Annotated in this window: 50 protein-coding genes and 1 pseudogene (1 of these 51 running past the window's edge); 42 read left to right on the plus strand and 9 right to left on the minus strand. The window is 69.5% G+C overall.

Annotated elements, in window-relative coordinates:
- The 4 genes from G3I41_RS16685 to G3I41_RS16700 all read left to right on the plus strand — a co-directional run.
- Window positions 1-903 (plus strand): acetate--CoA ligase family protein (locus G3I41_RS16685; protein ID WP_203601198.1); only part of this gene is annotated, 903 nt, incomplete at its 5' end.
- An 88-nt stretch (window positions 904-991) separates the two neighbouring features.
- Entirely contained in the window at window positions 992-1,588 is a 597-nt protein-coding gene (locus G3I41_RS16690) for a DUF5998 family protein (RefSeq protein ID WP_164401008.1), read from the plus strand.
- A complete protein-coding gene (locus G3I41_RS16695) occupies window positions 1,588-2,778 on the plus strand; it encodes a nucleotide pyrophosphatase/phosphodiesterase family protein (protein ID WP_164401009.1) in 1,191 nt (396 codons plus the stop codon). The genes G3I41_RS16690 and G3I41_RS16695 overlap by 1 nt, the downstream gene beginning before the upstream one ends.
- A 50-nt stretch (window positions 2,779-2,828) precedes the next feature.
- A complete protein-coding gene (locus G3I41_RS16700) occupies window positions 2,829-3,479 on the plus strand; it encodes a thymidine kinase (protein WP_164401010.1) in 651 nt (216 codons plus the stop codon).
- A 3-nt stretch (window positions 3,480-3,482) separates the two neighbouring features.
- Here G3I41_RS16700 and G3I41_RS16705 read toward each other — a convergent pair whose 3' ends face one another.
- Window positions 3,483-3,839: a MerR family transcriptional regulator gene (locus tag G3I41_RS16705; RefSeq protein ID WP_164401011.1), complete on the minus strand. Its 357-nt coding sequence runs from the start codon at window positions 3,837-3,839 to the stop codon at window positions 3,483-3,485.
- Between the two features lie 97 nt (window positions 3,840-3,936).
- Between G3I41_RS16705 and G3I41_RS16710 the strand changes: the two genes are divergently transcribed.
- Window positions 3,937-4,383, plus strand: coding sequence for a hypothetical protein (locus tag G3I41_RS16710; protein ID WP_164401012.1), 447 nt, complete (start codon window positions 3,937-3,939; stop codon window positions 4,381-4,383).
- Here G3I41_RS16710 and G3I41_RS16715 read toward each other — a convergent pair.
- The gene (locus tag G3I41_RS16715; protein WP_203601199.1) at window positions 4,355-5,131 is read right to left on the minus strand and encodes a VOC family protein; all 777 of its coding nucleotides are present in this window, start codon (window positions 5,129-5,131) and stop codon (window positions 4,355-4,357) included. The two genes, G3I41_RS16710 and G3I41_RS16715, sit on opposite strands and share 29 nt — an antisense overlap.
- 230 nt (window positions 5,132-5,361) lie before the next feature.
- Between G3I41_RS16715 and G3I41_RS16720 the strand changes: the two genes are divergently transcribed.
- On the plus strand, window positions 5,362-6,192 hold the full coding sequence (locus tag G3I41_RS16720) for a sulfurtransferase (protein ID WP_164401013.1): 831 nt from the start codon (window positions 5,362-5,364) through the stop codon (window positions 6,190-6,192).
- Window positions 6,193-6,260: 68 nt separating this feature from the next.
- On the opposite strand, the gene sepH is transcribed toward G3I41_RS16720, so the two are convergent.
- A complete protein-coding gene (sepH, locus tag G3I41_RS16725; protein ID WP_164401014.1) occupies window positions 6,261-7,307 on the minus strand; it encodes a septation protein SepH in 1,047 nt (348 codons plus the stop codon).
- A 495-nt stretch (window positions 7,308-7,802) separates the two neighbouring features.
- Here sepH and G3I41_RS16730 point away from each other — a divergent pair, with 495 nt between their 5' ends.
- Window positions 7,803-8,804 (plus strand): hypothetical protein, encoded by a 1,002-nt coding sequence (locus tag G3I41_RS16730; RefSeq protein WP_164401015.1) that lies wholly within the window; start codon window positions 7,803-7,805, stop codon window positions 8,802-8,804.
- 7 nt (window positions 8,805-8,811) lie between these two features.
- On the opposite strand, the gene G3I41_RS16735 is transcribed toward G3I41_RS16730, so the two are convergent.
- Window positions 8,812-10,134 carry a D-arabinono-1,4-lactone oxidase gene (locus G3I41_RS16735; protein WP_164401016.1) on the minus strand — a complete coding sequence of 441 codons (1,323 nt, stop codon included), beginning with the start codon at window positions 10,132-10,134 and terminating at the stop codon, window positions 8,812-8,814.
- A 208-nt stretch (window positions 10,135-10,342) separates the two neighbouring features.
- On the opposite strand from G3I41_RS16735, the gene G3I41_RS16740 reads away from it, so the two are divergent.
- Together G3I41_RS16740 and G3I41_RS16745 are read left to right on the plus strand one after the other, a co-directional pair.
- The gene (locus tag G3I41_RS16740) at window positions 10,343-11,470 is read left to right on the plus strand and encodes a ferrochelatase (RefSeq protein WP_164401017.1); all 1,128 of its coding nucleotides are present in this window, start codon (window positions 10,343-10,345) and stop codon (window positions 11,468-11,470) included.
- 70 nt (window positions 11,471-11,540) lie between these two features.
- Window positions 11,541-12,371: an inositol monophosphatase family protein gene (locus G3I41_RS16745; RefSeq protein ID WP_164401018.1), complete on the plus strand. Its 831-nt coding sequence runs from the start codon at window positions 11,541-11,543 to the stop codon at window positions 12,369-12,371.
- An 87-nt stretch (window positions 12,372-12,458) separates the two neighbouring features.
- On the opposite strand, the gene G3I41_RS36420 is transcribed toward G3I41_RS16745, so the two are convergent.
- Window positions 12,459-12,635 carry a hypothetical protein gene (locus G3I41_RS36420; protein WP_018105385.1) on the minus strand — a complete coding sequence of 59 codons (177 nt, stop codon included), beginning with the start codon at window positions 12,633-12,635 and terminating at the stop codon, window positions 12,459-12,461.
- 387 nt (window positions 12,636-13,022) lie between these two features.
- Here G3I41_RS36420 and G3I41_RS16750 point away from each other — a divergent pair, with 387 nt between their 5' ends.
- From G3I41_RS16750 to G3I41_RS16765, 4 genes are all read left to right on the plus strand, one after another.
- A complete protein-coding gene (locus G3I41_RS16750; protein WP_164401019.1) occupies window positions 13,023-13,676 on the plus strand; it encodes a response regulator transcription factor in 654 nt (217 codons plus the stop codon).
- Window positions 13,676-14,911, plus strand: coding sequence for an ATP-binding protein (locus G3I41_RS16755; protein ID WP_164401020.1), 1,236 nt, complete (start codon window positions 13,676-13,678; stop codon window positions 14,909-14,911). The genes G3I41_RS16750 and G3I41_RS16755 overlap by 1 nt, the downstream gene beginning before the upstream one ends.
- Before the next feature lie 406 nt (window positions 14,912-15,317).
- Window positions 15,318-15,614, plus strand: coding sequence for a DUF4193 domain-containing protein (locus G3I41_RS16760; RefSeq protein ID WP_003965732.1), 297 nt, complete (start codon window positions 15,318-15,320; stop codon window positions 15,612-15,614).
- Between the two features lie 13 nt (window positions 15,615-15,627).
- A complete protein-coding gene (locus tag G3I41_RS16765; protein ID WP_343242145.1) occupies window positions 15,628-16,572 on the plus strand; it encodes a hypothetical protein in 945 nt (314 codons plus the stop codon).
- Here G3I41_RS16765 and G3I41_RS16770 read toward each other — a convergent pair.
- Window positions 16,569-17,027, minus strand: coding sequence for a DUF3093 domain-containing protein (locus G3I41_RS16770; RefSeq protein WP_164401022.1), 459 nt, complete (start codon window positions 17,025-17,027; stop codon window positions 16,569-16,571). The two genes, G3I41_RS16765 and G3I41_RS16770, sit on opposite strands and share 4 nt — an antisense overlap.
- A 57-nt stretch (window positions 17,028-17,084) precedes the next feature.
- Between G3I41_RS16770 and G3I41_RS16775 the strand changes: the two genes are divergently transcribed.
- From G3I41_RS16775 to G3I41_RS16830, 12 genes are all read left to right on the plus strand, one after another.
- Window positions 17,085-17,669 (plus strand): PaaI family thioesterase, encoded by a 585-nt coding sequence (locus G3I41_RS16775; RefSeq protein WP_164401023.1) that lies wholly within the window; start codon window positions 17,085-17,087, stop codon window positions 17,667-17,669.
- Window positions 17,666-18,202 (plus strand): dUTP diphosphatase, encoded by a 537-nt coding sequence (gene dut, locus G3I41_RS16780; RefSeq protein WP_164401024.1) that lies wholly within the window; start codon window positions 17,666-17,668, stop codon window positions 18,200-18,202. Before G3I41_RS16775 ends, dut begins: the two co-directional genes overlap by 4 nt.
- Window position 18,203: 1 nt before the next feature.
- Complete coding sequence (locus tag G3I41_RS16785) at window positions 18,204-18,968, plus strand: DUF3710 domain-containing protein (RefSeq protein ID WP_164401025.1); 765 nt, start codon at window positions 18,204-18,206, stop codon at window positions 18,966-18,968.
- Window positions 18,969-19,302: 334 nt separating this feature from the next.
- On the plus strand, window positions 19,303-19,362 hold the full coding sequence (gene kdpF, locus G3I41_RS37670) for a K(+)-transporting ATPase subunit F (RefSeq protein WP_343242153.1): 60 nt from the start codon (window positions 19,303-19,305) through the stop codon (window positions 19,360-19,362).
- Between the two features lie 7 nt (window positions 19,363-19,369).
- Window positions 19,370-21,034 carry a potassium-transporting ATPase subunit KdpA gene (gene kdpA, locus G3I41_RS16795; RefSeq protein ID WP_164401027.1) on the plus strand — a complete coding sequence of 555 codons (1,665 nt, stop codon included), beginning with the start codon at window positions 19,370-19,372 and terminating at the stop codon, window positions 21,032-21,034.
- Window positions 21,031-23,091, plus strand: a complete 2,061-nt coding sequence (kdpB, locus tag G3I41_RS16800; protein ID WP_275408419.1) for a potassium-transporting ATPase subunit KdpB — start codon at window positions 21,031-21,033, stop codon at window positions 23,089-23,091. The genes kdpA and kdpB overlap by 4 nt, the downstream gene beginning before the upstream one ends.
- Before the next feature lie 6 nt (window positions 23,092-23,097).
- Window positions 23,098-23,751 carry a potassium-transporting ATPase subunit KdpC gene (gene kdpC, locus G3I41_RS16805; protein ID WP_164401028.1) on the plus strand — a complete coding sequence of 218 codons (654 nt, stop codon included), beginning with the start codon at window positions 23,098-23,100 and terminating at the stop codon, window positions 23,749-23,751.
- A gap of 78 nt (window positions 23,752-23,829) precedes the next feature.
- Window positions 23,830-24,564 carry an ABC transporter ATP-binding protein gene (locus tag G3I41_RS16810; RefSeq protein ID WP_164401029.1) on the plus strand — a complete coding sequence of 245 codons (735 nt, stop codon included), beginning with the start codon at window positions 23,830-23,832 and terminating at the stop codon, window positions 24,562-24,564.
- Between the two features lie 142 nt (window positions 24,565-24,706).
- A complete protein-coding gene (locus G3I41_RS16815) occupies window positions 24,707-27,250 on the plus strand; it encodes an ATP-binding protein (protein WP_164401030.1) in 2,544 nt (847 codons plus the stop codon).
- Window positions 27,251-27,303: 53 nt separating this feature from the next.
- The gene (locus G3I41_RS16820; protein ID WP_164401031.1) at window positions 27,304-27,996 is read left to right on the plus strand and encodes a response regulator; all 693 of its coding nucleotides are present in this window, start codon (window positions 27,304-27,306) and stop codon (window positions 27,994-27,996) included.
- An 87-nt stretch (window positions 27,997-28,083) separates the two neighbouring features.
- A complete protein-coding gene (locus G3I41_RS16825; RefSeq protein ID WP_164401032.1) occupies window positions 28,084-28,500 on the plus strand; it encodes an OB-fold nucleic acid binding domain-containing protein in 417 nt (138 codons plus the stop codon).
- A gap of 3 nt (window positions 28,501-28,503) precedes the next feature.
- Window positions 28,504-29,259, plus strand: a complete 756-nt coding sequence (locus G3I41_RS16830; RefSeq protein WP_164401033.1) for a DUF3159 domain-containing protein — start codon at window positions 28,504-28,506, stop codon at window positions 29,257-29,259.
- A 52-nt stretch (window positions 29,260-29,311) separates the two neighbouring features.
- On the opposite strand, the gene G3I41_RS16835 is transcribed toward G3I41_RS16830, so the two are convergent.
- Window positions 29,312-29,989: a TrkA family potassium uptake protein gene (locus G3I41_RS16835; RefSeq protein ID WP_164401034.1), complete on the minus strand. Its 678-nt coding sequence runs from the start codon at window positions 29,987-29,989 to the stop codon at window positions 29,312-29,314.
- Window positions 29,989-30,657: a TrkA family potassium uptake protein gene (locus tag G3I41_RS16840; protein WP_164401035.1), complete on the minus strand. Its 669-nt coding sequence runs from the start codon at window positions 30,655-30,657 to the stop codon at window positions 29,989-29,991. Before G3I41_RS16840 ends, G3I41_RS16835 begins: the two co-directional genes overlap by 1 nt.
- A gap of 331 nt (window positions 30,658-30,988) precedes the next feature.
- Between G3I41_RS16840 and G3I41_RS16845 the strand changes: the two genes are divergently transcribed.
- The 5 genes from G3I41_RS16845 to G3I41_RS16865 all read left to right on the plus strand — a co-directional run bounded on the left by G3I41_RS16845 (window position 30,989) and on the right by G3I41_RS16865 (window position 37,994).
- The gene (locus G3I41_RS16845; RefSeq protein WP_164401036.1) at window positions 30,989-33,037 is read left to right on the plus strand and encodes an APC family permease; all 2,049 of its coding nucleotides are present in this window, start codon (window positions 30,989-30,991) and stop codon (window positions 33,035-33,037) included.
- A 110-nt stretch (window positions 33,038-33,147) separates the two neighbouring features.
- Window positions 33,148-34,503: a class I SAM-dependent RNA methyltransferase gene (locus tag G3I41_RS16850; RefSeq protein ID WP_164401037.1), complete on the plus strand. Its 1,356-nt coding sequence runs from the start codon at window positions 33,148-33,150 to the stop codon at window positions 34,501-34,503.
- A gap of 290 nt (window positions 34,504-34,793) precedes the next feature.
- Entirely contained in the window at window positions 34,794-35,072 is a 279-nt protein-coding gene (locus G3I41_RS16855) for a hypothetical protein (protein WP_164401038.1), read from the plus strand.
- Window positions 35,069-35,467: a PIN domain-containing protein gene (locus G3I41_RS16860; protein WP_164401039.1), complete on the plus strand. Its 399-nt coding sequence runs from the start codon at window positions 35,069-35,071 to the stop codon at window positions 35,465-35,467. The genes G3I41_RS16855 and G3I41_RS16860 overlap by 4 nt, the downstream gene beginning before the upstream one ends.
- Before the next feature lie 391 nt (window positions 35,468-35,858).
- The gene (locus tag G3I41_RS16865; protein WP_164401040.1) at window positions 35,859-37,994 is read left to right on the plus strand and encodes an AIPR family protein; all 2,136 of its coding nucleotides are present in this window, start codon (window positions 35,859-35,861) and stop codon (window positions 37,992-37,994) included.
- Between the two features lie 110 nt (window positions 37,995-38,104).
- Here the strand turns inward: G3I41_RS16865 and G3I41_RS16870 are convergent, their stop codons facing one another.
- On the minus strand, window positions 38,105-38,944 hold the full coding sequence (locus G3I41_RS16870) for a hypothetical protein (protein ID WP_164401041.1): 840 nt from the start codon (window positions 38,942-38,944) through the stop codon (window positions 38,105-38,107).
- Window positions 38,945-39,076: 132 nt separating this feature from the next.
- Between G3I41_RS16870 and G3I41_RS16875 the strand changes: the two genes are divergently transcribed.
- The 12 genes and pseudogenes from G3I41_RS16875 to G3I41_RS16930 all read left to right on the plus strand — a co-directional run.
- Complete coding sequence (locus tag G3I41_RS16875) at window positions 39,077-41,155, plus strand: N-6 DNA methylase (RefSeq protein ID WP_164401042.1); 2,079 nt, start codon at window positions 39,077-39,079, stop codon at window positions 41,153-41,155.
- A 120-nt stretch (window positions 41,156-41,275) separates the two neighbouring features.
- The gene (locus G3I41_RS16880; protein ID WP_164401094.1) at window positions 41,276-43,279 is read left to right on the plus strand and encodes a class I SAM-dependent DNA methyltransferase; all 2,004 of its coding nucleotides are present in this window, start codon (window positions 41,276-41,278) and stop codon (window positions 43,277-43,279) included.
- On the plus strand, window positions 43,276-44,574 hold the full coding sequence (locus tag G3I41_RS16885; protein WP_164401043.1) for a restriction endonuclease subunit S: 1,299 nt from the start codon (window positions 43,276-43,278) through the stop codon (window positions 44,572-44,574). The genes G3I41_RS16880 and G3I41_RS16885 overlap by 4 nt, the downstream gene beginning before the upstream one ends.
- Window positions 44,571-47,780 (plus strand): DEAD/DEAH box helicase family protein, encoded by a 3,210-nt coding sequence (locus tag G3I41_RS16890; RefSeq protein WP_343242146.1) that lies wholly within the window; start codon window positions 44,571-44,573, stop codon window positions 47,778-47,780. The genes G3I41_RS16885 and G3I41_RS16890 overlap by 4 nt, the downstream gene beginning before the upstream one ends.
- 116 nt (window positions 47,781-47,896) lie before the next feature.
- On the plus strand, window positions 47,897-49,501 hold the full coding sequence (locus tag G3I41_RS16895; RefSeq protein ID WP_343242147.1) for a serine/threonine-protein kinase: 1,605 nt from the start codon (window positions 47,897-47,899) through the stop codon (window positions 49,499-49,501).
- A gap of 15 nt (window positions 49,502-49,516) precedes the next feature.
- Window positions 49,517-51,658 (plus strand): UvrD-helicase domain-containing protein, encoded by a 2,142-nt coding sequence (locus tag G3I41_RS16900; protein WP_164401044.1) that lies wholly within the window; start codon window positions 49,517-49,519, stop codon window positions 51,656-51,658.
- Window positions 51,659-52,323: 665 nt separating this feature from the next.
- Complete coding sequence (locus tag G3I41_RS16905) at window positions 52,324-52,638, plus strand: hypothetical protein (RefSeq protein ID WP_164401045.1); 315 nt, start codon at window positions 52,324-52,326, stop codon at window positions 52,636-52,638.
- Between the two features lie 781 nt (window positions 52,639-53,419).
- Window positions 53,420-54,220: pseudogene (gene lgt, locus G3I41_RS16910) on the plus strand (prolipoprotein diacylglyceryl transferase); the annotation flags it as partial.
- 312 nt (window positions 54,221-54,532) lie between these two features.
- On the plus strand, window positions 54,533-55,204 hold the full coding sequence (locus G3I41_RS16915) for a 4'-phosphopantetheinyl transferase superfamily protein (RefSeq protein WP_164401047.1): 672 nt from the start codon (window positions 54,533-54,535) through the stop codon (window positions 55,202-55,204).
- 209 nt (window positions 55,205-55,413) lie between these two features.
- Window positions 55,414-55,563: a hypothetical protein gene (locus G3I41_RS16920; protein WP_164401048.1), complete on the plus strand. Its 150-nt coding sequence runs from the start codon at window positions 55,414-55,416 to the stop codon at window positions 55,561-55,563.
- A gap of 716 nt (window positions 55,564-56,279) precedes the next feature.
- Entirely contained in the window at window positions 56,280-56,465 is a 186-nt protein-coding gene (locus G3I41_RS16925) for a hypothetical protein (RefSeq protein WP_164401049.1), read from the plus strand.
- A gap of 353 nt (window positions 56,466-56,818) precedes the next feature.
- Window positions 56,819-57,671, plus strand: partial view of a hypothetical protein gene (locus G3I41_RS16930; RefSeq protein ID WP_164401050.1) — the 5' portion only. The gene runs 302 nt beyond the window's last position; only the first 853 of its 1,155 coding nucleotides appear in the window; its start codon is at window positions 56,819-56,821; the stop codon falls past the right edge of the window.

The following is a 57,671-nucleotide window of genomic DNA, read 5'->3' on the forward strand; positions in this document are numbered from 1 at the left end:
GGCGACCCCGACGAGGCGCGCCACGTCGGCCGCATCCCCGCCTACCCCGCCGCCGAGCGCGCCGTCCGGGCGCTCGCCGAGGCCGTCCGGTACGCGCAGTGGCGGCGTCAGGCAGCCGTGCCCGGGAAGGTGCCCGACTTCCTCGACGACACCATCGACCCCCAGGGCGCCGCGGCCCGCATCGACGCCCTGCTCGGCGAGGACCCCGACCCGCGCGGCCGGCCGCTCGGCCACGACGAGGCCCGCGAACTGCTCGCCTGCTACGGCATCGCCGTCCGTCCCACGCTGGCCGCCCCCGGCCCGGAGGAGGCGGTGGCCGCCGCCGCCCGGCTCGGCTACCCGGTGGCCCTGAAGACGACCGCCCCCCACCTGCGCCACCGGGCCGACCTCGGCGGCGTACGCCTGGACCTCGACAGCGAGGCGGCCCTGCGCCGTGCGTACGGCGACCTCACCGAACTGCTCGGCAAGCCGGCGGAGCTGCGGCCGGTCGTCCAGGCCATGGCGCCGCGCGGTGTCGACACCGTCGTACGGGCCACGATCGACCCGGCCGCGGGCGCCGTGCTCTCCTTCGGTCTCGCCGGGGCGCCCTCCGAACTGCTCGGCGACACCGGCCACCGCCTGGTGCCCGCCACCGACCGCGACGCCGCCGAGCTGATCAGGTCCATCCGCGCCGCGCCCGTCCTGTTCGGCTGGCGCGGAGCGGCACCGGTGGACACCGCCGCGCTCGAGGAACTGCTGCTGCGGGTCTCCCGGCTGGTCGACGACCACCCCGAAGTGGTCTCGATCGCCCTGGAGCCGGTCGTGGTCGCCCCGACGGGCCTCTCGGTGCTCGGAGCGAGCGTCCGCCTCTCGCCGCCCCCGGCCCGGAACGACCTCGGCCCACGCCGCCTGTCCAACTACTGACCGCCCCGCTCGCGTCCCCCTGGACCGGCCGGGGACGGGGCTCCCGCGCCGTCCCCGGCAGCCATCCGGCCCCCGTAGGATGGTTCCCATGGCTAAGACCGGTACGACGACCCAGGGGCTGCGCGCGGCGATCGAGCGCAGCGGCTACTACCCGGCCCTCGTGGCCGAGGCGGTGGAGGCCGCCGTGGGCGGTGAGCCGGTCGCTTCGTACCTGGTGCACCAGGAGACGACCTTCGACTCCAACGAGGTGCGCCGGCACGTCACGGTGCTGGTGCTCACGGACACCCGCTTCATCGTCAGCCACACCGACGAGCAGAACGCGGACACCAGCTCCCCGTCGCCGTACGCCACCACCTCGACCGAGTCGGTCAAGCTGGACCGGATCTCCTCGGTCGTGGTCAGCCGGGTCGTGGCCAACCCGGAGAAGTACGTTCCGGGCACGCTGCCCCGCGAGGTCGTCCTGACCATCGGCTGGGGCGCGGTCTCCCGGATCGACCTGGAGCCCGCCGCCTGCGGCGACCCCAACTGCGAGGCCGACCACGGCTACACCGGCAGCACCACCGCCGACGACCTGAGCCTGCGGGTCAGCGAGGCCGGCGACGGCCCGGACACCGTGCGCCAGACCCTCGCTTTCGCCCAGGCGCTCTCCGAGGCCACGGCCGCCACCGCCGCGGCCGGCCGCTGATGGCCCAGCCGGCCTGGCAGGACGACTTCGTCCCGCTGTCCGTCGAGTCCGCGCCCGTCCCGGAGTACGGCAGCGGCTCGCTCGCCGACCTGCTGCCGACCCTCCTCGCGGGTCAGGAAGTGCCCGGCTTCGACGCGGCCATCGGCGAACTCGCCCCCGCCGACCGGAACTGCGTCTTCCTGATCGACGGCCTGGGCTGGGAGCAGATCAAGGCCCACCCCGACGAGGCGCCGTTCCTGCACTCGCTGCTGCCGACCTCGCGCGGCGGCACCGGCCGCCCGATCACGGCGGGCTTCCCGGCCACCACGGCGACCTCGCTGGCCTCCGTCGGCACCGGCCTGCCCCCCGGCGAGCACGGTCTTCCCGGCTACACGGTCCGTAACCCCGAGACCGGCGAGCTGATGAACCAGCTCCGCTGGAACCCGTGGACCCCGCCGAAGGCGTGGCAGCCCCACCCCACCCTCTTCCAGCTCGCCGACGCGGCCGGGGTGCGCACCGCCCAGGTCTCCGCCCCCGCCTTCGAACAGACCCCGCTGACCAAGGTCGCGCTCAGCGGCGGCTCCTTCCTCGGCCGGCTCAGCGGCGAGGAGCGGATGGACACCGCCGCCGACCGGCTGGCCGCCGGCGACCGCTCGCTCGTCTACACGTACTACAGCGAGGTCGACGGCAAGGGCCACCGCTTCGGCACCGACTCCGACGCCTGGCGCGGACAGCTGATGTACGTCGACGGGCTGGCCCGGCGCCTGGCCGAGCAGCTTCCGCCCCGCTCGGCGCTCTACATCACCGCCGACCACGGCATGATCGACATCCCGTTCGACGAGCAGTCCCGGATCGACTTCGACGAGGACTGGGAGCTGAGCGCCGGTGTCGCGCTGCTCGGCGGGGAGGGCCGGGCGCGGCACGTCTACGCCGTCCCGGGCGCCGCCTCCGACGTGCTGGCCGTCTGGCGCGAGGTGCTGGGCGAGCAGTTCTGGGTGGCGAGCCGGGACGAGGCCGTCGCCGCCGGCTGGTTCGGCCCCACGATCGACGAGCGGGTGCACGGCAGGATCGGTGACGTGGTCGCCGCCGCCCACGACGACGTGGTGATCACCGCCTCGCGCAACGAGCCGAACGAGTCGGCCATGGTCGGCATGCACGGCTCCATGACCCCCGTCGAGCAGTTCGTCCCGCTCCTCGAAGTACGCTCGTAGCCCGTTCCGCCCCGTTCCCTCTCCCCGACCCGAAAGGTGCTCGACCCGCCATGCCCGAGCTTGTGTTCTTCTCCGGAACGATGGACTGCGGAAAGAGCACCCTGGCCCTCCAGATCGGTCACAACCGCTCGGCGAGGGGCTTGCAGGGCGTGATCTTCACCCGGGACGACCGGGCGGGGGAGGGGAAGCTCTCGTCCCGGCTCGGTCTGGTCACGGAGGCCGTCGAGGCCGACGAGGGCTTGGACCTGTACGCGTACCTCGTCGCCCAGCTGTCCAAGGGCGGCCGGGTCGACTACGTGATCGTGGACGAGGCGCAGTTCCTGGCACCGGCCCAGATCGACCAGCTGGCGCGGGTCGTCGACGACCTGGAGATGGACGTCTTCGCCTTCGGCATCACGACGGACTTCCGTACCCGGCTCTTCCCCGGCTCCCAGCGCCTCGTCGAGCTGGCGGACCGCATGGAGCAGCTCCAGGTCGAGGCCCTCTGCTGGTGCGGAGCCCGCGCCACGCACAACGCCCGGACCGTGGGCGGCGAGATGGTCGTGGAGGGCGCGCAGGTCGTCGTCGGCGATGTCAACCGCGCGGCGGGCGAGGTCGGTTACGAGGTCCTGTGCCGCCGGCACCACCGCCGCCGTGCCACCGCGGCCTCCGCACAGGCGGGCGCACTCTCCCCGGACGTCCTGCCGGTGAGCTCCGCCTGACGCTCAGCCCGTCGCCCGCAGCGGGCAGCCCGAGCCGGCGCGGGCGGTGAGATCGGCCCGTAGCGCGGTGAGCCGGGCCACGCGCGCGTCGATCACCGCGATCTTCTCCTCGAACAGCGCGGACAGTGCCCGCGCGCTGTCCGGCGCGTCGCGCAGCTCCTCGCCCGTGCGCGCGATCTCGGCCAGTGAGAAGCCGAGCGCCTGGGCGGTGCGGACGTAGGCGAGCCAGGGCACCGTCTCGGGCGGGAAGTCGCGGTAGCCGTTGGGCAGCCGCTGCCCGGAGATCAGCCCGGTCCGCTCGTAGAAGCGGATGGTGTCCCTGCTCAGTCCCGTCTGCGCGGCCAGCTCACCGATACGCACGGTCTCCCACCCCCTGGGTTCGCGGACTTGACCTTGGACAGTACTCCAGTGTTTACGGTCGGGGGCGTCCGTGAAGGAAGCCGTCAGGAGCCCCGCCTTGTTCCGCACCGTCACGCCCTCCCACCCCGCCTATCCACGTTTCGTACGCGCGAGCGCGTGGTACGACCTCGCCGTCACCGCGGGGTTCGCCACACCGTGGACGTACAGGCTGCTGCACAGCGCGCTGTCCCGGTTCGGGGAGGCGGTCGGAGCGGGTGCTCTGCCCGCTCTCGATCCGATCGAAATCCTCTACGCCAACCTCATGGGTTCGGTGGTGGTCGTCTGGGCGCTCCTGCGCCTCGTCCGTCCGCTCCCGGCGCACGGTCTGTACGACGGCCTCGCTCGCACGCTGTTCGCCCTGTGGCAGGCGTACGCGCTCGCCCACGGGGCCCCGTCCTGGCTCTGGCTGTTCCTGGTGGCCGAAGTGGCGTTCGGCGTCGTCCAGCTCGCGCCCTGGCGGCTCGTGCGCGGTGGCGTCAGCGCGCCACCGAGCGCTGGATCGTGAAGACCGCGCCCTCCGGGTCCGCGACCGTCGCGACCCTGCCGCTCGGGCCTTCCCTCGGCGGGCTCAGCACCTGCCCGCCGAGCTCCGCCACCTGCCGCGCGGCCTCGTCCGTGTCGGCCACCTCGAAGTACGTCATCCAGTGCGGCCCCCGGTCGCGCAGCAGGGCGTGGCCGACTCCGTGCAGCGAAGCCACCGGGCGGCCCTGGAGGTGCAGGGTCTGGTAGTCGAAGTCCGCCGAGACGACCGCCTTGCTCTCGTAGCCGAAGACCGCCTGGTAGAACTTGGCGACCGTCGGCGTCTCCCGGGTCACCAGCTCGTTCCAGACCGGGGTGCCGGGCGCCCCGGCCAGCGCGGTGCCGACGTGCGCCGCCGCCTGCCAGATCCCGAAGACGGCGCCGCCCGGGTCGGAGGCGATGGCCATGCGGCCCGCGTCGCCGGCGTCGAGCGGTCCGACGCCGACCGTGCCGCCGCAGGCCCGGATGGTCTCCGCCGTCTGATCGGCGTCGTCGGTGGCCAGATAGGTCGTCCAGGCGATCGGGAGGGGCCGGTCCGGCGGCAGCTGCCCGATACCCGCGACCTCCTTCCCGTCCAACAGTGCCCGCACGTACGGGCCGAGCTGCTCGGGGCCGGGGCCGAACTCCCAGCCGAACAGCTCGGCGTAGAAGTTCTGGGTCGTGCGCAGGCCGTGCACGATCAGGCTCACCCAGCAAGGTGTTCCGGGTGTACGCCGGGCGGCAGCCTCGGTCATCGTCACTCTCCTCGGACCATCGTGGTGGCCGTACGGGAAATCGGGGTCGGCGCGCCGTGGTGCGGTGCGAGTCGTGTACGCCCCGTGCAGATGCTTGCACCACCGGGCACGGGATGCGCTTCGGCCGCGCCGTCTTTTCCTGGATCTCGCCCCGGGCGCACCGGTTTGTCCCGGTACAGCCGCTTGGCTGTTGTCACGCGTGGCCGGGCGTCTGCGCGAGGATGGCACGCATGAAGCCCATCATCTCCGCATCCGCATGCGCGAGCGAACTGGCGGGGCCCCGTCCGCCGGTGCTCCTGGACGTACGTTGGCAGCTGGGCGGCCCGCACGGCCGGCCCGACTACGAGGCGGGGCACATCCCCGGCGCCGTCTTCGTGGACCTCGATACGGAGCTCGCCGGTCCGGCCGGCACCGGTGGCCGCCACCCGCTGCCCGACCCGGAGGAGTTCGGCGCCGCGATGCGCCGCGCCGGGGTCCGCCAGGACGGCCCGGTGGTCGTCTACGACGGCGGTCAGGGCTGGGCGGCGGCCCGCGCCTGGTGGCTGCTGCGCTGGGCGGGGCATTCCGGCGTACGGGTGCTGGACGGCGGTCTCGCGGCCTGGACCGGGGAGCTGTCGCAGGAGACCCCGGACCCGGTCGAGGGCGACTTCGTGCCCGCGCCGGGAGCGCTGCCGCTGCTCGACGCGGACGACGCCGCGGCCCTGGCCCGCTCGGGTGTCCTGCTCGACGCACGGGCGGCCGAGCGCTATCGGGGCGATGTGGAGCCCATCGACCGGGTCGGCGGTCACATCCCCGGCGCGGTCTCCGCGCCGACCGGCGAGAACGTGGACGCGGACGGGCGCTTCCTGAGCCCCGAGCGCCTGGCCGCCCGGTTCGCCGGGCTGGGCGTCGGCGGCGGGACCGCGGAGGTCGGCGTCTACTGCGGCTCGGGCGTCTCCGGGGCCCAGCAGGTGCTGGCGCTGGAGCTCGCAGGGCACCGGGCCGCCCTCTACGCGGGTTCCTGGTCGCACTGGTCCGCCGACGCGTCGCGCCCGGTCGCCACCGGACCCGACCCCCGGTAACGGCACGCCGTCGCGCGAGGACGACGCGGGGCCGGTACGCGCTCGCGTACCGGCCCCGGTCATGCCGTCTAGTCCTGCTTCTTGCGGCGGGTGCCGAAGACGATCTCGTCCCAGCTGGGCACCGCTGCCCGGCGCCCCGGCCGGACCCCGTCCGCCTCGGCCTGCCGGTCCGTCGTCCCGGTCAGCCGGTCGCGGTGACCGGCCACCGCGCGCGGCATCAGGACGTCCGCGTACGCGGAGCCCGCTCCGGCCGACGCGGCCGGCGGCTCCTCGGCCTCCGGCTCCCGCTCCGCCGGCTCGATCGCGGGGGGCTCCGGCGGCGCGGGCCGTTCCGGTACGACCATGTCACCGCGGAAGCTCGGCACCGCCTCCAGCAGGCTGGTGAGGGAGTCCCGCTCGCTCGCGGTCACCCCGGCGATCCGCTCCTCCGGCTCGGGGGGCGGCGGCGGGGCCGGACGCTCGATCTGCCGGTCCAGCGGCCGGTCGCGGGGCAGTCGGGCGATGCGGGGCACGAACGGGAAGCTGGGCTCGGGCGCCGCGACCTCGTCCGTCTCGCCGATCAGCGAACGGGCCTCGTCGTCGACGGCCTGGACCAGCCGGCGCGGCGGGTCGTACGTCCAGCTCGCCGAGTGCGGCTCACCCGCGACCCGGTAGACGAGGAGAACCTCCCAGGTGGCGTCGTCGCGGCGCCAGGAGTCCCACTGGACGGTCTCCTTGTCGGCGCCGCGCAGCAGCAGGCGTTCCTGCACCGCCTCGCCGAGCTGGGGTCCGGTGTTCTCGCCGGGACGGCGCACGGGAGTCTTCCGGGCCCGCTCGGCCATGAAGGCGCGCTCCGCGAGCACGGGGCCCTCGAAGCGGCGGACACGGTCGACGGGGATCCCGGCGAACTGGGCGACCTCCTCGGCGGAGGCGCCGGCTCGTATCCGTGCCTGGATGTCGCGCGGGCGGAGGTGGCTCTCCACCTCGATCTCGATCTGGCCGAGCCGGGCGCGGTCGTTGCGCACGGCGGCTCGCAGCCGCTCGTCGATCGGAAGCGTGTACTCCGTGCTGTCCGCAGCCTTGAGCACCAGTCGTGTGCCGTCGTTGGAGACGGCCACGACACGCAGTTCGGGCATGGGGACCTCCCGGGTGGTGCCTGCCGACGTCACGTGCGTCGCTGCTTCCGCTAGTCGAGTGTGGCCTGCCCGGGTGCAGCCTGCCACAACATTGCCGTGTTGCCCGGCGTGTCGGGCGTGAGCCCTTGTTCGCCGGTATGCCACGGTAGCCCTTGCGCAACACAAAGTGACCGATGGTCACTCCGCGTAGCTGGCCGCCGTGCGATGCCGTGCGCCGCCGGATCGAGTGCCTCCTTCGGCCCCCTCCCGAAGGTTCCGGACGCCCGCGAGGATGTCCGGCCCCAGGGCTCGCCACAGTACTCCATTCGGGCCATGTGGGTGGACCGCCGCGCCGTCGAAGTTCTCGTGAGGTGCGGGAGCTTGCCTACCCCTCCCGATGCCTCCCGCTCATGATCCGTGTCGTGCTTCACACAATCCACGCAACCGGAACTTTCGGCTTCGCTCACGTGTCCCTAGTTGGTGCATGGTGGGAGAGATGTCAATCAAGGGCTGGAAATGGTGCAGAAGCCGGAAAGTGGCATAGAACCCAAGGAGAGGCGGATCGATCTGAGCCTGCCCCAGGTGGCGGGCAGTGCGGTCGCCGCGGTGGCGGCGGCCGTGGCGGCTTCCCAGCTCGGTGTGTACGGAACCATCGCGGGCGCCGGAGTGATGAGCGTCGTGGCGACCTGCGGCGGCTCGGTCTTCCAGCACTTCTTCCGTCGTACGGGGGAGCAGATCCGCGAGGTGACGGTCCAGGTGAAGCACCCGGACCGCGAGGTGACCGTCCGTACCCGCGAGACCGGTGCGCGGCACCCGGCGCCCCTGCCGGAGGAGACGGTCCTGCTGGGAGCGGTGGACGACGCCACGACGGTGCTGCGCCGGATCGACCCGCAGTCGGACGAGACGACGCTCCTGCGCCGCGCGGACCCGGACGAGACAACGCTTCTCCGTCAGGTGGAGCCCGACGCGACGACCGTTCTGCGCAGCCCCGCCGGTGCCGGACGGCCGGACGAGGAGTTCTCCGAGGCGACCACGCACGGCACGCGGCTGCGTGGCTGGAAACGGTCGGCCATCGGCGCGGCCGTGGTGTTCGCGGTCTCGATGGCCGGCATCACGACGTACGAACTGATCTCCGGCGACGATCTGAGCGGCGGGCACGGGACGACCGTGGGCTCCGTCGTACGCGGCGGGCACGACAGCGGGCCGTCCGCGCCCGAGCCCGCGGAAACCGGTGACCACGGTCAGGACGGGACGAACCCCGGTCGGCAGGACGAGAACGGCACCGCGACGCCCGGCGCCGGCGGCCAGGACGACGGCACCGCCCCCCAGCCGGACCGGAGCGGCGGTCCCACCGAAGGGACGACGCCCTCGCCGACCCCCTCGGCCCCGGCGGGCGGCGGCGTCGAGCCCGCGCCCACTCCCACCCCGAGCACCACGGACGGTGGCGAGAGCGCGACGCCCGACCCGGCGGCCACCGACGGCGCCCCGGCGCCCGAGGGCACCGAAGCGGGGGAGTGAGCCCGGGTCAGTCGCCCAGCACCCTGCGCAGGTAGTCGTTGCCGAACAGCCGGTCCGGGTCCAGCCGGTCCCGTACGGCCGTGAATTCACCGAAACGCGGATACACCCCGGAGAGGTACGCGGCGTCCCTGGTGTTGATCTTGCCCCAGTGCGGGCGGCCGCCGTGCGCGGTCATGATCCGCTCCACCGCCGTGAAGTACGCCTGATAGGGCGTCCCCCGGTACAGATGGACGGCGATGTACGCGCTCTCCCGGCCCGACGCCGTGGAGAGCGCGATGTCGTCGGCGGGCGCGGTGCGCACCTCGACCGGGAAGCTGATCCGCAGCGGCGAACGGTCCACCATCGCCCGGACCTCGCGCAGCGCCTCGACGGCGGCCTCACGCGGCAGCGCGTACTCCATCTCCACGAAGCGCACTCGGCGCGGGCTGGTGAACACCTTGTACGGGATGTCGGTGTACGTACGCGCCGACAGGGCCCGGCTGGAGATCCTGGCGATCGAGGGGATCGTCGCGGGTACGGCGCGGCCGAGCGCGCAGGCGACCTGGAAGACGCCGTTGGACAGCAGCTCGTCCTCGATCCAGCCGCTGACCTTGCCGGGCGGGGCGGCGGGGCCCGCGCTGCGGTTGTTGCGCTTGGTGTTGCAGTTCCCGGTGTGCGGGAACCAGTAGAACTCGAAATGCTCGTTCTCGGTCACGAGCTGATCGAATTCGGCCGTCACCTGATCGAAGCTCATCGGCTCCTCGCGGGCGGTCAGCAGGAAGACCGGCTCCACGGCGAAGGTGATCGCGGTGATGACGCCCAGCGCGCCGAGCCCGATCCGCGCCACCGCGAAGACGTCCGCGTTCTCGGTCTCCGAACAGGTCAGCACCGTGCCGTCCGCGGTGACCAGCTCCAGGGCGCGTATCTGCGCGGATATGGACGCCGAGTCACGGCCGGTGCCGTGCGTCCCGGTGGAGGTGGCCCCGGCGACCGTCTGCTCCATGATGTCGCCCATGTTGGTGAGCGAGAGGCCCTCGCGGGCCAGTGCGGTGTTGAGGCGCTTCAGCGGAGTGCCCGCCTCGACCGTCACCGTCATCGCCGTGCGGTCGATCTCGCGGATGCCGGTCAGCAGATCGGGCCGGATCAGCAGCCCGTCGGTGGCCGCGGTCGCGGTGAACGAGTGCCCGGTGCCCACCGGCTTCACCCGCAGCCCGTCCTCCGACGCCCTGCGCAGCGCCTCGGCCAGCTCGTCCACGGAGGCGGGGGACACGGTCCGGGCCGGCCGGGCGGTGACGGTCCCCGCCCAGTTCCGCCACGGGCTCGTCGCCGTCCGTGCGTAGGTCTCGGTCATCTTCCCCGCGCCCTTCCCTAGGAACCGGCCCACCCAGCCGGCGCTTCCCCCGGACGGTGACCACGGGTTACCGGCCGGTTGGAGGGGGATCATACTCACGGGACCCGCACATTCATCCACCCCTCCCGCCACCCCGCCCGAGGGCCGGAACCGCCCGCTCCGGACGTCGGTGCGCCCCCGCCCCGGCGCGGGTGGCAGGATCGACGGCATGTCCGATCTGCGCGATCCCGCCCCCTACGACGCCCTGCTCCTGCTCTCCTTCGGCGGTCCCGAAGGCCCGGACGACGTGGTCCCGTTCCTGGCGAACGTGACCCGCGGCCGGGGCATCCCCGAGGAACGGCTCAAGGAGGTCGGCAAGCACTACTTCCTGTTCGGGGGCGTCAGCCCGATCAACGCCCAGAACAGGGCCCTGCTCGACGCGCTGCGCAGGGACTTCTCCGCGCACGGGCTGGACCTGCCGGTCTACTGGGGCAACCGCAACTGGGCCCCGTACCTCACCGACACCCTGCGCGAGATGGTCGCCGACGGTCACCGCCGCATCGCCGTCCTGGCGACCAGCGCCTACGCCTCGTACTCCGGCTGCCGGCAGTACCGCGAGAACCTCGCCGACGCTCTGGCCGCACTGGAGGCGGAGGGCCTTCCCGTCCCGCGCGTGGACAAACTCCGGCACTACTTCAACCACCCCGGCTTCGTGGAGCCCATGGTGGAGGGCGTCCTCGCCTCGCTGGCGGACCTGCCCGACGAGGTGCGCCCCGGTGCGCACCTGGCCTTCACCACGCACTCCATCCCGCTCTCGGCGGCCGACACCTCGGGTCCCGTGGAGGCGCACGGGGACGGCGGCGCGTACGTCGCCGAGCACCTGGAGGTGGCCCGGCTGATCGTGGACGCGGTGCGCGAGCGGACCGGCACGGCCTACCCGTGGCGGCTCGTCTACCAGTCGCGCAGCGGCGCCCCGCACATCCCGTGGCTGGAGCCCGACATCTGCGACCACCTGGACGCGCTCCACGGCGACGGGGTCCCCGCCGTCGTGATGGCGCCCATCGGCTTCGTCTCGGACCACATGGAGGTCCTGTACGACCTCGACACCGAGGCGACCGCCAGGGCCGCCGAGCTGGATCTGCCGGTACGCCGCTCCGCGACGGTCGGCGCCGACCCCCGGTTCGCCGCCGCCGTGCGCGAGCTCGTCCTGGAGCGGGCCGCCGCCGAGCGGGGCCGGGAGCCGCAGCGGTGCGCCCTCGGGACGCTGGGCGCGAGCCACGACCTCTGCCCGGTGGGCTGCTGCCCGGCCAGGGCGCCCAAGCCCGCCGCCGCGGGGGCCGACAGCCCCTACGCGTGAGCCCTCGCGCTTCCCCGCCCGCCCCTGTCCCAACCCTCCCGACCGCCCTCAACCTCCTCAAGGAAGCGCCGTGACCGAGACCGACCACTCATCGGACGTCCTGCTCGACCTCGCCCTGGAAGCGGCCCGACTCGCCGGCCGGCTGCTGCGCGACGGGCGTCCGGCGGGGTTGGGCGTGGCCGCGACCAAGTCCAGCCCGGTCGACGTCGTCACCGAGATGGACATCGCCGCCGAGAAGCTGATCACCGAGTTCCTGATCGAGCGCCGCCCCCTGGACGGCTACCTCGGCGAGGAGGGCGGCACGACCGCCGAGGGCAGCACCGGAGTGCGCTGGGTGATCGACCCGCTCGACGGCACGGTGAACTACCTCTACGGGCTCCCGTCCTGGGCCGTCTCCATCGGCGTGGAGGTGGACGGCGAGCGGGTCGCCGGCGCGGTGGAGGTCCCGATGCGCGGCGAGACGTACTCCGCGCGCCGCGGCCACGGAGCCTTCGTCACCGGAGGCTTGTACGGCGACGAGCCCGTCCGGCTGCGGTGCCGGCCCACCGCCCCGCTCGCCGAGGCGCTGGTGGCCACCGGCTTCAACTACGTCGCCGAGGTCCGGGCCCACCAGGCCGAGGTGGCGCACGACCTCATCCCGCAGGTCCGGGACATCCGGCGCGGCGGCTCCGCGGCGATCGACCTCTGCGACGTGGCCGCCGGACGGCTCGACGGCTACTTCGAGCGCGGTCTGCACCCCTGGGACCTGGCCGCGGGCGACCTCATCGCCCGGGAGGCGGGCGCCCTCACCGGCGGGCGCCCGGGCCGGCCGGCCGACGGGGACCTGACCGTCGCGGCGTCCCCCGGCGTCTTCGAACCGCTCCAGGCCCTCCTGGACGGGCTGGGCGCCTGGCACGACTGACCGGGGCCTCCCCGGGCGTTCCCGGACGCCGGAAGGGCCCCGCGGCCGCTGTGGAGCGGCCGCGGGGCCCTCGGCCCATAGCGACGGTCAGGCGTTCGTCGTCGTGCTGATCCGCACACCGTGCTCGGCGGCGAGACGACGGAGGTCGTCCAGCTCGCTCTGCTCGACGTCCGCGAGGAAGTCGTCGCCCGTCTCGCGGGCCTTCGTGAGGTCGTCCTCGGTCGTCTTGATGCGTTGCAGCAGACCTGCGGTGAAAGCGTCCATGAAGCGCCCCCTCATCGTGGGTCGGTGGCACGGGGGTGTGCCCGGGTTTCCCTCCGCCGAGGCGGTAGGGCGGGTGATCACGCACTCTCCGGGGGACGGAGGGGCCTGTGGCAACGCCACATGGGAAGACGTGATCGCGGGTGTGCATGCGTACTCCCCCGCCCGAAGCTCAGAGAAACCTCAACTGGTCGGCAAATCCCGTCGCTTCCTCGAAGCCGCAGGTGGGGGCGGGACGTCTTACCGCCGGTTTATGCGGGTTACGGGCAGGATGGAGCCGCACAAGTGTGCCGGGGCCGTGCCCGCGGCCCGGGCGGCCGGGACGTCGCGGACGCCCCTGAGCCCTGTAGTGCAGACCGCTTGCGAAGAAGTTCTAGGGAAGGAAGCGCCGTGCGCGTACTCGTCGTGGAGGACGAGCAGCTGCTCGCCGATGCGGTGGCCACCGGATTGCGCCGCGAGGCCATGGCCGTCGACGTCGTGTACGACGGGGCCGCGGCCGTGGAGCGTATCGAGGTCAACGACTACGACGTGGTCGTGCTCGACCGCGACCTGCCCCTGGTCCACGGCGACGACGTCTGCCGCCGGATCGTGGAGCTCGGCATGCCGACCCGGGTGCTCATGCTCACCGCGTCCGGTGACGTCAGCGACCGGGTGGAGGGCCTGGAGCTGGGCGCCGACGACTACCTGCCCAAGCCCTTCGCGTTCAGCGAGCTGACCGCCCGGGTACGGGCCCTCGGCCGGCGTACGACCGTCGCCCTGCCGCCCGTCCTCGAACGGGCCGGCATCAAGCTGGATCCCAACCGCCGGGAGGCGTTCCGGGGCGGCCAGGAGGTCCAGCTCGCGCCCAAGGAGTTCGCCGTCCTGGAGGTCCTGATGCGCAGCGAGGGAGCCGTCGTGTCGGCGGAGCAGCTGCTGGAGAAGGCGTGGGACGAGAACACCGACCCGTTCACCAACGTCGTCCGGGTGACCGTCATGACCCTGCGCCGCAAACTCGGCGAGCCGCCGGTGATCGTCACCGTGCCCGGCTCCGGCTACCGGATCTGATGCCCGTGCCCGCCGCCCCGCCGCCCGCGCCCCCCAAGCCCACCTGGGAGCCCAAACAGCAGGAGCCCGCGTACCCCTGGCTGCGTCCTACCATCCGCATACGGCTCACGCTGCTGTACGGCGGCATGTTCCTGATCGCGGGCATCCTGCTGCTGTCGATCATCTACATGCTGGCGGCGCAGGCCCTGCACGTGGGCAGTGAGCTGCCGTTCAAGGTCGTCGACGGCTATATGTCCAGCAAGGTCTGCAACCTCCTCGAACACGGCAACTCGCCGAGCGCGGTCAACGCGGCGATGAACTCCTGCGTCAACCACCAGCGCCAGCAGGCACTGGACACGCTGCTCAACCGGTCGCTGCTGGCTCTGGTGGGCCTCAGCATCATCGCCTTCGCCTTCGGTTACGGGATGGCCGGCAGGGTGCTCTCGCCGCTCGGCCGGATCACCCGCATCGCCCGCCGGGTGGCCGGCACCGACCTGTCCAGGCGCATCGAGCTGGACGGGCCCGACGACGAGCTCAAGGAGCTGTCCGACACCTTCGACGACATGCTGGACCGGCTGGAGCGGGCCTTCACCGCGCAGCAGCGGTTCGTCGGCAACGCCTCGCACGAGCTGCGCACGCCGCTCGCCATCAACCGCACGCTGCTGGAAGTCCACCTCTCCGACCCGGAGGCCCCGCCCGAGCTCCAGCAACTGGGCAAGACGCTGCTGGCCACCAACGAGCGCAGCGAGCAGCTGGTGGAGGGCCTGCTGCTGCTGGCCCGCAGCGACAACCAGATCGTCGAGCGCAAAGCCGTCGACCTCGCCGAGGTCGCCTCGCGCGCCGTGGACCAGGCGCGCGGCGAGGCCGAGGCCAAGGGCGTCGAGATGCGCGAGGAGCTGGCCCCGGCCGTCGTCCAGGGCAACGGCGTCCTGCTGGAGCGCATCGCGCTGAACCTCGTGCAGAACGCCGTCCGCTACAACGTCCCGGAGGGCGGCTGGGTCGAGGTGAGCACGGCGCTGCTGCCGGGCCAGGCGGTGCTCGTCGTCTCGAACACGGGCCCCGTGGTCCCCGCGTACGAGATCGACAACCTCTTCGAGCCCTTCAGACGGCTGCGTACGGAGCGGACGGGGAGCGACAAGGGGGTCGGGCTCGGTCTGTCGATCGCGCGGTCCGTCGCCCGGGCCCACGGCGGCCGTATCATCGCCGAGCCCCGCGAAGGCGGTGGTCTTGTGATGCGCGTCTCACTGCCGGTCTGACCGGCATGAGAGGCGCTTTGCGTACAGATTATTCTTTGTTCGCTTTGAGCGGAATTTTCGGGACCTGATCCCGAAGGAACCGTGTGTGATCGATCACAGGAGCGAATAACTCCCTGTCCACGTTCCGTGACCAGGGAAGTCGCCGGAAACCCGGCCAAACACCGGGTTTTCGGGGGCAGGCATGACGGGAAGTACACGGGGTGGCGCCTGCGAAGGGCGCCGCCGGGACCGTGTACGGTCCCCATCGCCACCCAAGCCGATCACTCCCGAGCGGTCCTTTTGGGTGTCGATTGAGTAACAGACCTTGATGTGAGGCAAAATCTCCGCCTCAGGTCGGGCACAAGTCCGGCCTCTCACGCGTTACGAGCGCTTGAGACACCGCAGACACCCAGAGGGGGAGAGCGACATGGCAACGGATTACGACACCCCACGCAAGACCGACGACGACGTCGATCAGGACAGCCTTGAAGAGCTGAAGGCGCGCCGGAGCGACAAGACGGCGTCCGCCGTCGACGTCGACGAGTTCGACGCGGCCGAGGGCCTTGAGCTGCCCGGCGCAGACCTGTCCAACGAGGAGCTGGCCGTACGGGTCCTGCCCAAGCAGGCCGACGAGTTCACCTGCATGAGCTGCTTCCTCGTGCACCACCGCAGTCAGCTGGCCCGCGAGAAGAACGGCCAGCCGATCTGCCGCGACTGCGACTGAGGTCCGGTCGGCCGTGGCAGGGGACACACCGTTCCGCAAGCGGCGCCCCTGGGGCAGGAAGCCACCGGAGGCGCACCAGGGCGGTACACGCCCGGCAGAAGGCGCCCAGGCGCCTGCCGAGCGGTCCGCCCTGCCACTCTCGCCGGACGGACAGGAGAACGAGCGGGGCCTGCAGGCGGCCTCGCTCGAAGCGGCCGAAGTAGCGGTACGCGCAGCCCGTGAGGCTGCCGGAGTCGACACGGCCGATGGGGCCGGACAGGTCGGCAGGACGGAGCCCGTGACCGGGGCAGGCCGTCTGAGTTCAGTGAAACGGGGCGTACGCAAGGGCGGGGAGAGCGCCAAGGAAGCGATCGGTCATATCGCGGACCTGATCATCCACATCGCTCCCCGCGTCCCTGTGCGCGACCTCGCCACCCTGCGCGAGCACTTTCCCGGCCTCGGGCCGGAGGAGATCGCGGACCGGCTCGTCGTGGGCGCGAGCCGCGCGACCGCCACCGTCGGCGCCGGAATCGGCGCGGCGGCCATGATGCCCGTGCCGCCCGCGATGTTCGCCGAGCTGGCCGCCGAGGTCACCGGCGTCGCCGCCATAGAGATGAAGCTCGTCGCCGAGCTGCACGAGGTCTACGGACGCCGTCCCCCGGGCGGCATCGCCCGGCGCTCGACCGCCTACCTCACCGCCTGGACCGAGGAACGCGGCATCGAGGTCACCCGCCCCGCCACGGTCGACGCGGCGCTCAGCGGCCGGATGAAACGCGAGCTGCGCCGCCAGATCATGAAGCGCACCGTGCGCGACCTGCCGAGTCTGATCCCCTTCATGGTCGGCGCCGCCGTCGGCGCGTCCATGAACCGGCGCGACACCAGGAAGCTGGCCGAACGGGTCAGGAAGGACCTGCGCGAGAAGCAGATCCCCTGGGACCGCCTCCCCGGGCGACCCCCGCCGGACCCCAGAAGCTCCTAGGCCCGGACCGCCGCGTGCAGCGCCGCCACCAGGGCGTTCGGGTCGCGCGTCGAGAGGTAGACGTACGGGGTCGGGTCCTCCGGGTCCGTGACCTCCACCCGGACCGCCGTCGGGATGTAGCTGCGCAGCAGCATGAAGGCCCGGGTGTCCGCCTTGTGCGTGCGCCAGGCGCGCGCCTCCTCGGCGTCCAGCACCTCGGCCTCGCCGAGCGCCGAGACCGGGATCCGGGCGTCCCCCGCGACGAGTGCGCCCGCCACCACCCGGATGCGGGCGGAGCCGTACGAGCTGACCGCGACGGCCGACAGGACCGTGCCGCCGGCCAGACCGGCGAGGAGCGGCAGAGTGCCCAGCGGCAGCAGCATCAGCGCGCACGCGATGCCGATCAGGACGGCGATCAGCCACCACGAACGGGGTGCGGTGAGGCGTTCGTCGTAGGGCGGGGTCGAAGGCTGCATGGCTCCAGCTTGGCACGGCGCGACCGGCGGGTACCCGCGCGGGTAAGGTCAGCGCCTGTGAGTGGAACATCAGCGGCTCTGACGCCCCCGGCCGACGCGGTGAAACCGGTCCGGCACCCCGACGCCCCGGCCCCCGGCGAACTCCTCGGCGCGCACTACGAGCACTGCTTCGGCTGCGGCTCCGGCCAGCCCCACGGGCTGCACCTCCAGGCGCGGGCCGGCGAGGGCGTCAGGGTGACCGCCGAGTTCACCGTGAAGGCGGCCCACCAGGGCGCCCCGGGCCTCGCGCACGGCGGGGTGCTGGCCACGGCGCTGGACGAGACGCTCGGCTCGCTGAACTGGCTGCTGCGGGTCATCGCCGTCACCGGGCGGCTGGAGACCGACTTCGTACGCCCCGTCCCCGTCGACACCGTGCTGTACCTCGACGCCGAGGTCACCGCCGTGCACGGACGGAAGATCTACTCCCGGGCGACCGGCCGGATCGGCGGCCCGGACGGACCGGTCGCGGTGCGGGCCGACGCCCTGTTCATCGAGGTCAAGGTCGACCACTTCATCGAGAACGGCCGGCCGGCCGAGATCCAGGCCGCCATGGCCGACCCCGACCAGGTCAGGCGCGCCCGCGCCTTCGAGGTGAACCCGTGACCCGCCATCCCGTCGACGTCCTGATCCGCCGGGTAGACCCGGACGTTCCGCTTCCGGCCTACGGGCACCCCGGGGACGCCGGCGCGGACCTCGTGACGACCGAGGCCGCCGAACTGGCGCCGGGGGAGCGGGCCGTACTGCCCACCGGGGTTTCGATCGCCCTGCCCGACGGGTACGCGGCGTTCGTGCACCCACGATCCGGTCTCGCCGCCCGCTGCGGAGTCGCCCTGGTGAATGCCCCGGGGACGGTCGATGCCGGGTACCGTGGAGAGATCAAGGTGATCGTCATCAATCTCGACCCGCGCGAGGCCGTGCGGTTCGAGCGGTTCGACCGGATTGCCCAACTGGTCGTGCAGCAGGTCGAGAAGGTGCGCTTCCACGAGGTGTCGGAGCTTCCCGGCTCGGCGCGGGCCGAAGGGGGCTTCGGGTCCACCGGCGGCCATGCCGCCGTTGATGTTGATGGCGTCCGGGGCGGGGTTCCCCAGGGCGGGAACAGCTACGCTTCGGTCGAATCCGACCGGGAAGGACAGTGACGTGTTCGGACGTCGCAAGAACAGTGGTGCCGCCGATGACACGGCGGCCGAGGCGCGCGAGGCCGAGCAGGTCGTCGACGAGCAGGATGACGCCGAGGGCGAGACCCGCCGGACGAACCTTCCGCCGGCGCCGCGCCCGGACGGCCCGTGGGACGTCAGCGAGGTGTCCCAGCCCGCCGACGGCCGGGTCGACCTGGGCGGCATCTTCGTGCCCGGAGTCGAGGGCATGGAGCTGCGCGTCGAGGTCGCCGGTGACGCGATCGTCGCCGCCACCGTCGTGATGCGCGACAGCGCGATCCAGCTCCAGGCGTTCGCCGCCCCCAAGAAGGAGGGCATCTGGGGCGAGGTCCGCGAGGAGATCGCCACGGGCATCACCCAGCAGGGCGGCATCATCGACGAGGTCGAGGGCCCGCTGGGCTGGGAGCTGCGCGCTCAGGTCCCCGTACAGCTCCCCGACGGGGCGAACGGCGTGCAGCTGGTGCGCTTCGTCGGTGTCGACGGCCCGCGCTGGTTCCTGCGCGGCGTGATCTCCGGCCAGGGCGCCGTGCAGCCGGAGGCCGCCGGGCTCCTGGAGTCGGTCTTCCGGGACACCGTGGTGGTCCGCGGCGAGGGCCCGATGGCCCCGCGCGACCCGATCGTCCTCAAGCTCCCCAACGACGCCCAGATGGTGCCCGAGGGCGTTCAGCAGGAGGAGCAGGAGGGCTCGAAGTTCTCCGGTGGCATGGCGGGCCTCCAGCGCGGTCCCGAGATCACCGAGGTGCGCTGACCCGCACCCGCGGACACCGGCCGGTGGGCCGTACCCCTTCCCAGGGGTGCGGCCCACCGGCTTGTGCGTGCACCGGCGCGTACGGGGCGCGTATGGGCGGCGTACAGGCGTCGTCAAGGCCGGGCCCACTTCCGTAAGAGGAGCATCAACGCAGGTCACGGCGGTATCGGTCGGCTGTTTGCTCAAGAGGTCCGATTCATCGACACCTCATTCAGGAGCATCCGATGGCCGATGCGGCCTTCGTCGTCACCACGATCGCGGTCTTCGCGCTGGTGGCACTCGTCGCCAGGGGGGTGGCGAAGCTGTGACCGCGGACCACGTGGCCGGCCTCGTCGTGGCCGCCGCCCTGCTGGGATACCTTTTCCTGGCCCTCCTCTTCCCGGAGAGGTTCTGAGCCCGACATGAGCCCCGTCCTCTCCGGCGTGCTCCAGCTCCTCGCGCTCGTCGTCGCGCTGGGGCTGGCGTACCGACCGCTCGGTGACCACATGGCCCGCGTCTACACCTCGACCCGCCATCTGCGGGTCGAGAGGTGGATCTACCGGGCGATGGGCGCCGACCCCGGCGCGCAGATGCGCCGGGCCGCCTATCTGCGCGGCGTTCTCGCCTTCTCCGCCGTGAGCGTCCTCTTCCTCTACCTGCTGCAACGGCTCCAGGGCGCCCTGCCCGGATCGCTCGGCTTCTCCTCGATCAGCCCGGACCAGGCGTTCAACACGGCCGCCTCGTTCGTCGCGAACACCAACTGGCAGTCGTACGCCGGCGAGCAGGCGATGGGCCACGTCGTGCAGACCGGCGGCCTCGCCGTGCAGAACTTCGTCTCCGCCGCCGTCGGCATGGCCGTCGCGGTGGCCCTCGTACGAGGGTTCGCCGCCTCCCGCACCGGGGAGCTCGGCAACTTCTGGGCCGACCTGGTGCGCGGCACCGTACGCGTCCTGCTGCCGATCGCGGTCGTCGGCGCACTCGTCCTCGTCGCCTGCGGGGCGATCCAGAACTTCTCCGGCGTCCACGAGGTCGGGCAGTTCACGGGCGGTGCGCAGCAGTGGAACGGCGGCGCGGTCGCCTCCCAGGAGGCCATCAAGGAGCTGGGCACCAACGGGGGCGGCTACTTCAACGCCAACGCGGCCCACCCCTTCGAGAACCCCGGCGGCCTGTCCAACCTCTTCGAGATCTTCCTGATCCTCGTCATCCCGTTCGCCCTCACCCGCACCTTCGGCCGCATGGTCGGCTCGGTCCGGCAGGGGTACGCGCTGCTCGCCACGATGCTCGTCTTCTGGATCGGCTTCTCCGCGCTGATGATGTGGACCGAGTCGGCCCACCACGGCGCCGCCTTCGAGCTCGCGGGCGGGGCGACGGAGGGCAAGGAGACCCGGTTCGGGACCGGCGGCTCCTCCCTGTTCGCCGTCGCCACCACGCTCACCTCGACGGGCGCGGTGAACTCCTTCCACTCCTCGTTCACCGGCCTCGGCGGCGGCATCACGCTGCTCGGCATGCAGCTCGGCGAGATCGCCCCCGGCGGCGTCGGCTCCGGCCTCTACGGCATGCTGATCATGGCGCTCATCGCGGTGTTCGTCGCCGGACTGATGGTCGGCCGCACGCCCGAGTACCTCGGCAAGAAGATCGGCACCCGCGAGATCAAGCTCGCCGCCTGCTACCTCCTGATCACCCCGGCCCTGGTGCTCGGCTTCACCGCCGCGGCCGTCGCGCTGCCCACCCCGCCCGGCTCGGTGGCCAATCCCGGGGCGCACGGCTTCTCCGAGATCCTGTACGCCTACACCTCGGGCGCCAACAACAACGGCTCGGCGTTCGCCGGGCTCGCCGCGGACACGCCGTGGTTCAACACCACGATCGGGCTCGCGATGCTGCTCGGCCGGTTCCTGCCCATGGTCTTCGTCCTGGCCCTGGCCGGCTCGCTGGCCGAGCAGCGGCCCGTCCCGGCGACCTCGGGCACCCTTCCCACCCACACCCCGCTGTTCAGCGGCCTGCTGGCCGCGGTCGTCGTGGTCGTCGCCGGCCTGACGTACTTCCCGGCCCTCGCCCTGGGCCCGCTGGCCGAAGGACTGGCGTCATGACCACTCGTACGAAGGAGGGCCCGATGACCGCCGGCGCCGCGCTGTCCGACCCCAAGACGCTGCTCGCCGCGCTGCCCGAAGCAGTGCGCAAGCTCCATCCCCGTGCGATGGCCGCCTCACCGGTCATGTTCGTGGTCCTCGTGGGGTCCGTCTTCACGACCGTCCTCGCAGCCCGGGACCCCGGCGACTGGTTCGGCTGGGCGATCACCGGCTGGCTCTGGCTCACCACGGTCTTCGCCAACCTCGCCGAGGCGGTCGCCGAGGGCCGCGGCAAGGCCCAGGCGGACAGCCTGCGCCGGGCGAAGACGGACACCGTCGCCCGCCGCCTCACCAATGACGGCGAGGAGCGCGTCGCGGGCACCGGCCTCCGCGTCGGCGACCTGGTCGTCTGCGAGGCGGGCGACATCGTGCCCGGTGACGGGGACGTCGTCGAGGGCGTGGCCGGCGTCGACGAGTCCGCCGTCACCGGCGAGTCCGCCCCGGTCATCCGCGAGTCCGGCGGCGACCGCAGCGCCGTCACCGGCGGGACGAAGGTGCTCTCCGACCGGATCGTCATCCGGATCACCACCAAGCCCGGCGAGACCTTCATCGACCGCATGATCGCCCTGGTCGAGGGCGCCGCACGGCAGAAGACGCCCAACGAGATCGCCCTGAACATCCTCCTGGCCTCCCTCACCGTCGTCTTCCTGCTCGCCGTCGTCACCCTCCAGCCCTTCGCCGTGTACGCGGGTGACGCGCAGTCCATGATCGTGCTCACCGCGCTCCTGGTCTGCCTCATCCCGACCACCATCGGCGCGCTCCTCTCCGCGATCGGCATCGCCGGCATGGACCGGCTCGTACGGCGCAACGTGCTCGCGATGTCCGGACGGGCCGTCGAGGCGGCCGGTGACGTCTCGACGCTGCTGCTCGACAAGACCGGGACCATCACCCTCGGCAACCGCCGCGCCACCGGCCTGCTGCCCGTCGCCGGGGTCACCGGAGCGGAACTCGCGGACGCCGCCCAGCTCGCCTCGCTGGCCGACGAGACCCCCGAGGGCCGGTCCGTGGTCGTCCTCGCCAAGGAGCGCTACGGGCTGCGCGAACGCCACGCGGGCGAGCTGTCCGGCGCCACCTGGGTCGCCTTCACCGCCCGCACCCGCATGTCGGGCGTGGACGTGGACGGGCGCAAGGTCCGCAAGGGCGCCACCGGAGCCGTCGTCGCCTGGGTGAAGGAGCGCGGCGGCGGCGTTCCCGACGAGGCGCGGACCCTCGCCGACCGCATCGCGGCGGCCGGCGGCACCCCGCTCCTGGTGGCCGTGGAGGACGGGCACGGGGCGCGGGTCCTGGGTGTCGTCCACCTCAAGGACGTCGTCAAGGAGGGCATGCCGGAACGTTTCGCCGAGCTGCGCCGCATGGGCATCCGAACCGTCATGATCACCGGCGACAACCCGCTGACCGCGAAGTCCATCGCCGAGGAGGCCGGGGTGGACGACTTCCTCGCCGAGGCCACGCCCGAGGACAAGATGGCCCTCATCAAGCGCGAACAGGCCGGCGGCGGGCTCGTCGCGATGACCGGTGACGGCACCAACGACGCCCCGGCACTCGCCCAGGCCGACGTGGGCGTCGCCATGAACACCGGGACCTCGGCCGCCAAGGAGGCCGGGAACATGGTCGACCTGGACTCCGACCCGACCAAGCTCATCGAGATCGTGGAGATCGGCAAGCAACTGCTGATCACGCGCGGGGCGCTCACCACGTTCTCGCTCGCCAACGACGTGGCGAAGTACTTCGCGATCATCCCCGCGATGTTCGCCGCGCTCTACCCGGGCCTGGACCGGCTCAACATCATGGACCTGTCCTCGCCGCGCACCGCGATCCTCTCCGCGGTGATCTTCAACGCGCTGATCATCGTCGCGCTCGTCCCGCTCGCCCTCAGGGGCGTCCGCTACCGGCCGGGCGGCGCCGCGTCCATGCTCCGGCGCAACCTCGCCGTCTACGGCGTCGGCGGCCTGATCGCCCCCTTCGCCGGCATCAAGCTCATCGACCTGCTCCTCTCCCTCGTCCCCGGAATCGGCTGACCCGCCATGAACACACCCGTACGCAACCCCGTCCGCCAGGTCTGGGCCGCCCTGCGCGCCCTGCTCGCCCTCACCCTGGTCTGCGGCGTCCTCTACCCGCTCGCCGTCACCGGTGCCGCCCAGGCGCTCATGCCCGGCCGCGCCAACGGCTCCGAGATCACCGCCGAGGGCAGGACCGTCGGCTCCGCCCTCATCGGCCAGCGCTACGACCTGCCGGGAGGCGCCCCGGACCTGAGGTGGTTCCAGCCGCGCCCCTCCGAAGGGCTCGGGACCAACAGCCGTAACACCCAGTACTCGCTGCTGGTGTCCGGCGCGTCCAACCTCGCCGGCGACAACCCCGAGCTGATCGACCGGGTCACCGCCGCCAGAGCGGCGGTCGTCCAGGACAACTCCGTCCCGGGCCATCCGGTGGACCCCGCCGCGGTGCCGCCCGACGCGGTCACCTCGTCCGGCTCCGGACTCGACCCGGACATCTCACCGGCGTACGCGCACCTCCAGGTCCGCCGTGTCGCCGCACGCAACCACCTCGCCGCCGGACAGGTCGCCGAGCTGGTGGAGCGGCACACCGCGGGCCGCGATCTCGGCTTCGTCGGGGAACCGCGGGTCAACGTCCTCCGGCTCAACATCGCCCTGCGGCAGCTGCTGACCGGGGCGCGCTGACGGGAGGGGCATTGCCCGCTCCCCCGCCACCCGCACATACTGGCGGCCGACAGGACCGAGGACCCCCGGGGGAGCGCCATGACCGACAACACCGCCGCCACCAGCACCGGCGGGGGCGCCGGCACGGCCGTCGCCGACGGGCCCATGGTCCGCGTCGAGGACCTGCACCGCTCCTACGGCTCCGGCACGGGAGCGGTGCACGCGCTGCGCGGCGTCTCCTTCGAGGTGCCGCGCGGCGAGCTCGTCGCCCTCAAGGGGCGCTCCGGCTCCGGCAAGACGACCCTGCTCAACCTCGTCGGCGGCCTCGACACCCCGGACGGCGGCCGGATCACCGTCGACGGCACCGACCTCTCCTCGCTCGGCGAGAACGGGCTCCTGGAGCTGCGCCGGGACCGGGTCGGCTTCATCTTCCAGTCCTTCGGCCTGATCCCGATCCTGACCGCCTCCGAGAACGTCGGCGTACCCCTGCGGCTGCGCAAGGCCGACCCCAAGGAGCGCGAGGAGCGGGTGTCGCTGCTGCTCTCGCTCGTCGGCCTCGCCGACCACGCCGCCCAGCGCCCCGGCGAGCTCTCCGGCGGCCAGCAGCAGCGCGTCGCCATCGCCCGCGCGCTCGCCAACCGGCCCGCCCTGCTGATCGCCGACGAGCCGACCGGGCAGCTCGACGCCGAGACGGGCCTCGCGGTGATGGAGCTGCTGCGCGCCGTCGTCCACAGCGAGGGCGTCACCGCGCTCGTCGCCACCCACGACGCCCAGCTCCTCGGCCTCGCCGACCGGGTCCTCGAACTCAGCGACGGCCACATCACCGAGCACTGACCGGCGGCCGGGAAGCGGTATCAGAGTTACGTCAAATCCCGTCGCTTCCCCACCCTCCGTCTGATATGCCGGAAATCAACCAGGTACTTTCGAACCATGGCTGCCACGACGGCAGCCGCCGGTTTCGGAAGACAATGGGGCCATGGCGCGCGGCAAACTTCGGATCTACCTCGGTGCGGCACCCGGCGTCGGCAAGACGTACGCGATGCTCGCCGAGGCGCACCGGCGCGTCGAACGCGGCACCGACTGCGTCGTCGGCTTCGTCGAGCACCACGACCGCCCGCGCACCGAGACGCTGCTGCACGGCCTCGAAGTGGTGCCCCGCCGCGAGATCGAGCACCGCTCGGCCGTCTTCACCGAGATGGACATCGACGCGGTACTCGACCGCGCCCCGGCCGTCGTCCTGGTGGACGAGCTGGCCCACACCAACGTGCCCGGCTCCCGCAACGCCAAGCGCTGGCAGGACGTCGAGGAACTGCTCCAGGCCGGCATCGACGTCGTCTCGACCGTCAACATCCAGCACCTGGAGTCCCTCGGCGACGTGGTCGAGTCCATAACCGGTGTACGCCAGCGCGAGACCGTGCCCGACGAGGTCGTCCGCCGGGCCGGCCAGCTCGAACTGGTCGACATGTCGCCCGAGGCCCTGCGCCGCCGCATGGCCCACGGCAACATCTACAAGCCCGACCGGATCGACGCCTCCCTCTCCAACTACTTCCGCCCCGGCAACCTCACCGCCCTGCGCGAGCTGGCCCTCCTCTGGGTCGCCGACCGCGTGGACGAATACCTCCAGCAGTACCGGGGCGAGCACAACATCCGCACCACCTGGCAGGCCCGCGAGCGCATCGTCGTCGGCCTCACCGGAGGCCCCGAGGGCCGCACCCTCATCCGCCGCGCCGCCCGGATGGCGGCCAAGGGCTCCGGCAGCGAGATCCTGGCCGTCTACATCGCCCGCAGCGACGGGCTGACCTCGGCCTCGCCCAAGGAGCTGGCCGTCCAGCGCACCCTCGTGGAGGACCTGGGCGGGACCTTCCACCACGTCATCGGCGACGACATACCCTCGGCGCTCCTGGAGTTCGCCCGGGGCGTCAACGCCACCCAGATCGTCCTCGGCTCCAGCCGCCGCAAGACCTGGCAGTACATCTACGGACCCGGGGTCGGCGCCACCGTCGCCCGCGAGTCCGGCACCGACCTCGACGTCCACATCGTCACCCACGACGAGGTCGCCAAGGGCCGGGGCCTGCCCATCGCCCGCGGCGCCCGCCTGGGACGCGCCCGCATCATGTGGGGCTGGGTGGTCGGCGTCGGCGGCCCGGTTCTCCTCGCCGTGCTCCTCAAGGCCCTCGAATCCGGCCCCGGACTCGCCAACGACGTCCTGCTCTTCCTCTTCATGACCGTCGCCGCCGCCCTCATCGGCGGACTGCTGCCCGCCCTCGCCGCGGCCGCGGGCGGCTCCCTGCTCCTGAACTACTGGTTCACCCCGCCCACCCACACCCTCACCGTCCAGGACCCGGAGAACTTCGTCGCCATCGTGATCTTCTTCGCGGTGGCCGTCGCGGTGGCCTCCGTGGTGGACCTCGCCGCCCGCCGCACCCACCAGGCCGCACGGCTGCGCGCGGAGTCCGAGATCCTGTCGTTCCTGGCCGGCAGCGTGCTGCGCGGCGAGACCACGCTCGCCGCGCTCCTGGACCGGGTCCGGGAGACCTTCGGCATGGGGTCCGTCGCCCTGCTGGAGCGCCGCAGCGACGTCGACCCCTGGACCTGCGCCGGCAGCGTCGGCCCGGCCCCGGCCGCCCGGCCCGAGGACGCCGACGTGGACATGCCCGTCGGCGACCACATGGCCCTGGCGCTGACCGGCCGGGTGCTGCCCGCCGAGGACCGCCGGGTGCTGGGGGCCTTCGCCGCCCAGGCCGCCGTCGTCCTGGACCGCCAGCGGCTGGTGGACGAGGCCGAGGAGGCCCGCAGACTCGCCGAGGGCAACCGCATCAGGACCGCGCTCCTCGCCGCCGTCAGCCACGACCTGCGCACGCCCCTCGCCGCGATCAAGGCCGCCGTCTCCTCCCTGCGCTCGGACGACGTCGCCTGGTCCGACGACGACGAGGCGGAACTCCTGGAAGGCATCGAGGCCGGCGCCGACCGCCTCGACCACCTCGTCGGCAACCTCCTCGACATGTCCCGCCTCCAGACCGGCACGGTCACCCCGCTCATCCGGGAGATCGACCTGGACGAGGTGGTGCCCATGGCCCTCGGCGGCGTCCCCGAGGGCAGCGTCGACCTGGACATACCCGAGATCCTGCCCATGGTCGCCGTCGACCCCGGCCTCCTGGAGCGGGCCGTCGCCAACATCGTGGAGAACGCCGTGAAGTACAGCCCCGACGGCGACCGCGTCACCGTGGCGGCCAGCGCGCTCGGCGCCCGCGTCGAACTCCGCGTGGCCGACCGCGGCCGGGGCGTCCCCGACGAGGGCAAGGAGCGCATCTTCGAGCCCTTCCAGCGCTACGGGGACGCCCCGCGCGGCGCCGGGGTCGGGCTCGGCCTCGCGGTGGCCCGGGGCTTCGCCGAGTCCATGGGCGGCACGCTCGACGCCGAGGACACCCCGGGCGGCGGCCTCACCATGGTCCTGACCCTCAAGGCGGCACCCGGCCACGCCCCGGCCGCCCCCGGCCTCCCCGCGCGGATCACCTCGTGAACCGCCCGGACCCTCCCGCACCGACGTACGCCCAGCAGAAAGGCAGGACCCCGATGACCCGGGTGCTTGTGGTCGACGACGAGCCGCAGATCGTACGCGCCCTCGTGATCAACCTGAAGGCGCGCAAGTACGAGGTGGACGCCGCGCCCGACGGGGCCACCGCCCTGCAGCTCGCCGCCGCCCGCCACCCCGACGTCGTCGTCCTCGACCTCGGGCTGCCCGACATGGACGGCGTCGACGTGATCCGGGGCCTGCGCGGCTGGACCCGGGTCCCGATCCTGGTCCTCTCGGCCCGCCACACGTCCGACGAGAAGGTCGAGGCGCTGGACGCGGGGGCCGACGACTACGTGACCAAGCCCTTCGGCATGGACGAGCTGCTGGCCCGGCTGCGGGCCGCGGTGCGCCGGGCCGAGCCGGTCGGCCAGGACGGGGGCGACCAGGTCGTCGTCGTGGAGACCGAGGGCTTCACCGTTGACCTCGCCGCGAAGAAGGTCCACCGCGCCGGCCGCGACGTACGCCTCACCCCCACCGAGTGGCACCTGCTGGAGGTCCTGGTCCGCAACGGCGGCCGGCTCGTCAGCCAGCGCCAGCTGCTCCAGGAGGTCTGGGGGCCCTCGTACGGCACCGAGACCAACTACCTGCGCGTCTACATGGCCCAGCTCAGGCGGAAGCTGGAAGCGGACCCCTCCCACCCCCGCCACTTCGTCACCGAACCCGGCATGGGCTACCGCTTCGAGCGCGCCTGAAACCGGCGGACGGGCCCGCGCTCGTCCTCCGTACGGGTGAGACGGCGGCCACCCGCCATGACCTCGCGGGACCGGTACCCTTCGGGTATGAGTGCTGTTCCTCGATCCGCGAAGCCCCACAAGGGCGACCGGCCCTCCGGGCGCTTCCGGCGCATGCTCGACCGGCTTTCCAGCTCCCAGGAGGACCTGGAGTGCGAGGAGCTGGAGGAGGACTCGCAGGCGTCGGGGTGCACCCGGATCTCCGAATGCACCGACCGCCAGATCGTGAAGGTCACTGGTACCTTGCGGACGGTCACCCTGCGGCCGCGTGCCGGAGTGCCCGCCCTGGAGGCGGAGCTCTTCGACGGCACCGCACCGCTCGACGTGGTCTGGCTCGGCCGCCGCTCCATCCAGGGCATAGAACCGGGCCGCAAGCTCATCGCCTCCGGCCGGATCGCCATGAGCCACGGCCGCCGGGTGCTGTTCAACCCCAAATACGAACTCCGACCGCTCGGCAAGGAGTAGCCGGTGACGTCTCTCGACAAGCCGACGTCCGACACGGACCGCACCACCGACCAGCAGGAGGCCGACAGCAGGGCGGTCACCGAGGCCGCGCTCTTCGAAGCCTTCGGCGGCGTGAGGGGCATGGTGGAGACGGTTCTCCCCGGGCTGCTCTTCGTCACGATCTTCACCATCAACAAGAACCTCACCGCCTCGGCCATCGCGGCCCTGGCGATGTCGCTGGCGCTCGTGGTCGTGCGGCTGGTCCGCAAGGACACCGTCAAGCACGCCTTCAGCGGCGTCTTCGGCGTGGCGTTCGGTGTGGTCTTCGCCAAGATGACGGGCAACGCCAAGGACTTCTACCTCCCGGGCATGCTCTACACCCTGGGCCTCGCCCTGGCCTACCTGGTCAGCGCCGTCGCCGGCCTGCCGCTGATCGGCCTCATCCTGGGCCCGGTGTTCAAGGAGAACCTCTCCTGGCGCACCCGCAACCCCGGCCGCAAGAAGGCGTACACCAAGGCCAGCTACGCCTGGGGGCTGATCCTGCTCGCCAAGTGCGCGGTCCTCTTCCCGCTGTACTGGTGGGCCGACACCACCCAGCTCGGCTGGGTGCTGGTCGCCCTGAAGATCCCGCCGTTCCTGCTCGCGGTCTACCTGACCTGGGTCTTCCTCGCCAAGGCACCGCCGCCCATCGACGTGTTCGCCGAGATGGAGGCGGAGGAGGAGGCCGAGAAGGCCCGTAAGGCGGCCGCCGCCGAAGCGGCCAGGGGCCAGGAGTTCTGAACGTACGAGAGGGGCCCCGTCACCGCTGGTGACGGGGCCCCTCTCACATGCGCTACGCCTCCGGGTCGCCCCGGCGCACCGACAGCAGGTCCTCCAACTGCTCCTCGCGCGCCTGCGCGGCGACGAACAGCAGCTCGTCACCGGCCTCCAGGCTCTCCTCCGGGCTCGGCGTCAGCACCCGCTGACCCCGGATGATCGTCACCAGCGAGGTGTCCTCCGGCCAGGCGACCTCCCCGACCTGGGTGCCCGCCAGCGCCGACTCCGGCGGCAGGGTCAGCTCCACCAGGTTCGCGTCGCCGTGGCTGAAGCGCAGCAGCCGGACCAGATCGCCGACGCTCACCGCCTCCTCGACCAGCGCCGACATCAGACGCGGCGTGGACACCGCCACATCGACGCCCCACGACTCGTTGAACAGCCACTCGTTCTTCGGGTTGTTCACCCGGGCGACGACCCTCGGCACGCCGTACTCGGTCTTGGCCAGCAGCGAGACGACCAGGTTCACCTTGTCATCGCCCGTGGCCGCGATCACGACGTTGCAGCGCTGGAGCGCCGCCTCGTCCAGCGACGTGATCTCACAGGCGTCCGCGAGCAGCCACTCGGCCATCGGCACCCGCTCCACCGAGATGGCGGTCGGCGCCTTGTCCACGAGCAGCACCTCGTGCCCGTTCTCCAGCAGCTCGCCCGCGATGGAACGCCCCACCGCACCGGCCCCGGCAATCGCGACACGCATCAGTGACCGTCCTCCTCGGGGCCCTCGGCGAAGGCCGCCTCGACCTTCGCGATCTCGTCCGTGCGCATCATCACGTGGACGAGGTCGCCCTCCTGGAGCACCGTCTGCGACGACGGCAGTATGGCTTCGCCCAACCGGGTGAGGAAGGCGACGCGCACGCCCGTCTCCTCCTGGAGCGTGCTGATCTTGTGGCCGATCCAGGACGGCGTGGTGTGCACCTCCGCGAGCTGCACCCCGCCGCTCGGATCGCGCCACAGCGGCTCCGCGCCCGACGGCAGCAGCCGGCGCAGCATCTGGTCCGCCGTCCAGCGCACCGTCGCGACCGTCGGGATGCCGAGACGCTGGTACACCTCGGCGCGCCGGGGGTCGTAGATGCGGGCCGCGACGTTCTCGATGCCGAACATCTCGCGCGCCACGCGGGCCGCGATGATGTTGGAGTTGTCGCCGGAGCTCACCGCCGCGAACGCGCCGGCCTCCTCGATCCCCGCCTCGCGCAGCGTGTCCTGGTCGAACCCGACCCCGGTGACGCGACGGCCGCCGAACCCGGAACCGAGTCGCCGGAACGCCGTGGGGTCCTGGTCGATGACGGCGACCGTGTGCCCCTGCTGCTCCAGGGTCTGCGCGAGAGCGGCTCCCACTCGCCCGCAGCCCATGATGACGATGTGCACCTTGCGCCTACCTCGCAGTCCTGGTCTTCCGGCTGACCTGCGAAAACACCCTGCTCACACTCTTTCCTCGGCTGGCCGGGCAGACAACGGGGCAACGGGATGTCCCGTCGCCCGGTTACGAGCTTATGCGGCGCGGGCCGCGTCGCCTCATCCGAGTGTGCGCATCCCGGTGAGGGTGTGGCAAAGACGACGTGCCCGGGGCGCCTCCCGGCGGCGCGGCGCAAGGATTGCGTTAAGGATTCCGTGGCGTTTCCGGCCGAGTGCAGGAGATTGGCGGGCCACGCCCGTGCGGCGGGGGCGGGGCCCATACGGAACCCTTACGATCCTCTGCGTGTCCAAACTGACCGACGTGCCCAAACGGATCCTGATCGGACGGGCCCTGCGCAGCGACAAGCTGGGGGAGACGCTCCTCCCCAAACGCATCGCCCTCCCCGTCTTCGCATCCGACCCGCTGTCCTCGGTGGCGTACGCACCCGGAGAAGTCCTCCTCGTGCTGTCCATCGCGGGTGTGTCGGCGTACCACTTCAGTCCCTGGATCGCGGTCGCGGTCGTGGTCCTGATGTTCACGGTCGTCGCCTCCTACCGGCAGAACGTCCACGCCTACCCGAGCGGCGGCGGCGACTACGAGGTCGCCACCACCAACCTCGGTCCCAAGGCCGGGCTGACCGTCGCCAGCGCCCTGCTGGTCGACTACGTCCTGACCGTGGCCGTGTCGATCGCCTCAGGCGTGGAGAACCTCGGCTCCGCGATCCCCTTCGTCGTCGAGCACAAGACGGGGTGCGCGGTCGCCGCCATCGTCCTGCTGACCCTGATGAACCTGCGCGGGGTCAAGGAATCCGGCAAGCTCTTCGCCATCCCCACCTACCTCTTCGTGGCAGGCGTCTTCATCATGATCGTCTGGGGCGCCTTCCGCGGACTGGTCCTCGGCGACACCATGCACGCCCCCACCTCCGGTTACACGATCAAGGCCGAGCACCAGGGCCTGGCCGGATTCGCGCTCGTCTTCCTGCTGCTGCGGGCCTTCTCCTCCGGCTGTGCGGCGCTCACCGGGGTCGAGGCGATCAGCAACGGCGTGCCCGCGTTCCGCAAGCCGAAGAGCAAGAACGCCGCGACCACGCTCGCGATGATGGGTCTGCTCGCCGTCACCATGTTCTGCGGCATCATCGGCCTCGCCATGGCCACCGACGTCAAGATGGCGGAGAACCCGGCGAAGGACCTGATCAGCAACGGCAGCCCGGTCGGCGCGGGCTTCGTCCAGGACCCGGTCATCTCGCAGGTCGCGGCCGCGGTCTTCGGCGACGGCACGTTCTTCTTCGTCATCCTCGCCGCCGCCACCGCCCTCGTCCTCTTCCTGGCCGCGAACACCGCGTACAACGGCTTCCCGCTCCTCGGCTCGATCCTCGCCCAGGACCGCTACCTGCCCCGCCAGCTGCACACCCGCGGCGACCGGCTCGCCTTCTCCAACGGCATCGTGCTGCTGGCCGGCGCCGCGATCCTGCTGGTCGTGATCTACGGGGCCGACTCGACCCGGCTCATCCAGCTGTACATCGTCGGCGTGTTCGTCTCCTTCACGCTCAGCCAGACCGGCATGGTCCGGCACTGGAACCGCCATCTGGCCGTCGAGAAGGACCAGGCCAAGCGCCGCCACATGATCCGCTCCCGGGCGATCAACACCTTCGGCGCCTTCTTCACCGGTCTGGTGCTCGTCGTCGTCCTCGCCACGAAGTTCACCCACGGCGCCTGGGTCGCGCTGCTCGGCATGGTCATCTTCTTCGGCACGATGACCGCGATCCGCAAGCACTACGACCGGGTCGCCGAGGAGATCGCCGCCGACGAGACGGCGCCGGACGAGTCGATCCGCCCCTCCCGGGTCCACTCGATCGTCCTGGTCTCCAAGCTCCACCGCCCCACCCTGCGCGCGCTCGCCTACGCCAAGCTGATCCGCACGGACCACCTGGAGGCGCTCTCCATCAGCGTGGACCCGGCCGAGACGAAGGCGCTCAGGGAGGACTGGGAGCGGCGCGGCATCAACGTACCGCTGAAGATCCTCGACTCCCCGTACCGCGAGGTGACCCGCCCGGTCATCGAGTACGTCAAGAGCCTGCGCCGGGAGAGCCCGCGCGACGTCGTGAGCGTCTACATCCCCGAGTACGTCGTCGGGCACTGGTACGAGCACCTGCTGCACAACCAGAGCGCCCTCAGGCTCAAGGGCCGGCTGCTCTTCACCCCCGGTGTGATGGTCACCTCGGTCCCGTACCAGCTGGAGTCCTCCGAAGCCGCGAAGAAGCGCGCCCGCAAGCGGGCCGACTGGAGCGCTCCGGGTTCGGTGCGCCGGGGCCCGGTGGAGCGCAAGCACAAGGAACCGACGCCGAAGGGCTGAGCCGGGGGACCGCCGCGGGTGGTCGGCGGGCGGACGACACGCACGTAGACTCGTAGGTTGTTGTCGTCCGCCCGCGGACCGTCCCCTTCCCTCCCTGGAGCCATCCCCTCATGCAGAACGAATCCACGTCGCCGCAGACCGGGGAGACACAGCCGGAGTCGCTGGTCGGGCGGGAGTACGAGGTCGAGGTCGGCCCGGTCGCGCACGGCGGGCACTGCATCGCCCGCACGGACGAGGGCCGCGTGCTGTTCGTGCGCCACACGCTGCCGGGCGAGAAGGTGGTCGCCCGGATCACCGACGGCTCCGAGGACTCGCGCTTCCTGCGCGCGGACGCGGTGGAGATCATCGAGGCGTCCAAGGACCGGGTGCCGGCCCCGTGCCCCTTCGCCGGCCCCGGCAAGTGCGGCGGCTGCGACTGGCAGCACGCCAAGCCGGGCGCCCAGCGCCGCCTGAAGGGCGAGGTCATCGCCGAACAGCTCCAGCGCCTCGCGGGCCTCACCCCGGAGGAGGCGGGCTGGGACGGCACGGTCATGCCGGCCGAGGGCGACAAGGTCCCGGCGGGCGAGGTGCCCGCCTGGCGCACCCGCGTCCAGTACGCGATCGACGAGGACGGCCGGGTCGGGCTGCGCAAGCACCGCTCGCACGACATCGAGATCATCGACCACTGCATGATCGCCGCGCCCGGAGTCTCCGAGCTGGGCGTCGAGCAGCAGGACTGGCCCCAGATGGCCACGGTGGAGGCCATCGCCGCCACCGGCTCCCACGACCGCCAGGTCATCCTCACCCCCCGCCCGGGCGGCCGTCTGCCCCTGGTCGAGCTCGACAAGCCGGTCTCCGTCCTCCGCGTGGACGAACGCGACGGCGGCGTGCACCGGGTCCACGGCCGCGGCTTCGTCCGCGAGCGCGCCGACGACCGCACGTACCGCGTCGGCTCCGGCGGCTTCTGGCAGGTCCACCCCCAGGCCGCGAACACCCTGGTCCGCGCGGTCATGCAGGGCCTCCTGCCCCGTAAGAACGACACCGCCCTGGACCTCTACTGCGGCGTCGGCCTCTTCGCCGGCGCCATCGGCCAGCGCATCGGCGAGAAGGGCGCGGTCCTCGGCATCGAGTCCGGCAAGCGCGCGGTCGAGGACGCCCGCCACAACCTGGCGGACCTGGACCGCGTCCGCATCGAACACGGCAAGGTCGACCAGGTCCTGCCCCGCACCGGCATCACCGAGTGCGACCTCATCGTCCTGGACCCGCCCCGCGCGGGCGCCGGCAAGGCCACGGTGAAGCAGCTGGTCGGGCTGGGGGCGCGCCGGATCGCCTACGTGGCCTGCGACCCGGCGGCGCTGGCACGGGACCTGGGGTACTTCCGGGACGGGGGGTACCGGGTGCGGACGCTGCGGGCGTTCGATCTGTTCCCGATGACGCACCATGTCGAGTGCGTGGCGATCCTGGAGCCGGTGAAGAAGGACGCCTGACCTGCGGTTTTCTTGATCCGTCATCTGCTCGACGCGTTTCCGGGCGTGCAACGTGTGAAGGGTGGCGCTGCCTGCCGGAAGCAGCCTGACCTGCGGTTTCAACAGGGGACGACGCCCCCTTGGCTAGCAGCATCAGAGCATTCCGCAGACTGTTGACGCTCAAATGACGCACGTTCTGAAGCCGCATATCGTCGGTCCGGCCGCGTCCACGGACGCGGCCGGACCGACGCTTTTGGGTGTGGATCCGCAACCGGGTAGCGCTATGCTATTTTGAATGCCAAACTCGCCTCATGGTTGACGATGCTGACTTCCTCCCCGGAGACGGCCCCAGTAGCGGTATCTCTGTGTCCCTAACCGCCGGCACCCTGCAGGCCATCCGCGAACGGGTGGGCAGGCGCGGCGTATCCGCATATCTGGAGCGGGCCGCGCAGCGCCAGATCGAGCGCGACAACCTGGACGAGCTGATTGCAGAGTTTGACATGGTCCACGGCCCGGCCGATCCGGAGGCCGTGGCAGCCAAACGAGCCAAGCTCACCGGGTCTCAGCCCGGGGCCGAGGCTGCCGCGTGAGTGGTGCCCTGATCCTGGGCAGCGAGGGCTTGGCGAAGGCCGTTCAGCGAGACCGGGACGTCCATGAGTGGCTGACGGCAGCCCGCGAGGCGGACCTCCCAGTGATCACCTCGGCCGCCGTCCTCGTCGAGGTGATCCACCCGAGGATCAACGACGCTGCCCTGAAGTGGACCCTGTCCCGCCTGCGCGTGGAGCCGGTCACCCAAGCGATTGCCCAGTCTGCAGCGGATCTCCTTCGGGCTGCTGGAGTCCATGGCCACAAGTACGCCATCGACGCCATGCTGTGCGCGACGGCCTTGGCCCATCCGGGCCGGGTAACGACTCTGACCTCCGACGTGGAAGACATCGAGATGCTTACTGCGAAGCATCCGCGAGTGGTGGCCGAGAAGGTGTGACTCGACCGGCACACCCCCGGACGCTTTGGCCGATGTCGGACGCGTGGCACGCGCCTACCTGTGCATTTTCACTCTGAAAGAGATGGTCTCCGGACGTCAGCTGCTCGGTTTTGATTTCCGGTGACCTAGGCCGCCGAGTGGGCCGGCACCAGTGTGGCCACTCCCGGCCACCTACGCACGCTGCATCTCCAGCCGGACCAAGGTCTTGGAACGCCGCATCGAGGCAGACCATGACATCTCGGGCCTGTATGCCGCGGGATGCAGCTCCCCATGAAGCGCTCTTCTGGAAACCGATCTGATTCCGGTCTGCCGACCTGGGCTCTCGTAGCATGTGTAAGGTTCTAGCGCAGGACCGCGACTGGGGGCAGGGATGGTCAAGGGCGGGCAGGCAATGCCGCTGGAAGTCAGGCATGTGCGTGATGCGTTGAAGCGCGAGTTCGAGTCGTTGATCTCGCTCGCCGACTACGAGAAACGTCAGCCTTCGGAACGTGAGAATGCCTTCAACTCACGTGCGTTGTCCGCCAGGGCGGCTCGCATGCTCACGGACTGCACGTCAGAGGAAGCCGCCGAGTCGGTGATCGACGGTCGGGATGACTTCGGCATCGACGCTCTGGCATTCTCTGCCTCCGCCCCCGAACTGTGGCTTATTCAGGCCAAATGGAGCGACAAGGGCAAAGCCGGCTTCGACACCAGCGCCGCACACAAGCTGGTGCACGGTCTGAAGAAGCTCGACAACCGGGACTTCGATCAGTTCAACGAGCGCTTCCGACGCCTGGCCGACCGGGTTCGGTCGGTGCTCGATGTGCCGACCTGCAAGGTGGTTCTCGTCATCGCCGTCATGGGTGACGGACAGCTGTCCGCTGAGACCGAGGCCATACTCGACGAAGCTGCCCAGGAGTTCGGCGGCTACGCGCGCTCCATCGAGCATCGGGTGCTGAGCCAGACCGACTTCCATCGCGCCGTTCGCGAGGACCTGACCCCGGAGCCGATTACCCTCACCGCCACTATGACTCAGGGCTGGCACTCCAGGGAGACCCCCTACCAGGCGTACTCGGGTCTGGTGGCGGCGGATGAACTCGCTCAGTGGTACGCCAGCAACGGCGAGAGGCTGTACGACCGCAACGTCCGGAGATCGCTGGGTCTGACCGGCGTCAATCAGGCGCTTGTCGATAGTCTTCTCCGGGATCCGCAGGGCTTCTGGTACCGCCATAACGGCATCACCGTGCAGTGCGACAAGATCGAACCGCATTTCTTCGCGAAGCAGAAACCGAGCGAACCCGTCAAGCTCGTCCTTGAGAACGCGAGTGTCGTCAATGGCGCACAGACCGTCACGTCGGCGCACAGGGCGTTCCAGCAGGACGAGGAGGCGGTGGGCGAAGCATACGTCACCGTGCGGATCATCTCTGTGCAGGGAACTCCGGAAGGGTTCGCCGACGAGATCACCGAGGCAACGAACACGCAGAACCACATGGAGCGCAGCGACTTCATCGCGATCAAGCCGGTGCAGAGTCTGATCCGCGAGGACTTCCGGCTCTCGCTGGACAAGGAGTACGTGTTCAAGCGCGGAGAGATCGAACCGTCACCGGCGTTCGGATGTTCCGTGCGAGAGGCCGCCACGGCCCTTGCGTGCGCCCACCCGGACCCGGCGCTGGCGGTACGGGTCAGGGGCTCTGCAGATGCGCTTTGGGAGGACGGCCCCGGGGGGATCTACACCCGGCTTTTCGGCCGGCGGCCCAGCGCCTATCAGATCTGGCGCAGCGTTCTGCTCATGCGGCGTGTGCGGGAGTCCTTGCACGAGGTGCGGTCCACGCTGACCGGGCGACCAGGCTCGATCGCCGACAGCAGTGCACTCCTGGTGGCGCACATCGTCGCCCAGCGTGTGGGGTCGGAGGGAATCGACGAACCCGACTCGGAGTGGGAGTCGGCTCTGGAAGGCGTACCGGCGCAGGTCGGCGCGGCACTTGCCCAGCTCATCCCGCTCGTGGATCACCTCTTCGGGGCCGGGAGTTACATCACCAGCACCTTCGCCAGCGAGGAGCGCTCGCGGAAATTGGTCGCCGCTGTTCTGCAGGCACTCGCCAACGGTACAGACGCCGGGGACCTCGCCGCTTACCAGCAACGGGCCGAATCCAAGCCGCCCAGGCGACCCAACACCGTGACCCTGCTCATCGACCACGACCGCATTCCGGACGGTACTCGCCTGATGTATCACCCCAGTGCCACGGAGGAGCAGGCCATCGGTGACTGGCTGAACGCCGACCCACGCCGGGCGTACGCGACATGGGTCAACGACCGGAGGAAGCCGCTGCTCTGGGAGGCCGACGGTAGGCGGTACTCGCCGAGCGGCCTGGTCACCCACATCTGGCAGCAGGCCGAGTGGCGTGAGGCGTGGAGCGCGGTTCAGGGGCCAAAGCAGTGGGGCGTGCTGGGCGAGGACGGAACGCTCGTCGATCTCGCCGAGCAACTCTGGCAGCGGCTACTGACGGAGTCCTTGCCGGAGGAGGAACAGCTCGGACTGCTTGGGTAAGGGAGACCTCGGGTATCGGAGGCGTGACGGTGTGCGTCAGCGGTCCAGCGTGGCCGAACAGATGAATGCACCTGCCCTGAATCTGCTTCGGTGCCAGGGCGCCGCGTTTGTCAGGCCCCCTCCGCGAACCGTGGCGGCGCGGTGTGCCGCGAGATGCGCGGCATCGTCTCGCCCGGTGAGCGCCGGAGCAGCTTCATGTCGCGGCCCTCGACCCAAGCGTTCCAGGACTTGAGGTAGTAGAGCAGGTGCTCGCGCGAGTCGTCGCGCCTTCGGTGCGTCTTGCCGGCCGCAAGGTTGAGCAGCGTGTTGCGCAAGGTGAGCCGCGGGTCACCGATGTGGAGCCCGGCACCAGTCACCAGCGCCTCCTGCCAGGGGCGTTGATCGAGCTCTGGGCGGGCGTTGGCGGTTGCATACCAGCCGACCGCGGCGGCCGTCACGGTGATCCGGAATGCCTTGTTCATCGGGATCGCCGCGCGGACAGCGTCCCGCATGCCGGAGTGCCGGTCGAGCACGGCGAGCAGCAGGTCGTTGCTGACGGCGGCGCTCTGTCCACTCCACGCGGAGTCCGGGGCGGTCAGGTAGAGGTGTAGTCCGCGCAGCGCGGCGGCGAGGTGCGTGCTGTGCTCCTCGCCTGCGAGCGCCAGCGCATCGCGCCCGCTGCGTTTGCGGCCGGTGTCCATCACGGTGAACGCGGACTCTGCCACCCCGCGCGTCACCACGCACTGCACGGGCACGCCCGCCTTCGCGACCGCGGCGAGTCGGTGCTGGCCGTCGATCAGGGTGCCGTGCTCGTCGAAGGCGATGCCCTGATGGGTGAGCTGCCACTCTCCGCGCTCGATCTGCTGGGTGAGCTGCTGGACGAACGCCTTGCTCAGCGGGCGGTTCCTGGTGTTGAGCTGCAACCAGTCGCAGGCCAGCTCGGGCGTGATCACTTCCACGTTGCTCCGCATGACTTCCCCTCCGTCGCCACCCACGGCAGCTGTCGTCGATACGACAATGACAGTGCGTGAAAGCATTGTCAAACGGCACTTCGCCGTGGTGTATTGTTCCTGCGTGTTCCATGAAGAGGAAGGGGCCTGCTGGTGGCCGCACCGACCACGGTGAGTACCTCCGACATCGCCCGTATTGCGGATGTCGGCCGCGCGACCGTGACCAACTGGCGGCGCCGCCACCCCGACTTCCCCGCTCCCATCGGTGGCACGGAGGCGCGCCCCACCTTCAGCCTGGAGGACGTGGAGGAGTGGCTGGCCGAGCACGGCCGTCTCCCGCAGTTCACCGAGGCGCAGCAGCTGTGGCGTGAGCTGCTGAGGGAGGCCGAGGGGCCGGGGCTCACCGAGGCGATGGCGCGGGCCGCCCTCTTCCTCGTTTTTCTGGAGCGCGAAGGTCAGTCGTCACCGGAGACGCACTACGTTCCCTTTGCCGAAGGGGCAGACCTGTATGACGGACTCGGCGACAGCGTCGGCGGCGACATCGGTCCGGCACTTCAGGACATGCCGGAACCCCTCTCAGTACTGCGTTCCACATCGCTGATGCGCGAGCTTGCGGCTGCGGCGGCACGACAGGCACCGGACGAGGTCCTGTCAGACCTGCTCGACCGCTACGCGGGCGAGTCGCGGGGGCGTGGGTCGGGGACCCCGGAGGCGGTGGCCGGTTTCATGGCCACGCTGGCCAGAGCAGCGTCGCCCGACGACGCCCTGACGACTGTACTCGACCCGGCGTGCGGGACGGGGGTCTTGCTGGAGGCGGCCCGTGTCCGGGGGGCTACGCAGCTCGACGGCCAGGACAGGGATCTGCACCTGGCCCAATTGGCCGCCGCCCGACTCTCACTCGGGCTGGGCGGCACGGGGTACTGCTCCGTCGACGCCGAGGACGCGCTTGCCCAGTCCCGCCATACGGGCGGGGAGTTCGACGCAGTCGTGTGCCACCCGCCGTACAACGATCGCGACTGGGGCGCAGACGAGTTGGCGTACGACTCGCGCTGGGAGTACGGCCTGCCCTCCCGGTCCGAGTCCGAGCTGGCCTGGGTGCAGCACTGTCTGTCCCGGGTACGGCCGGGCGGGGCGGTGGTCATGCTGCTGCCGCCGTCCGTCGCGTCCCGGGGGACGGGGCGGCGGATCCGGGCCGAGCTCGTACGGCGTGGCGCGCTGCGTGCCGTACTCGCACTGCCCGCCGGGGCCGCCCCGCCGGCGCATATCGGGTTGCATCTGTGGGTACTGCGACGACCGGGTGGTGACTCAGACGCCGGCGCCGGGCACGTGCTGTTCATGAACTGCCGGTCGTTGCCGGACGTCAAGGGCCGGGGCGGGCGGCCTATGGTCACCTACCGGGAACTGCTCACTACCCCGGAGAAGTGCCCGGCCATGCCGGGTGTGTACCGCGCTGTCCCGGTCACGGACCTGCTCGACGACACGGTTGACCTCACCCCGGCGCCACGGCTCGCGAGCCCGTCCGAACGGCCGCAAGTGGACGAGCTCCGTCGCACCCTGAGCGGTCGCCGCAACAGCCTTGGTTCTGTGCTGTTGGAGGCGTCGACGCTCGCCCCGAGAGAGGAGTGGGGAGTCTCTCGTACGGGCGCACCGTGGACGCTGGTCCCGCTTGCCGATCTGATCCGCACGGGTGCGCTGGCCCTGCTGAGGCCCAAGGCGGCGGGCAGCGGGGATTCGAACGGCGACCATCCCGTGCTCACCGCAGCGGACGTGAACGAGAGGCGCTCGCCTTCCGGGCGCGGGGCGGTAGCAGACGAGGACGCGGTACGCATCCAGACCGGGGACGTGATCATTCCTGGGACCCTGCTGTCCGCGGGCAAGACCGTCGCGCGGGTCGTGGACGAAGCCGACGCCGGGGCACTGCTCGGCCGGAACCTGCATCTGCTGCGTCCGGACACGGCTCGGCTGGATCCGTGGTTCCTCGCCGGCTTTCTCGCGGATCCGGCCAATGTGCAACGGGCGAGCCAGGGGACGTCGATCGTCCGGGTGGACGCGCGCAGGCTGCAGGTCCCGCTGCTGCCGCTTGAGGAGCAGCGATCGTACGGGTCGGCATTCCTGCGGTTGCACACCTTCACGACTGTGTTGCACAGGGCGATGCTCCAAGGTGAGCAGACAGCCGCGCAGTTGCGGGCCGCGCTCACGGCAGGCGCTTTCCAACCGCCGCCACCGGCTTGATTGCATGCGGGCCAACCCGCACACACGACACACTGACCGCACGTACCGCACTGACGTAAACGCCGCTCTCGCGGCCCGGAAGGACAACCGGTGGATCAGGACCACAGCAGGCACTCGGAGATGATCAACTTCATCTGGAAGGTTGCCGACTTGCTGCGCGGGGACTTTCGGGCGCATGACTACGGGAAGATCATTCTGCCGTTCACCGTGCTGCGGCGACTGGACTGTGTACTGGAGCCGACGAAGAGCGATGTGCTCAAGGAGGTCGTGGAGCTTGAGGCGCGAGGGCGTCAGCTGGCATTCCGGGAGGTGAAGCTCCGCGAGGTCGCCGGGCACCGCTTCTACAACACGAGTGAGCTCACGTTCAAGCTCATCGCCAAAGACCCCTCTCAGGCGATGACGCTGCTGAAGCAGTACTACGGTGCCTTCTCCGAGAACGCCCGGGAGATCCTGGACAGGTATAACTTCGAGCAGCACATCTCCGACCTTCAGGATAAAGGGCTGCTATATCAGGTTGTCGGGGCATTTGCCAAGATTGATTTGCGGCTGCCGAAGGGGCCGGATGACAAGGACGGCATCGACAACCATCAGATGGGCTACATCTTCGAAGAGCTCATCCGTAAGTTCTCCGAAGACAACCCGGCTGGTGAGCACTTCACCCCGCGTGAGGTCGTCCGGCTGATGGTGAACCTGCTGCTGGCCCCGGATGAAGAGGCGCTGGGAGGGGGAAAGACCAGGAGGGTCCTTGACCCAGCCTGCGGGACGGGCGGCATTCTCAGCGAGACCCAGGAGCACATTAAGCGCCAGGCGCCGCACGTTACGGTCGCGCTCTTCGGCCAGGAACTCAACCCCGAGTCGCATGCCATCTGCCAGTCCGACCTCCTCATCAAGGATCAGGAACCCGAGAACATCAAGTATGGGAACTCCTTTACGCAGGACGGCCACCGGGGGGAGAAGTTCGACTACCTGGTAGCCAACCCGCCGTTTGGCGTGGAGTGGAAGAAAGTGAAGAGGGAGGTCGAGCAGGACGCGAGAACCGGGGGCCGGTTCCACGCGGGGCTGCCAAGGATCAGTGACGGTTCCTTCCTCTTCCTTCAGCACATGATCTCGAAGATGAAGCCCGTGGTTCCCGACGGAAAGGGCGGGTTCGAGGGCGGAAGTCGTATCGCGATCGTCTTCAACGGATCGCCGCTGTTCAGTGGAGGGGCGGGTTCTGGTGAGTCCGACATCCGACGGTGGATCCTAGAGGAAGAGGACCTGCTGGAGGCCATTGTTGCCCTGCCGGACCAGCTCTTCTACAACACCGGGATCTCCACGTACTTCTGGATCCTCTCGAACCGGAAGCCCTCGAGCCTCAAAGGCAAGGTCATCCTGCTGGATGCACGCGACCAGTGGACGAAGATGCGGAAGTCGCTGGGCGACAAGCGCAAGGTCATCTCCGATGCGCAGATCGCAGCGGTGACAGACGTGTATAAGGAGGCGGTGGCTACGGCCGCCGACCCTGAGCAGTCGTTGCCGGACAACGTGAAGATCTTCGACACGAAGGAGTTCGGCTACCAACGGATCACCGTGGAGCGGCCGCTGAAGCTCCGCTTCGAGGTGACGGAGGAGACGCTGGCCGCACTCCGAGCTTCGGCGGCCATCGACAAGGCAGTGGATGCGGGGGCGTTCGCGGATGCCCTGAAGTCGCTCGTGGGCGAGCAATGGGCGACGAAGGCCGAGGCGTGGGACGTGATCTGTCAGTGCCTTGTGCCGGCGGGCCTGCTGATGCCGACGGGCAAGCCGTTCCAGAAGGCGCTGCGGGATGTTGTGGGGGTGCGCGACCCCGAGGGTGAGAAGCAGTACCTCAAGAAGGGCGACCCGCACCCGGAGCCGGATCCTGAGTTGCGGGACAACGAGAACGTGCCGCTGGAGGAGGACATCGAGGCGTTCACGAAGCGCGAGGTGTTGCCTCACGTGCCGGACGCGTGGGTGGACCACTCGAAGACGAAGATCGGATACGAGATCCCGTTTACGCGGCAGTTCTATGTGTATGCGCCGCCTAGGCCGTTGGAGGAGATTGACGAGGAGTTGGCGTCGCTGGAGGCCGAGATTCAGCGACTCCTTGGGCAGGTGACGAAGTGACTGAGGTACTTGGAACTGTCCTGCCGGAGGGCTGGGCTGCTTCCCGCCTGAAGCGCGTCACGTCCCTGCTGAACCGGGGGTCTGCTCCGGTCTACGTCGACGAAGGCCCGGTACGCGCCATTAGTCAGGCCGCTAATCAGCCTGGAGGGTTGGACTGGGCTCGGACCCGATTTCACGATTTCTCGGGTGATCCTCGCGGACTGAAGGGCTACTTGTTGCCCGGGGACGTCCTGATCAACTCAACCGGGACTGGCACCCTGGGGCGAATTGGCTACTTTCAAGGCCATCCGGATGGGGCGCCCTGCATGGCGGACACCCATGTGACTGTGGCTCGGGTCATTCCCGCCAAAATGGACTCCCGATTTCTCTACTACTGGCTTGCTTCCATTCCATTTCAGGAATATATTTATGCGGCGCTGGTGGTGGGGGCGACGAATCAGATCGAGTTGAATCGAGATCGCCTTGGAGACGCCCCGATCCCACTTCCATCGCTGTCGCGGCAGAGGGTAATCGCGGACTTCCTTGATATTGAATCGGATCGATCTTCGATTCTGTTGGATAAACTTCGCCAGTTCGCGCGCGATGTTGATGAACGTGAGGCATCATTGCTTGGGCGCGTGTTGAATTCTGATGTCACGGAGGTTGGTGACGCGCTGCCGGATGGTTGGGGGTGGGTCCCTCTCATGCATCTAACCGATCAGATGCGTCCCATTATGTACGGGATCGTCCTGCCTGGGCCTAATGTCGACGACGGAGTTCCGATCGTCAAGGGGGGCGACGTCGCGGGGAATCGTCTTAATCTGACTAGTCTGAACAGGACGACACGGAAGATTGAATCCGCGTATGCGCGATCTCGGCTTCAAGGGGATGATCTCGTGATTGCGATTCGTGGAAGTGTTGGGGAGGTTGCCGTCGTTCCACAGGAACTCGCTGGATCAAATCTCACTCAGGATGCCGCGCGGATTACAATTCGGGGAGACGTTGATCACGATTGGCTTAGGTTGGCTCTCGGGTCTCCTGTGGTGACTGGGCAGATCCAGTCGAGGGTAACCGGTGCGACTATCAAGGGCATCAACATCTGGGATTTGAAACGCGTCATGGTTCCATGTCCGCCGCGATCGGATCAGAAGCGTCTGGCGGCCAAGATTCAGGATGAAATTGCTGTGCACCGGGCACTGCGTGAGAAGACGGAACGGCATGCGATCGTGCTCGCTGAACGCCGCCGAGCCCTCATCACCGCCGCAGTAACCGGTCAAATCGACGTAACCACCGCACGGGGGGTGCGAGTTCCGTGAGTCCGACCAATCCATTCGCCAACGCCAGCCCGAGAGGACCTCAGCACAAGGTTCACCATGAAGAGGCCTTCCGTGTCGCCATTATCGAGCGCATCCTCGCCCACGGCTGGAAGCAGGGCCTGAACTCCGAATACCGCCGCGACCTCGCCCTCGACACCGCGCAACTCTTCACCTTCATCGGGGCCACCCAGAACAAGGCGTGGCTGAACTACGCCGGCTACTACAACAACGACCCCGACGCCGCCCAGCGTGCCTTCGCCGACCACCTCGCCAAGTGGATCGACAAGCGCGGCACCCTCCAGACCCTCCGCAAGGGCGTCAAGGCGCACGGCATCCACTTCGACCTCGCCTACTTCAAGCCGTCGCAGACGATCGACCCCGGTGCCCTCGCCTCGTACGGCAAGAACCGGCTCACGGTCGTCAGCGATCTCGTCTACGCCACCCGCCGCGCGAACGGAGTGACCGGCCCCGACGAGGGCAACAAGCCCGACCTCACCCTCTTCGTCAACGGCATCCCCGTCGCCACGGCCGAGTTGAAGAACCCCCTCACCGGTACCGGTACCGCCGAGGCGATGCACCAGTACCGGACGACCCGGGATCACCGGGAGCCGCTGTTCGCCAAGCGCGCCCTCGTGCACTTCGCCGTCGACCCCGACGCCGTGTTCCTCACCACCAAGCTGCGGGGGAAAGACACCGTCTTCCTCCCCTTCAACACAGGCTCCGACGGCCCCGGAAGCCGCGGTGGTGCCGGTAACCCGGCGATCGCCGACGACGCACCCGCCGGCACGTACCGGACTTCGTACCTCTGGGAGCTGATCTGGCACCCGGACACCTGGCTGGACCTGATCGAGCGGTACATCCACCAGAGCACGGAGAAGAAGGACGACGGCAGCACCGTCAAGAAGCTGATCTTCCCGCGTTTCCACCAGTGGCATGCCGTGAGGGAGTTGACCGCGCATGCTGCCAGGCATGGGGTGGGACACAACTACCTTGTCATGCACTCCGCCGGGTCCGGCAAGTCGAACACCATTGCCTGGCTCGCCCACCGGCTCTCCGATCTGCACGACGCCCGCCACGAGGCGGTCTTCGACAAGGTGCTGGTGATTACGGACCGTACTGTCCTCGACGACCAGCTGCAGGAAACCATTGGGGACTTCCAGCAGACCAACGGCCTTGTCCTCGGTATCGGAGGCAAAGGCGGCTCCAAGTCGTCCCAGCTGGCGGAGGCGCTCGCACAGGAGACGGCGAAGATCCTCATCGTCACCCTCCAGACCTTCCCCGCGCTACTTGCCTATCTTCGCAAGGCGCCCGTCGAGATAAGCGGCAGCCGCTTCGCGATCATCGTGGACGAAGCGCACTCCTCCCAGTCGGGTGAAGCCGCCACCGACGTCAAGAAGGCACTGCGGGATCTCGGCCTCGACGCCGACGACGAAGAGACTGGGGCGGCGGAGGCGGAAGCCGAAGCGGCGGAGCCCACCACCGATGACCGGCTTGCCGCATCCGCCCGCGCCCGTGGCCAGAGTGCGAACCTCTCCTACTTCGCGTTCACTGCCACGCCCAAGCACAAGACGCTGAAACTCTTCGGCGTCCTCAACCCGCTGACGGGCAAGTACCAGCCCTTCCACACGTATTCCATGCGTCAGGCGATCGAGGAGGGATTCATCCTCGACCCGCTGTGCCAGTACGTGACGTACGAGACGTACTGGCAGATGGTCAACAAAGACCCGCGGCAAGCGGAGCGTGAGGTCGACAAGAAGAAGGCCAATGCGCTGCTAGCCCTGACAGCGCATGGTCACACCGAGACGGCCGTGCAGCGGGCCAGGGTGATCGCCGAGCACTTCATGAGCCACACCCGCAGGCGGCTCGGAGGCCGGGCTAAGGCCATGGTGGTGTGCCGGTCGCGGTATGGCGCACTTCAGTTGTACCGGCAGATCGTCCAGTATTTCGATGACAGCGGTTACCCGGACCCCGGGGTCCTCGTGGCCTTCTCCGGTTCGCTCAAGGAAGACGAGGAGGAGGTCACCGAGGCAAAGATCAACGGCTTCCCGGAGGGCGAACTGCGTAAGCGGTTCGCGTATACCGCGGCCGATGACAAGAAGGGAACGCCCGCTGGGCGGCAGCGCGAATATCGCATCCTGGTTGTCGCGGACAAGTACCAGACGGGATTCGACCAGCCGCTGCTGACCACGATGTATGTGGACAAAAAGCTGAAGGGCGTCGCCGCCGTACAGACGCTCTCTCGCCTCAACCGCACGCATCCGCTCAAGGACCAGCAGGACCTGTGTGTCCTGGACTTCGCGAACAACGCCTACGACATCCAAGGAGAGTTCCGGCCGTTCTTCGAAGAGGCCCAGACCCTTCCCACCGACCCCAACCTCGTCTACGACGCGCAGCATCAGGTGATGGACCCGCCGATCCTGGTCGTCGACGAGATGCAGAACTTCGCGGCCGAGTACCTCAGGGCGCAGGACACGGCGGCCGGTGATGACACTCGCTGGGAGAAGTTGCACGCGGAGCTCTTGCGTCACACGGATCCCGCCCGTGACAGGTTTATCGCGCTCAAGGACAGCGAGGAGCCGGCCCAGCGCGAGAGCGCCGAGCAGTTCCGGGCAGACCTTGCCGACTATGTGCGCAAGTACAGCTTCCTCGCGCAGATTGTGCCGTACATCGATATCGACCTGGAGCGGCTGCACCTCTTCAGCCAGCATTTGCTGCGCAGATTGCCGCCTCGCGCGGGTGGCGCAGTCGACCTAGGGGAGACCCAGCTCGCGGCCGTACGGCTGGAGAAGGTAGGGACGGTCAATGTGAGCCTCACTCCGGAGGGCGCGGCCGAGCTCAAGGGCTTCGGCAGCGGCGCCGGCGGCACGGCGGAGCCCGACAAGTCTCCGCTGGCCGTGGTGATCGACCGGTTCAACGAGAGGTTCGGGACCGACTTCACCGAGGAAGACTTCATCGTGCCGCTACGGGCGGTGATGGCCGACGAAAAGGTGCGGCGGTCCGCCGCGCAGGACGATGAGGACGGTTTCAAGCATGTCATCGACCCGGTCTTGGACGCCGAGATGATGCGGCACATCGATTCAGTACGCGAACTGGGGGACCACTACTTCCATAACGATCGCGAGCACCGAGAGTCGATCAAGCGCGACCTGCGACGGCATGCCTTCCGCATGTTGCGCCGCGAGCTGGGAATGGACGACGCGGCCTGAAACCGCCGTAGGTGACGCGGACCGTTCATGGCAACTCCCGTTATCCGTGGACGGTCTGCGGCTGTACACGCCACACTGGGCACACATGATCACGGAGTAGGGGGAGGACGGCGCAGGTGGCGCAAGACGTACGGGTCATCGCCGAACGCTATGAGCTGCGGACCAGGATCAGCTCCGGTGGGATGGGGCAAGTCTGGCTCGGCTACGACCCGGTCTTGAACCGTGATGTGGCGATCAAGCTCATTCGCCGGGATCTGACCATTCCGGGGCCGGACGCGGAGGAACTGGCGGAGCGTTTCAAGCGGGAGGCCCGGGTCACGGCCAAGTTCGACCATCCCGGGGTGCCCGCGGTCCATGACGCGGTGCTCGATCGCGCAGCGGACGGCGTGTACATGGTGATGCAGTTGGTGCGCGGTTCACTGCTTACCGACATCCTCACCCAGCCCGGAACTCTGCCGGTCGTCTGGGCGGTATCCGTTGCCGCGCAAGTCTGCTCGGTGCTCTCGTACGCGCACGCCGTGCCAGTCGTGCACAGAGACCTGAAGCCGGACAATATCATGGTCGCCGCTGACGGCACCGTGAAGGTCCTCGACTTCGGGGTCGCGGCGGTGCTCGGTACCGACGTCACCAAGCTGACCTCCACCGGTCACATCATCGGCACACGCCGCTACATGTCGCCCGAGCAGATTCAGGCGGCCGCGGTCAGTCCGCGCAGCGACCTCTACGCGCTGGGCTGCATCCTCCATGAGCTGCTCGCCGGTAAGCCGCCGTTTACGGCCGAGGCGGAGTTCCAGTTGATGGAGGATCACATGTACCGGGCGCCGACGCCGCTGTGCGAGTTGCGCTCCGAGGTGGACCCGGCACTGGAGCAGCTCGTTCTCGACCTGTTGGCAAAAGTGCCTCACCGGCGACCCGACTCCGCTCAGGATGTCTACGACCGCCTGGTGCCCTTCCTCCCCGCGCCTTCCCCCGAACGGACTACGGAGCAGCGGGCCGACGGAGCCGCCGACCCCACGGGCCCCTATCGCCGTCCGCTGGCACCCCGCCCCCGGCCGGCCGAGAAGGTTGTCTACACGCCGACCGCACTGGATTCACTACTGCGACCCGCCGCCCCCGCCGTGCCCGATGAGGAACTGCAACAAGCCCGCGGGCATGCGGCGGCACTCGTCGAGGAAGAGCGGTTCTCCCAGGCGTCCGGGATGCTGGAAGACGTCCTTGCCCGCGCCGCCGCGGTCCGCAGCACCTCCGAACCGCTGATGGTCAGTCTCCGTCTGGTCCATGCGCTCGCGCTGTTCTTTGACGACGACTACGGGAGGGCGCTGCCGGAGTACGAGGCCCTTGTCGAGGTCCTGGAGGCCGCAGGCCCTGGACGAGGCGAGGACGCCCTGTACTGCCGCAGGCAGGCCGCCTTCTGCCGGATGGAGCTCGGTGACAGTGAGGGTGCGCTGGCCGAATTCGAGGGCGTACTGGAACAAATGAAGCGGGGCTTGCCGGACAGCGACCCGGATGTCCTTGAGGTACGCCGGCACGTCGGCCTGTTGCTTCAGGCAGTCGATCGGCTGCGGGAGGCGGTCGAGGTGCTGATGCCACTCTACCGGGACCTGATGACCGAGTACGGCGCGGAAGCACCGGAGACCGTCCAGGTGAGGGATGCGCTCGTGCGTATCCGGCTGCGCACCTCGCGGACCACCGGCACTGGCCGAGCCACGCGCAGGAACTGATCAAGGGAGCTTCTTTTGGCGCAACTGGCACTCTCGGTCCGATTCCTGGACGAGTTCGGGAAACTCGACTCCAAGGCGCGGTCCGGGGCCGTGAAAACGGCTCTGAAGTTCCATCAGCTGACGCTCAAACAGCTCTGGTCGGATGCCGGTCTTGACTTCAAACAGCCCAAGGGGGCTAGGAATAAGCACATTTACACATGCCGAATCGACAAGTTCTACCGTGGGGTCGTACTCGCGCCCGACAGCGGTGAGGACTTCCTGCTGCTCCGCGTCATGGCGCACGACGACGCCTATGCCTGGGCCGCCAAGCAGGTGCCGAGCGTCAACGCGGTGACTCACGGACTGGAGATCCGTGATGTCGTCACGGTCGAACAGTTGGTGCCGGTATGGGAGGCAGAGGCAGCAAGCGCCGATGCAGAACCTCTCTTCGCCCGTCACACGGACGGAGATCTTCGCGGTCTCGGTATCGAGGACGACGTGCTGCGCGCTGCACGTTCTCTGACCTCCAAGGAGCAGCTCCGTGCCTTCGCTCCCTTGATGCCGGAGGATCAGTGGCAGGTGCTGCAATTCCTCGCCGAGGGGCTGAGCGTGCAGACCGTATGGGGCGAATTCGTCGCCTTGCGGGCTCCGAGCGGCGGGCTGCCGGTGAACCGGACGGACCTAGCTGGGGCAATCCGTAGCACCCCGGCCCGAATCGCCCTGGTGAGTGGACCACTCGAACTGTCCGACATCCTTGACAAGCCGTTCGCCGCATGGCGGATCTTCCTGCACCCGTCCCAGCGGCACATGGCCTACCGGCCGAGTTACTCGGGGCCTGCACAGGTGACCGGCGGACCGGGCACGGGGAAGACGGTAGTGGCGCTCCATCGGGTGAAGCACCTGCTGGGGCATCTGCGGGACGGCGAACGCATCCTGCTCACCACGTACACGGGGGCACTCACTTCGGCGTTGCGTGAGGCTCTGGGCCAGCTGATCGATGACGAGGAGCTGCGCGACCGGGTAGAGGTGTCGACGGTCAACGCCCTGGCACGGGAGATAGTCGAATCGCGTGACGGCGAGCAGCGCGAATACCTTGACGGAGCCCAGGAATCGGCTCTCTGGGAAGACATCAGCGCGCAGCTCGGCCTGTCATGGAGCGGCCAGTTCCTGGCCCAGGAGTACAAGCACGTCATCCTCGCGCAGGGCCTGCGCTCGCTTGACGCCTACCGAGAGGCGTCCAGGGGCGGCCGAGGCTCCAGACTTCCCGCCGCTCGACGGCACGAGGTCTGGAAGGCAGTAGAGGCGTTCCGGTTCGCGCTCGACAAGCGCTTCGCGCGTACGCATCTGGGTGTGTGTGACGAGGCGGCGCTGCGTGTTGCGGAGACCGGTGTGCTCTACCGACATGTCGTCGTCGACGAGGCGCAGGATCTGCACCCCGCCCAGTGGAGGCTGCTGCGCGCTGTGGTGCCCGCTCGCCCTGACGATCTGTTCATCGCGGGTGACCCACATCAGCGCATCTACGACACCAAGGTGTCCCTGAAGTCGCTGGGGATCCCTGTGACCGGCCGCTCCGCGCGCATGCGCAAGAACTACCGCAGTACGCAGGAGATCCTCACCTGGGCGATGGCGCTTCTGGACGGCCGGCCTGTCGAACAACTGGAGGACGGTGGTGTGGACACGCTGGCCGGCGTCCAATCCTCACTTCGCGGCACACGCCCGACTATCTGCGCGGCGGCTGACACGGACAGTGAATTGGCCGAACTGGTGCTGCGTATCAGGGAGTGGGTCGACAGCGGGGTTGAGCTGTCCGACATCGCGGTGGCCGCCCGTTTCAACAAGATCGTGCACAGAGTCATAAGACGGCTGCAGGACGCGGGGATCCCCGCGGTACGGCTACGAAAGGAGGGGAGGACCGACTCTGAGGGCGTCCGGGTGGGGACGATGCATTCCCTCAAAGGATTGGAGTTCCGCTGTGTGGCGGCCGTTGGGGTCCGTGAAGGGGTGCTCCCGTACCCGGGGGCCATTACTCCAATGGAACTCGACCCCATTCAGCACCACACCGATCTGACGGCCGAGCGCTGCCTGCTCTTCGTCGCCTGCACACGTGCACGGGACCGACTGCATGTGTCGTGGAGTGGCACGGCGAGCCGCTTCCTTACTGAGGCCGGAGTGGCGTAGGAGATTCGCCTGAGCCCCACCGGCAACGCGATCCGGGGCAGGCAGCTGGGCCGTGCGTCCAAGTGCACGTTCCCTGCGGCAGGCAGAGCAGGGTCAGACTGCGCCCTCTGGGCGGAACACTGGCAGACCTAGTGCGAGGCTTTGCTGCTCGCGAGGCGTGAGACGTGTCGAGGTCTGCAGCAGCCGGGCTTATGCCAGGACATCGTGACGCACGTTTGACGCATGGACTCCCACGAGGAGCCTTGCATGACGAGCAATATTACCTCTGACCTGGGTCTTTGTCGGCCGGCCCTCATTGGTACATCTTTCCGATGACGCATCATGTGGAGTGCGTGGCGATTTTGAAGCCTGTCGCCAAGGGCGCCTGACCTGCAGGTTCAGCGGGTCTGCGTCATGTGCGGTGCGGGCGTGAGGGTGATATCTCGACGCTGCAATGGCGCTCTCCGATCCGTCTGGACGCTCGTTCCGATGTTCAAGCTGCTGGATTGAGGTACCGTCCGAGCAGGGATTTCGTTTCGAGCGGGGCGGTCGCCGCATCCCCAACCTGCTTATTTCGGTGCGGGATTCGTCGTCGGTGCACTCGCTGACGCCGTTGGTGCGCCAGCCGTCCGAATGGCCGCCTCGCCAGGCGGATATTCGCAGGGCGTGATCGGCGGCTCGGCGCGGTGACAGTGGTCATCGCCCATTTCTCGATTTCCTGGGTCAGGAGTCCGGTCATTTCGTTGGGTATCCCGAAGGTCACTGCCCAAATAGGGCTGCACGCGGGGAAAATCCAGCGGATGGCGATGATGGCGGTGCATCTGTTTCCCGGCAGGGCGTCGTTTTCCGACAAGATCCGGATGCGGCCGGGTGGGGCGGAAAAGGTTGAACTCGGAGAAACGGCACCCGCTGACCCAGGGATCAACGGGTCGAACAGCGGCAAGATGCAGCATTTATGCAGTCTTGACCTACCTTCCTCCATGAGTGGTTCGGTTGGCTGAATCTCACCCCTTGTGGTGGGCAAACCCTTGCCCGGCGCAGGGGGCAGCATGGCAGTGTCGTCCGGTATCAAGGTCGGTATCTGCCGCAGCGGCAGAGGGAGTTCGCACCCCATCGGGCCATCCCCATCGGGGGCGCGATGTCCCTGCCCGCAAGGGCGAACCGGCAGGCGTCATCGGCCCGCACGGGGGACGGGGCAGGCCCGTAACGGGCAGTTCCCGGTCGCGTGCTTCATGGCTCCGGGGCCGTGTGGTCGCGAGACAGCTATGAACCCCACCGTCATACTTTCCGCCTTTTCAAACAGCTGCACATCAGGCGCCACCACCATGACGAACGGTAAAGGGGCCCCGGATACCTGATGCCGAAAGGCAGGATCGACGTTGTTCATGCAGGGTGTGTTCATCCTGGATCGAGGTTCCCGACGAGTTTGTGTCGGGGCCAGGTCGACGTAGTGGTCGGTGGTGCTTCGGGCTACCTGGTCGACCGTGAGTTCCGGCCGCCACCCCCCTCCAGGGGGAAGTCATCGGCTGCATCCGGATCCGAACTGGCTCGTTTTCGACGTCGCTGACGTCGCCGACACCGCGGTGGTTCGCGAGGTGCGCCGGCGATCTGGCCCGGCTTCCGCGGCATCGACCTGGACGGCTCGATCGAGACGAAAAGGCCGAGGAGTGAGAATTCCGGGAGCGGAAAGCCTGAGAGTGATATGTTGAGCTCGATGACGGAAAGGTGCGGGGAAAGGGGACGCCTTGACCCGGCATGCCCGGGAGGCTACTCTCCAGCGCCATGAGGTTATCTTTTCTGCCTAGCCCTTCCGCTGGTGAGATTCATATCGGACCTTTTCCGCTCCGAGGCTACGCGCTTTGCATTATCGCTGGAATTTTTGTCGGCATCTGGCTGAGCAACAAGCGATGGCAGGCGCGCGGAGGACAGCCGGGCACCGTTGCCGACATCGCCATCTGGGCAGTCCCCTTCGGGCTCGTCGGCGGGCGTCTTTACCACGTGGTCACCGCCTATGAGCAGTACTTCGGCGAAGGCAAGAACTGGGTCGACGCCTTCAAGATCTGGCACGGCGGCCTCGGTATCTGGGGCGCCATCGCGCTCGGCGCGGTGGGCGCCTGGATCGGCTGCCGCCGGCACGGCGTCTCTCTGCTGGCGTACGCGGACACACTTGCCCCGGGAATCGCTGTCGCGCAGGCGATCGGCCGGTGGGGGAACTGGTTCAACCAGGAACTGTACGGCAGGGCCACCGATGTGCCGTGGGCGCTGCGGATCGACAACGGCATCGACGACGGCACGTTTCACCCCACGTTCCTCTACGAGTCGCTGTGGTGCGGTGGTGTCGCCCTTCTGGTGATCTTCGTGGACCGCAAGTTCAAGCTCGGCCACGGGCGCGCGTTCGCGTGGTACGTGGCCGCGTACTGTGCCGGGCGGGTCTGGATCGAGGCCTTGCGGGTCGACGAGGCGCACCACGTTCTGGGGCTGCGACTCAATGTGTGGACGGCGATCGTGGTGTTCCTGCTGGCGGTGCTGTACCTGGTGGTGTCGGCCCGGGTCCGCCCGGGGCGCGAGGAGACGGTGGAACCGCGGGCGGCCGATGTGGTCGAGGGGAAGCGCGCCGACGACGCCGATGCGTTGGCCTAGGTGTATTTATCACGGGCGTTGTTGGCATCGGCCGGGCTCCCGCCCGCCGACTGCGCCACCGCGCTCGTCCCACGGCCCTCCCACTGGACTTCCGCCGCTCCCCGCAGAGTTCAGCAGCACGTGGAAGCCCTCGCGCCCTGCCATCACTCGAAGCGTGGCGTACCGACCGAGTCGGAGGCTGAGGAACAGGCTGAAGTGCGGTGCGGAGTCGACGAGATCAGGATGGTCGACGGCGCAGGAGGCTACGATGCCGATGTGATCGAGAAGTTACTGCCCCCGTCGGTCGCCGCCGTCGAGTCCTTCATCGACCCCCCGACCGCCCAGCTGTTGGGCGCGGAAGTGGCGGCGGCAGAGGGGTTCGCGAGCGGGCGTCGCCAGGAGTTCGTCACCGCCCGGTGGTGCGCACGCCGGGCCCTGGCCGAGCTCGGCATTCCTCCGACGCCGATTCTCCGCGGCGAGCGCGGTGAGCCCCGCTGGCCCGACGGAATCGTCGGCAGTCTGACGCACTGCGCGGGCTACCGGGCGGCCGTCGTCGGCCGGGCGGACGAGGTGCTCAGCATCGGGATCGATGCTGAGCCGCACCTTCCACTGCCGGCCAGGGTGGTGAGCACCATCGCGCTGCCCTCCGAGGTGGAGCGGCTGGCCGGTCTCCGGGCGGAGTTCCCCGAAGTCTGTTGGGACCGGCTGCTGTTCACCATGAAGGAGTCGGTCTACAAGGCCTGGTTCCCGCTGGCCGGTAGCTGGCTGGGCTTCGACCAGGCCGACATCACGATCGAAAGCGGCAACACCTTCCACGCGAAGCTGCTGGTCCCCGCGCCGGAGGTGCCGGGAGGCGAGTTCACCGGCAGCTGGCTGGTCGCCGAGGGTCTGATCGTCGCCACGATAGTGAAGCCCCGGGTCCGTACGCCTGCCCATGCCGTCCGGTGAGTGACGGGACGCCGGGGTCTCCGCGACCCCGGCGCGCCCACCTTCCGTTCACGACTTATGCGCCCGGATTGGCGAAAGGCGACCTGTGCCGTCGTCGCGGCCTCCTCGGCCAGTCCACGGATGAGATCGATGAGCCGGTCGGCGTGGGAAGTTGTCGCGTAACTGACGCGTTGTCACCGCTGGTAGCTCTCGGGGCTGCAGTTCGGTGAGTGATCGACACCGCCCACCCCGGCAGCGTCCGGCCGACCGACTGGGAGCGGATGATCGCGTCGGCCGGTGCGACGGGCTCCGCGGTGACGTGGACGGTGGTCTCAGTGGTGCCGAGCAGGCGCACCAGCAGGCACCGGCGCGGCGGGTGACGTGTGGACCATGGCGCGGGCAGCACCACGTCCAGCGGCTCGCCGCGGAAGGGCACCAGCCGCCGCGCCGCCCCGTTGGGTGCCGCCGACTGCCTCCCGTCCTCGTCGAGTTGTGGAAACCCGGGGGAGTCCGGGGCGCAGGGAACGGTCGGTGGCGGGTCCGGGCCGGGCCCGGCCCAGGGAGAGGGGGACTGCCGTCTGCTCAGCCGTCACCCCGTCGGCAGTGGTCGTACCCGCCTGGTTCGTGCGGCAGTTGCCAGGACGGACGGCCCCGGTGTCGTCCTCGTCCACCGTGAGGACACAGCCGGATGCCTCGCCGGGCGGCGTACGGTTGCGAAGGAGGGGCGCCTCGACCGAGACCTGGCGTGAACGGGTGTACCGCCGCATGGCGACCGGCGGACGCGACCATGCCGGGTCTCTTGCCGTACCACTGCATGCCTCCCGGAGGCGCCCGGCTTTGGCTGGCCATGATCATACAGGGCAACCCGCCGTATTTCCAGGCCAGTTCGAGTCGGTGCGAGGGGGACGGGATCAAATCTCCACCGGATCCCCGGTAACCCTTGCCTGGATCGCCGCGGCCAAGCAGGGTGGGTGGCTAAGGGCTGTCCTCGACCGACGGCCCATGCCTTGCGGTGCCGTTTCCCGGTGGCCCGAGAAAATGTCCGCATGCCGCCCCTTTCCGGGCCGTGCGACGACAGAACACTGCAGAGGGGGACATGTCCCAGCACGCGCACGAGCCGCACAGCGGTGAATCCCCGGTGGAAACCGCGCGCCACTACTACCGCCTGGTGGGCGAAGGTGATATGTCGGAAACGCCGCAACTGTTCGACGCCGCCGCACATCACCACCGGCCCGGCTACGAGAACTCGCGGGCATGCGGAGTTGATGCGCTTCTGTCGTGAGGAGCGCGTCGCCGGGAGCGGGCGGCACGCGTTTCCCGGGTCATTTGCGACGGAAAAGGCATAGCGGTCCGCGGTGTCTTCGAAGGAGTCCTGCGCGAAGGCGCGCAGAACTCGTTGCGGTTCGCCGGCCATTCCGAACGGTGCCGGCGGGGTTCACCCGCGCCCGCGAGACATTCTTCTTCACGCCGTTGGTCCTGCCCCGGCGTCCCGGCGGCTCCGTTCGAAACTCCGTTGACACGTTCGACCGGCGCGGTGCAGGGTGGGCGCCTGCGGGCATTTTTTGCAATGCGTTTCTCTATGTGAGAACAATTCGCATATCGGCATGGGGGAAAGGCTTTTTCGTGGTGCGTTCCGTGTTCACCGAAGTCGCCGAAGTCACCGAATTAGTGGTGGCGCCGGTGACGATCACCCCGACCAAGCCACTCACCCCCACCCATGTGAAAGGCCTGCTCTGGACCGATCTGCTCGTCAAGGCGAGCTCCCGGCTCACCGGCGTCCAACTGGTCTGGAACAACCGCATGGCGACGGTCACCACCCAGTCGACGGCCTTCTGGCGGTATCTCGACCTGACCGAACCGGACACCGACTGGAGCGCGGAATCGGAGGCGGGGATCGGCGCGCGCTACCTCCGCTTCCACGCGGAGCACCGGGCGGCCGACCCGCGGGCGCTCGCCGCCTATCTGGCCCGCGCCGACCAGGACGGGTGGATCCACCCCTCGGGCCTGCGCATGCTGGAACTGTGGCGAGCCGAGCTGGACCTGCTGGGCGTCGGTGACCTGGGCCTCGGCGTGGACCGCCCGCTGGCCACCACGGCACAGGCGATGACTCGGGCGCTGGCCGACCGAGGCATGCTCATCGACCACCGGCGCTTCGGCGGCCCCGTCTACCTCGACGGCCCCCGCTGGGGCATGCCGCTGCGACAGCTGGTCAGCAGCGCCGGGCACGCCAACTACCTGCTGCCCATTCTGCGCGAGCTCGTTCCGATGATCCGCGAGGGCCGGCGCTTCCTGCTCGTCCACGACGAGGAACTCACCTCCGACTACCTGCTGCTGGACCGCGTGCTGACCGAGTTCGGAGCCGCCGTGACCCGGGTGGGCCTCAGCCGGGTACCCGTCAACGGGACGGTCCGCTCCAGCCGTTACGGCGGCTGGAGCGGGGTGACGCTCTCCGAGCTCTCCGCCACCCCCGGCACCACCGATCACGCCG

It is taken from the genome of Streptomyces sp. SID9727 (genome assembly GCF_010550605.1).
GTDB lineage: Bacteria > Actinomycetota > Actinomycetes > Streptomycetales > Streptomycetaceae > Streptomyces.

Bases quoted from the DNA above. Each gene is read 5' to 3' on its own strand.
- G3I41_RS16735 (WP_164401016.1), bottom strand. From the start codon at position 10,134: ATGACCGAGACCTACGCACGGACGGCGACGAGCCCGTGGCGGAACTGG.
- G3I41_RS16925 (WP_164401049.1), top strand. From the start codon at position 56,280: ATGTCCCAGCACGCGCACGAGCCGCACAGCGGTGAATCCCCGGTGGAA.
- G3I41_RS16690 (WP_164401008.1), top strand. From the start codon at position 992: ATGGCTAAGACCGGTACGACGACCCAGGGGCTGCGCGCGGCGATCGAG.
- G3I41_RS16870 (WP_164401041.1), bottom strand. From the start codon at position 38,944: ATGCGGAGCAACGTGGAAGTGATCACGCCCGAGCTGGCCTGCGACTGG.
- G3I41_RS36420 (WP_018105385.1), bottom strand. From the start codon at position 12,635: ATGGACGCTTTCACCGCAGGTCTGCTGCAACGCATCAAGACGACCGAG.
- kdpB (WP_275408419.1), top strand. From the start codon at position 21,031: ATGACCACTCGTACGAAGGAGGGCCCGATGACCGCCGGCGCCGCGCTG.
- G3I41_RS16865 (WP_164401040.1), top strand. From the start codon at position 35,859: ATGCCGCTGGAAGTCAGGCATGTGCGTGATGCGTTGAAGCGCGAGTTC.
- G3I41_RS16825 (WP_164401032.1), top strand. From the start codon at position 28,084: ATGAGTGCTGTTCCTCGATCCGCGAAGCCCCACAAGGGCGACCGGCCC.
- G3I41_RS16835 (WP_164401034.1), bottom strand. From the start codon at position 29,989: ATGCGTGTCGCGATTGCCGGGGCCGGTGCGGTGGGGCGTTCCATCGCG.
- G3I41_RS16820 (WP_164401031.1), top strand. From the start codon at position 27,304: ATGACCCGGGTGCTTGTGGTCGACGACGAGCCGCAGATCGTACGCGCC.
- G3I41_RS16740 (WP_164401017.1), top strand. From the start codon at position 10,343: ATGTCCGATCTGCGCGATCCCGCCCCCTACGACGCCCTGCTCCTGCTC.
- G3I41_RS16760 (WP_003965732.1), top strand. From the start codon at position 15,318: ATGGCAACGGATTACGACACCCCACGCAAGACCGACGACGACGTCGAT.
- G3I41_RS16770 (WP_164401022.1), bottom strand. From the start codon at position 17,027: ATGCAGCCTTCGACCCCGCCCTACGACGAACGCCTCACCGCACCCCGT.
- G3I41_RS16700 (WP_164401010.1), top strand. From the start codon at position 2,829: ATGCCCGAGCTTGTGTTCTTCTCCGGAACGATGGACTGCGGAAAGAGC.
- G3I41_RS16855 (WP_164401038.1), top strand. From the start codon at position 34,794: ATGGTTGACGATGCTGACTTCCTCCCCGGAGACGGCCCCAGTAGCGGT.
- G3I41_RS16695 (WP_164401009.1), top strand. From the start codon at position 1,588: ATGGCCCAGCCGGCCTGGCAGGACGACTTCGTCCCGCTGTCCGTCGAG.
- sepH (WP_164401014.1), bottom strand. From the start codon at position 7,307: ATGCCCGAACTGCGTGTCGTGGCCGTCTCCAACGACGGCACACGACTG.
- G3I41_RS16720 (WP_164401013.1), top strand. From the start codon at position 5,362: ATGAAGCCCATCATCTCCGCATCCGCATGCGCGAGCGAACTGGCGGGG.
- G3I41_RS16880 (WP_164401094.1), top strand. From the start codon at position 41,276: ATGATCAACTTCATCTGGAAGGTTGCCGACTTGCTGCGCGGGGACTTT.
- G3I41_RS16815 (WP_164401030.1), top strand. From the start codon at position 24,707: ATGGCGCGCGGCAAACTTCGGATCTACCTCGGTGCGGCACCCGGCGTC.
- G3I41_RS16715 (WP_203601199.1), bottom strand. From the start codon at position 5,131: ATGACCGAGGCTGCCGCCCGGCGTACACCCGGAACACCTTGCTGGGTG.
- G3I41_RS16850 (WP_164401037.1), top strand. From the start codon at position 33,148: ATGCAGAACGAATCCACGTCGCCGCAGACCGGGGAGACACAGCCGGAG.
- G3I41_RS16810 (WP_164401029.1), top strand. From the start codon at position 23,830: ATGACCGACAACACCGCCGCCACCAGCACCGGCGGGGGCGCCGGCACG.
- kdpC (WP_164401028.1), top strand. From the start codon at position 23,098: ATGAACACACCCGTACGCAACCCCGTCCGCCAGGTCTGGGCCGCCCTG.
- G3I41_RS16755 (WP_164401020.1), top strand. From the start codon at position 13,676: ATGCCCGTGCCCGCCGCCCCGCCGCCCGCGCCCCCCAAGCCCACCTGG.
- kdpA (WP_164401027.1), top strand. From the start codon at position 19,370: ATGAGCCCCGTCCTCTCCGGCGTGCTCCAGCTCCTCGCGCTCGTCGTC.
- G3I41_RS16730 (WP_164401015.1), top strand. From the start codon at position 7,803: ATGGTGCAGAAGCCGGAAAGTGGCATAGAACCCAAGGAGAGGCGGATC.